Origin of the sequence: Streptomyces anulatus (assembly GCF_000721175.1) — a bacterium.
GTDB classification, from domain to species: domain Bacteria; phylum Actinomycetota; class Actinomycetes; order Streptomycetales; family Streptomycetaceae; genus Streptomyces; species Streptomyces anulatus_C.
On sequence record NZ_JOEZ01000020.1, the window covers coordinates 56216 to 105667 of the forward strand.

A 49452-nucleotide genomic window follows, 5' to 3' on the forward strand; every position below is an offset into this window, starting at 1 on the left:
CTGAAAGTGGAGCCGGCCACCGACGGAAAGATGGTCACTGCCATCCTCGACCGTCCGGCAGGTGCGCGGTGACGGGCGAACACACCCTCACACCTCGGCACCTCGGCCGAGGCCTGAGGGCTCATCCGCTGGGCGTCAACACCGGATCCATAGGCATGACGGATGAGCGAGAACTGGGAAACCCCTCCAACGACGGCCGACTGCTCGACGGCCTACGCCGTGCGGTGGAGCTCGGCGCCAACCTCCTGGACACGGCCGACTCCTACGGAGCAGGCCGAGCGGAACGGATACTCGAACGGATCCTGCGCGAGTACCGCAATGAACGTCTGATCGTGAGCAGCAAGGTCGGACGCATCCGCGGATCCGCACCGCACGCCTACGCCGACCGCAACATCCACCGACAGTTCCAGCAGACCCGCGACAACCTGTACGTCGACCAGGTCGACATCTACACCCTCGACTCCTGGGACTTCGGCCCCCAGGACCGTTACCTGGGCGGCGCCATCGACCAGGTGCGCACATTGCAGGAACTGGGAGACATCAAGGCCATCGGCATGCGCGGCCCGTACATCCACTACGGAGCGACACTCGCCGAGCGCAGCGCGTGCGCGGAGCGCTTTCTCTACCTCTTCCGTCTCATCAAGCCGGATGTCATCTGGACCCGGTTCAACGCCCTCACGCCGGTGATCTCCCTGGAAGGCGAAGACCTGTTCGGCTTCACCGCCCGCCACAGAGTCGGCGTCATCCTCGCCGCGCCACTGGCCCATGGACTGCTCACTGGCAAGACACTGCCCAGCGCCATGCCCCGTCTCGGTCCCTCTGGCTCAGCGCCGAGCGGCCGCGCCTTGTCCCCGCGGGCGCTAGAGGCCATCTCTGCCGGCCTCCGCACACTCCGCGACCACTTCGGCGACGCGCCCGGCGTCTTGACCCGGCTCGCTCTGCGGTCATGTCTGCAGAAGGCCGACCACGGCGCAGCAGTCGTCGGCTTCACACACGAGGACCAGATCACCGAGAACTTCCGCTGCCTCGGCCCACCCCTCACGTCCACCGAGCTCGCCCTGGTCGACGAGGTCTACGCCCAGATCCGCACAGGGATAGAGGGATCGACCGAGGGACAAGGCGCGCGCAGGGCCAGGGTCTGACCCCGCCGCGCGCACCAGCCCGCCAGCGCCCACCCCGCATGGAGACACGGAGGACGACGACCATGAAACAGGCCCCGGACGGGACCTTCACCATCAGCAAGCGATTCGCTTTCGACGCTGCGCACCAGCTCACCAGCCTCGGGCCGGACCACGTGTGCGCCCGCCTGCACGGGCACGGCTACCGCGTCGAAGCGGTCCTGTCCTGCACCGAGGACGAACTCGTACCACCGGGATTCGTCGTCGACTTCAAGGACCTCGAGCCGCTCGCGCGGTACATCAAGGACACGCTCGACCACCGAAACCTGAACGAGGTGCTCGACTTCGAGCCGACCTCGGAACTGCTCGCCCGCCATCTCGCCCACTGGTTCCTCACCCACTTCACCCCCGCCGTCGCGGAGCGGTTGATCCAGATGCGCGTCAGCGAGACCGAGAAGACCTGGGCCACCTACACCCCGAACCGGAGGACGGCGTGACTGCCAACCTGCTGCTGGACACGGACCACGAGTTCGAGCTGATCATCGCCTACACCTTCGGCGACACCCAGCCCACCTTCCAGGGCGAGGGCCCGAGCGCCGGCACGCCCGCCGTCTTCATCCGCCTGTCGCGCTGCAACCTCACCTGTGGCTACTGCGACACCAAGGAGACCTGGGACTGGGCCAACTACGACATCAAGAAGGAGTCCCACAAGCGCACCGTCGACGACCTCGCTGCCTGGGCCCTCGCTCAGGATGTCGAGCTGGTCGTGATCACCGGCGGCGAACCGCTGCTGCAGCAGAAGAAGCTCGTCCCCCTCGTCCAGCGCCTCCTCGCCGGCGGCAAGCGCATCGAGTTCGAGACGAACGGGACCATCGCCCCCCTCCCGGAACTCCTTATCGACGGCGTGCAGTTCAACGTCTCGCCCAAGCTCGCCAACTCCGACGTCGCCGAGCACAAGCGCATCGTCCCGGTGGCACTGCGCGCCTTCGCCGCGAGCGGTCAGGCGATCTTCAAGTTCGTCACCCGCACCGTCGACGAGCTCGACGAGATCGCCTCCTACGCCGAGCAGTTCGGGCTCGCCCCGATCTATGTCATGCCGGAGGGCACCACCGCGGAGGGGCTCGTGGCCACGACCCGTCTGCTGGCCGACCACGTCCCCGCCCGCGGCTGGCACTTCACCCAGCGGATGCACATCTTCGCCTTCGGCGACAAGCGCGCCCGCTGACCCGACTGCCTTCCCCCTTCGGAGGACTCACGTGACCCAGCCCCTCACCCGTACCGAGAGTGCGCCCGTGCAGCGCGTCTTCGAGCACAAACGCATCTGGAACCTGGACCAGGAGGCCTTCCAGACGGCCGCCGCTCTGATCGCCGCCCACGAGCCCCGCCCCGACGCCGTGATTGGCATCGCCCGCGGCGGCGTCCCGCTCGCCCGGGAACTGGCGACGCACTTCGGCGTCGAGGCCATCGAGATCACCGCCCGGCACAACACCACCGACGACCTCTACCTGGAGGCCACCGGCCGCGTGCAGCTGTCCACCACGACCGCCGATGCCCTCGGCCGACTGGCGTCCGGGCAGCGGCTCCTGGTCGCCGACGACATTTGCGGCACCGGCGCCACCTTCAAGGCCGTCCTGCCCTTCCTCACCGAGCGCCTCGCCCCCGGCCAGCTGCGCAGCGCTGTGCTGTGCCGCAGCCGGGCGGCCGACTTCACTCCCGACACCTGGGTGTGGGACACCCTCGACTGGGTCCTCTTCCCCTGGAACGAGCCGACCGACCAGCACACCGAAGACCTTGCGGCGCCCGCCGCCGTGCGGACGAAGGAGTCGCTGTGAGCACGATCGCGTTCTGCCTGCTCACCTACCGGCCCGACCACCCCTCGGGCATCGAGCGAAGCATCGCCGCCCTCGTCGAGGGCGTACGCCGGCTCGGCCACACCCCCCTCATCCTGGCGGCCGGCCCCGCCTCGCCCAGCGACGTCGCCGAGCCGGGCATGGTCCGGTTGGACTCGGTCCGCCTCCCCCGTCCCGCCCTCAACGACGACGTCCTGCGGGCCCTCGCCGACCCGCAGCCGGTCATCGAGGAAGTGCGCGGCATCCTCGCCCGCCACCAGGTGGACGCGGTGTGCTGGGCGGACACCTTGTGGGGCCTGGGCTACCTGAACCCGGTGCCGGACGGCGTCCGCTCTGCCCTCATGGTTCACAAGATCCGCCGCAGCAGCGAGGACCGCTGGCAGCAAGCCCTGGCCGCCGTCGACGTGGTGTGCCCGGCCAGCGACTACCTCGCCGCGGAAGGCGCGCAGGCCGGCCTGGACACCAGCCGTTGGGTGACCGTCCCCAACGCGCTGCTCACCGACCCCGCACCCGTGCCCGCGGACCAGCGCGAAGCGTTGCGAGCCGCCGGACCCATTCGCATCGCCTCCCGCGTGGAGCCTGCCAAGGGCCTGGCCGAGCTCCTCAAGGCCATGCCCGCCGACTGGGGGCGGCCGATTGAACTCGTACTGGCTGAAGCCGACTTCGAGTTCTTCCCCGGCATGCAGCGCGACGTCATCGCCGCCTGCAAGGAACAGCAGGCCGCCCGGCCCGAGCTGATCCGCATCCTGCCCGCGCTCGGCTGGCGCGAGGTCCCGCAGTTCCTCGCCGGAGCCGCCGCAACCGTCATTTCCTCCACCGAACCCGAAACCTTCTGCCACACCGCCGCCGAAGCCCTCTCCGTCGGCACACCCGTGATCACCTTCGACTTCGGCAACGTGCCGGGCATGGCGGGTCCCGCCGGCCGCGCCGTCCCCCTCGAGCACGGCGCGGACGCCCTGTGGAAGGCCCTGCGCGCCCTGCTGACCAGCCACGACGACTACCGGGCCGCCAGCCAGTCCGCCCCCGACCGTGTCGCCGCCTTCAACCCGGCCGCAGCCGCCCGGACGCTGCTGGCCGCACTGCAGATCTGACGCGATCAGTCTCCGCCTTGCCGCACGGGCGCGCCGTGCGGTCCCGTCGCTCCCTTCCCACGGACAAGAGGAGGGCCTTCATGTTCGGCCTGAAACCCGGTGACCGCGCCCTCGTGGTCAGCACCCATCTCGACGACGAGACCCTCGGCCTCGGCGGCACCATCGCCAAGCTGACCGAGCACGGCGTCGACGTCGATGTCCTCGCCGTCGCCTGCACCACCGCGCCCATGTACGGCGGCAGCTCCGACGCCGGCACCCGCCGCGCCGAGTTCGACGCCGCCTGCTCCGTCCTCGGCGTCCACCAGCACCACGTGGCCTGGGTCGACACCGACCGCGCCGCCCATCCCGGAACGTACCTGCCCGAGTTGGTCGCCCTTATCGAATCCGGGCCCGGCCCGTGCCTGCACACCAGTCGGCCGCACGTCCTGTTCATCCCCACCGTCGACGCCCACCACCAGGACCACCAGGCCGTCCACACCGCCGCGCTCGCCGCGGCCCGGCCCGGCGCCGCGGACATACGGTGGATTCCGCCTCTCGTCCTCGGCTACGACGGACCCGAGGACCGGTCCTGGCGCGCCGCCGACGAACCGCGGACCGTCGTGGTGGACACCAGCACCGCCTGGCCGACCAAGGAGAAGGCGCTGCTCTGCTACACCAGCCAGCTCCGCGAGGCCCCGCACCCGCGCAGTACCGCCAAGATCCGCGCGCTCGACGAAGCGGCTGGCGCCACGATCGGCACGGAGACCGCCGAGCGGTTCCTTCCCTACCGGATGGCCTTCTGATGACCGCCCGCACCGACGTACTGGTCGCCCACCAGCCCGCGTACCTTCCGTGGCCCGGTTACTTCTCCCGCCTGCTCGACGTCGACCGGCTCATCCTGCTCGACCACGTGCAGTACACCGAGCGCGGCTGGCAGAACCGCAACTTCGTCCGCAATGCCCGCGGTGAGCGGGTGCGCCTCACGGTGCCGGTCACGGGCCGGTTCGGGCAGCCGATCCGTGCGGCCCGCATCGCCGACGACCGCTGGCGCGCCCGCCACTGGCGCACCCTCACCGAGTGCTACCAGCACGCCCGTTACTGGCCGCAGTGGGAAGGGCCGCTGCGCGCGGTCTACGGCCGCTCGTGGACGCACCTGGCCGACCTGAACCAGGAGCTGATCCGGCTCCTTCTCGACGCGTTCGGGCTGCAGATCGAACTGGTTCGCTCCTCCGCCATCACCCCTGCTGGGGCGAAGACGGACATGCTCATCGACCTGTGCAAGACCTCCGGCACCCGCGTGCTGCGGGTGGGCACCGGCGCTGCCGAATACCTCGACGCCGGCCTCCTCGCGCAGGCCGGGATCGAGGTCGAGGTCGCCACCTACAGCAGCCCTCCGTACGACCAGGGACGCGGGCCCTTCACTCCCGGCCTCTCCGCCCTGGACCTGCTGCTGCACCAAGGGCCCCAGGCGCGCGCAGTCCTCACCGACAGCGCCCACCTGCGGCCGTGGGCCCCGGAGATGGCGGTGCTCGGATGACCGCCACTGACACCCGCCCCCCCACCACCGACGGCATCGACCTCGGCGAGGTCGAGGCGCTCTACCGCAAGCTCCTGGTCGCGCTCGGCCAGGACGTCGACAGCGAAGGCCTGCGCGACACCCCCGCTCGAGTCGCCCGCTTCTGGAAGGACTTCCTCCAGCACGACCCCGGCACCACCGACACCGCCTTCACGCACCAGGAATCCGGCGGCCAGTACGTCGTCGTCAGCGGCATCCGGGCCTGGAGCCTGTGCCAGCATCATCTCCTTCCGTTCCGGCTGGACGTCCACATCGGCTACGTGCCGGCCGGGCGGGTCCTGGGCCTGTCGAAACTGCCGCGGATCGTCCAGACCTACGCCCACCGGCTGCAACTCCAAGAGGCACTGACCGCGCAGGTCGCTCACGAAGTCGCCGCGCTTTCGGGCAGCGGCGACGTCGGAGTGTGGTCGGTCGGTGAGCACCTCTGCATGGCCATGCGCGGCGTCCGCGACCAGGCCGCCCGCACGACGACAGCCTGTCTGCTCGGTCGGCTCGAGAGCGACGACCGACTCGCCGACCGGCTGCGCACCGCCGCCTTCCTCCCTCTGGGGGCGCGATGAGCAGGCAAATCGCGCTGGTGAACGTCGAGGGCACCAACGGGGTCGGCAAGACCCGACTCAGCCGCCAGGCCGCAGAGCGCCTCGGTCCCCGTTGCGTCCCGCTGGTCGAACTGCCCGACGCCCCGCCTGCCGGATTGCCCGGCCAGGTGATCGCCGCACTGCACCAGGACGGCGACCTCTTCCTGCGCACCGGCCACCCGCGCACCGAGACCCTGCTCCTCATGGGACTGCAGGTCCACCGTTTTGAGAGCCTGGGCCCGGTGACACCGGGACAGGTCGTCCTGGAAGACCGCGGCCCGCACTCCGTGGCCATCTACCAGGCCGCCGTGCTCGCCGAGACGGAACAGCACTCCGACGAACAGGCCCTGACCACCGCCTGGCACATCCTGTCGACGATCGAATCCTGGCGCCCGCAACCCACCGCCACGATCTTGCTGTTCGACGACCCTCGCCGCTGCCTCCAGCGATTCGAGCAACGCATCGGCCGCACCGCCACCGCCAGCGAGCGCTCCCTGATGGCCCGGGCCGACCGGCTCTACCGTCTGCTCGCCCACACTCAGCAGGGCCAGTACTACGTCCTCGACCGCCAACAGGTCGACGAGCCGCACGCCGTCGCCTTCATCACCGATGTGTGCCAGCGCGCCGCGGCCGCCGCCACGCCGAAAGGAGCCGTCCCGTGCCCGACCGGAACGTGACCGTACTGTGGGCGCTGCGCTCATGGTGCGCCTCCCACAAGTGCCTGCCGTGCTACTTCAACTGGCCCGAGAACGCCACGCTCCAGGCCCTGCCGCGGTCCGGCGTGCTGGACCATCAGTCGCCGGACGACGTCCCCACCCAGCAACTGTTCGCCTTCGCCCGCACCCTGGGCGACTCGCCTGTCCGCCGCGTCTTCCTCGCCGGCGGCGAGCCGCTGCTGTGGGCCCCGGCCCTGAAGCTGATCGAGATCCTCAAGACCCAGAGAATCGAGGTCGTGGTGTGCACCAGCGGCCCGGCCCTGAACAAGCCGGGCATGGCCGAGCGGCTGGTCGACCTCGGCGTGGACGCGTTCTCGGTCTCGCTGGACTCCACCGACGCCGAGTACAACGACCGCTGGCGCCCGCCGCGCAAGCCCGGCTTCGGCTGGGAGGGCGTCGTCAACGGCATCCGTACCGTCCTGACGGCACGCGGTGACCGGCCGCAACCCCGAGTCGGCATCTACAGCATGATCACCAAGCTCAACCTGGACGCCATCACCACGGTGCCCCGTCTGGCCGCCGAGCTGGGCTGCGACTACTTCGTCGCCCAGCCCGTCTCGCTGCCCGCCGACCACAATCTCCACGACGAGCTCGTGCTCACCGAGACGGACATTCCGCGCCTGCGCCGGGAGTTCGGGCAGCTCTACGCCTCCGGCCTGCCGCTGACCCTGCCTTCCGTCGACTACCCCGGCCAGTTCGTCTCGGCCGTCCAAGAGTCGACCGGCCTGGTCCGCGACTGCTTCGGCGGCAACGACCTGTTCTTCGTCGAACCCGACGGCTCGGTATGGGACTGCCCCTCCGCGCTGCGCATCGCCCAGACCCCGCCCCAGCGGCGCCGCAACATCCGGGAGACCACCGCGGCGGACGCGTTCCGCCCGGCGGGCTGCGCGGACTGCGCGCTGTTCAGCGTGGACTGCGTCAACATGTGGCCCCTCATGGGATTCGACCGTGTCGTGGACCCCGCACCCGCCGGGAGCACATCGTGAACGCCGGAGTCGATCCCGCGCTGATGCAGGCCCTGGAACAGGTTCTGGCCCGCATGCCCGACCCGGCCGGGCGCCGCGAGGCCGAAGCGCTGGAGAGCGAACTGGCGTCCGTCTTCGGCGCGCGGCACGCCGTTGTCGTGGCCTCGGGCACTTCGGCGCTGCACACCGCGGTCGTGGCCTGCGGCATTGGCCCCGGCGACGAGGTCCTCATGCCTGCCACCACCGTGATCATGACCGTCGAGGCCGTCGCCGCGACGGGCGCCACGCCCGTCTTCGTCGACTCCGCCCCAGGCGGAGGCGGCATCGACCTCAAGGACCTGTCCGCCAAGAGGACCCGCGCCACACGGGCGATCCTCCCTGTCCACCTCGCCGGCCGCACCGACGGCATCCACGAACTGGCCGCGTACGCCCAGGCGACCGGACTACGCCTGATCGAGGACGCGTGCCAGGCGCAAGGCAGCCGCACCCGCGGCCGCCAGGCCGGCACGATCGGCCACATCGGCTGCTTCTCCCTCAAAGACGGAAAGATCATCTCCAGCGGAGAGGGCGGATACCTCCTCACCGACGATCCGGAACTCGCCGCGCGCGCCGCCGCCTTCCGCACCCACTGGCACACCCCGGCCCCCGAGGCTCCGGCCGGCAGCCGACTGGGGCTCGGCCTCCGGCTCGCCGAGCCGCTGGCCGCCATCGCCCGCCACCAGCTCGCCGCGTTCGATGACGCGCTCGCCCGCCGCCGACACCAATGCAGGATGCTGCACGAACTCGTCGACGACACGCCCGGCCTCGTCCCGAACCATCCCCCGGACGAGCAGGAACCCAACGGCTACAGCGCCCTGTGGCACCTCACCCTCGACCGCCCGCGGGCGTTCAGCGCGCGCCTTGCCGAACAGGGGGTGACCAACAGCGTCGGCACCTTCGGTCTGCGCACCGCCCCCGAGCATCCGGCATGCCGCGAGCTTGGCCAGAATCCGTGTCCGAACGCGGCCCGTGCGGTAGACCGGCTCCTGGCCGTGCCCTTCACCGCCCGCATGGACGAGGAAGACCTCCACCAGATCGCGGCCACGATCCGTCGGGAGGCCGCACAGTGGACATCCTGACCCGCCTGCACTGCACCTTCATCGTGATCGACTTCGAGGCCCTGACCCCCGCGGGTCGGCCCGCCGAGCCCACCGAGGTCGCTGCGATGGCGCTCGTCGTGCGGGACGGCAAGCTGGTGGAGGACGGCCGCTTCGAGTCGCTGATTCAGCCGCCGGCCGACGTGCCGGTGACCTCCCGCGACATGAGCCACGGGATTACCGAGGCGGCGCTGCGGTCCGCCCCGACCGCTGCCGCAGTGCTCGGCGAGCTGGACGGGTTGCTGTCGACACCCCCCTACCGGCTGGTGGCGCAGCACGCTTCGACTGAGGCCGGGCTCATCGCCCGACAGGGGGAGCACTGCCCCACCCTGGCCACGACGCCGCTCGTGGACACGGTGAGGATGGCCCGGAAGACCGTCCGCGGCATGTCCTCGTACGGGCTGGACGAGCTGCTGCGCTACTACGGCATCCCCAAGCCCGTGCAGCGGCACCGGGCCATGCCGGACGTGGAGGTGACCGCCGAGGTCTTCCGGTTGCTGCTGGAGGAGGGAGCGGCCGCGGGCCACTGGTCGACGCTTCTGGAACTCGACGCGGCCGCCGGTCTTCAACCGCGTCCCAAACCGGCTGCGGAAGCCACCGTTCAGGACACGCTGTTCGGGCCCGACGGCGGGTAGCTCAGATGCAGTTAGCCCCGACGACGTCATCGATCCGTCCGAAGAGCTCCTTGGCCTGCAGCCGGGAGTCCTCGGCGATGCTCGGCGCCTCGGCCAGTTCCTGCTCGGTGAACCAGCGGACCTCATGGACCGGCTGCCGCGACGGCGTGGTGTCGTCCACTACGGCCACGAAGACGTGGTCGACGTGCCGGTGCGGCGCGCGCGTGTGGTTGTCGGCGCCGGCCCGCATCTCGCACACGTACCACGGCGCGATGACCTGCGTGTGCGGGAAACCGGCGGGCAGTGGCAGCGCCGGCCCTGGCAGCAGCCGGGCGGTCAGGCCGGTCTCCTCGTCCACCTCACGCACCGCCGCCTCGGCGGCGCTCTCGTCACTCTCCACGTGTCCGCCGGCGGGAAGCCACTCCTCCAGACGCGGATGCCACACCAGCGCGCAGCGCCACACCCCCTCCTGGCCATGGTTGAAGACGAACACGCTCGCGGTGGATTCCTTGACGACCATCAGCGCACATCCCTCGGCTCGACAGGCACTTCCCGGCCCAAAGGGGCACGGCCGCCCCAGGCCCGCATCGAGCCTCCCACAGCACCCAGGGCCACCACCGCAGATTCGCGCCACATCACCCGCGCCTTCGCCGATCCGACCCCCAGACCCCGGGAGGACACCCATGGAACCCGTCTGGAACGGGATGCTGACCTGCGACTACGAGCGCAGCCGCCCAGCGAGCACACTGCTGGAGTGGGATCTTTACACCACGTCGCTCATAGCCTGGCCGAGGGTGCTCCTGGAGGATCCGACCCCGTACGGGCGGCTGCGGCGGCCGGGCATCGTCGACATCGACGAACCCGTACACCTTCGGCTCGTCGCCGCCTTGGAGAAGTTCCTGTCCGACCCCGATCGCGTCCGGGACCTGGCCGATCGCACGGCCCTCCACCGGGAGCAGACCGCCAGCGCACTGGACCAGGCCGAACAAGCCCTGAGCGACCGGGACGTGAAGGCAGCGGACGAAGCCATCGGGCGGGGGACGGCGGCGTTCTTGAAGGTCATGTCCGCCCACATCGTCAACTGGCTGCTGCCCGAGCAGCAGTGGGAGGACCTCCTGAGCCAGGTGCTGTCCAGCCGGGCCCGCGCCCGAGACTGCACGCTCGCCCTGGCCACCCCGAACCGCACCGGCCACCTGCTGCAGGCGCACCGTCTCCTCCTGGAAGCCGCCGCCAGCATCCGTGACGGACGTCCCCTTGCCCTGGCCGCAGCCGACGTCAGCGCCCGGGCCGGAACTCTGTACGGGGCGGGCTCACCGGCAGCTGCCGCCATGCCCCTTGAGGACCCCGACCGCGCCGCCGACCTGCTGCGAACCCTGTCATCCAGCGCAGACCCCGAATCCGAGCTGGCATCCCTCACCGGCTCCCTGGACCGTTCTGCCGCCGTACGCGAGGCATGGGAGACCGCGGCGCTGCTGGCTGCCGGCGGCCGGCCCGGCCAGCTCGCCGCGGTGCGCGCCCTGAGCACCGCCCTCGCCTGGGCCGCCGACAGCGAGGAACGGCGCAAGGAGTTGCGCCACCGCTACCTGTCGCTGGTGCGCCGCTGGTGCACGGCCAGAGAGCACGATGCCACCCGCGTCACCACACCCGACTTGCTCGCCCTGGGAGACGGCCGATGACCCCCACCCCCCTGCTCCCCCTCGACCAGGCCCACAATGCGGCGCGCGTCGGCGGGAAGGCCGCCGCCCTGGCCCGGCTGCTCCGCCAAGGTCTGCCGGTTCCCGAGGGCCTGGTGGTCCCGGTCGGTACACCGGAGAGCGCGGTGCCGATCCTTGTGGACCGCATCCTGGCCTGGGCGGAGGGGCGTGCCCCGTACGGCCTGATCGCCCGGTCCTCCGCCGTCGCCGAGGACGGCGCCGCCGTCTCGTTCGCCGGGATGTACGCCTCACGCTTCACCCCCGCCCACTCCGGCCCGCTGCACGCTGCGATTACCGAGGTCCGCTCCTCCGCACTGCAGCCGACGGCGCAGGCCTACGCGCGGGCCCACGGCATCACCGCGGCTCTTGGGATGGCCGTGGTCATCCAGCCCGCGCTGCGCCCCACTGCCTCCGGCGTACTGGCAGCCGAGGTGCTCGCCGGCCGGTGCGTCCGCTGGCGGATCGAGGCCGTCCGCGGCCTGGCCGAACCACTCGTCAGCGGCACCCAGACCGGCGAGGTCCACTCCGGCCTGCGTCACACCGCCCACCCTGTCCAGCCCGCCGAGCAGCGGATCATCCTCATGCCGGGTGCCCCCGACGAGCTGCGGCTGCCACCGGGGGAGTGGACGACGATCACCGGCGTCAACCAGGACGAGACACTCGCGAAGATCAAGACGTCACAGGAAGGCGTCCTGCACCTCCACACGCCGACGCCGTGGGCGGCTGATCCCGTGCTGAGCGAGGAACACCGCCTGGCCCTCCTGGACAGCGCCGTTGTCGCGGCAGCCGCGCTGAGCCTCGAACGTATCGACCTGGAGTGGGCCTTCACCGCCGACGGCACCCTGCACCTGGTGCAAGCACGCCCGCTCACCCGCCCCCTCCACGAAGCCCGCGCAACCGGTCGGCACTGTGAGGACGGCTGGACCGGCATCCCTGCTGTCGCGGGCACCGCAGCGGGGCCGGCTGTTCGCATCGGCGAGGGCACAGCCCTGACCGGTGCCGTGCTGATCTGCGGCGCGCTCGGTCCCGAGGCGGCCGGCGCCCTGCTGGAGCAGCCCGCCGCAGTCGTCTCCACCACGGGGGGACCGCTCTCCCATACCGCGATCATCGCCCGCGAGCTCGGCATTCCCTGCGTCACCAACGTCAAGGCCGCGACCGCGATCCCCTCGGCGCGCCTGATCGAGGTCAACGGAACTGAAGGCACCGTGCGGCCCGTCGCGGGCATTCCGGAGCAACGGACCGAGCGCGCCCGCCTGGACGGAGCGGCCGTCGTGCTCCAGCGCCTGCCGGCCACCGCCGCGCACGACGGGCGTGCCGCTACCCTCCTGCTGCACTCACCGGCAGAGCATCACCCTGTGCTCCCCACCCTCACGGCGTCGGCCGAGCACGGGACGGTGGGGGTGCTGATCGTGGACGAGGACGTCGCCACTCCGGAGCTGCCGGGGTTCCAGGTGATTCGTTTGAAGTCCCTCGGACGCCTGCTGTGGCCGGTGGACGGCGGAGACGTGCCGGAGACTCTTGTGACCGTCGACCCGAACGGCCGGGTCCTCCACAGCCGAGGCCTCCATGACTGATCTCCTGGGCGACACCGCCGGTCTCATCGTGGACTGGGACGGCACGGTCGTCGACAACGGCCGGCGGCGTCTCGACGCGCTGCGCCAAGCGCTCGTGCCGTACGGACTCACGGTCGAGGAGGACTGGTACACGGTGCATGCCGGGTTGCCGGTACGCGACCTCCTGCGGGTCCTGGCCGGCGAGCGCGAGCTCCCGGTCGAAGAGGTGGTCCACGCCAGCCGCCAACGCCTGCTGAACGGGCCCCCGCCTGCAGTGATCACGGCGACCCTGGAACTGCTCGAGCAGGCCCGTGCACGCAGGATCCCCCGGGCCGTCGCGTCCAGCGCGGCCGCAGTCCTGGTGCACACCGGGATCGAGCGCCTGGGACTGAACGGGCTCCTTCCGATCGTGGTCACTGCCGAGTCCGTGGCGCGCGGCAAACCCGCTCCCGACGTCTACCTGGAAGCGGCGCGACAGCTGGGCGTGGCGCCCTCGCACTGCCTGGCGGTGGACGACGCATCCGACGGCATCGCCGCGGCCCGATCAGCGGGCATGCGGCTGCTCACCGTGAGCGGCACCACTCTGGTTCCGGTCACATGAGCCACGTGAAGGATCACTGCGCACCTGGTGCGGCTCCCTCGGCAGCCGAGGCCAATCCCGTTGGGCGCAGCGGAAGCGTGCGGATGGTCTCCCACCGGTAGGTCCTTCCCTGGCGGCGGAGCTTCACCAGGTCCACTGACGAGACATCGAGAGCTACTGGGGGAAGCGAGCGCAGTTGCGACACCACGTCGACGACCGGCGCTGCCGGGCGCTCGGCGTTGTTGTAGGCCACTCCCAGATGCGGCCGGAAGGTGCTGGTCGGCTTGCCGCCGGGCACGCCGGCTTGAGCGCCGAGCGCGCTGAGCGCAGCGTGGAGGCCGACGAGCGGTCTCCACGGGGTGAGGCTGAAGCGGACGGCACCGCGGCTGCCGGCAAGGGGATGAGCCAGAATGCGGAACTCACCTACGGACAAGTGCTCCGCCATGGAGATCAGGTGCTCGAGCTGGGGATGTGACACTCCTTCCGTGGCACCGATCCGGAGCAGGGTGACGTGCAGGCCGTCGGCGGGCACCAGGTCCATGCTGAGATGCTCGAGCGCGCCCTGGCAGTGCTCCGTGCGTCGCACCAGGGCGGTGGCGTCGGCGAAGGTGAGCATCCAGTAGTAGGCCTGCTGCCGTTCCGACCATCCCGGGCGATCCCAGTGGTTCTTCATGCGGTCGACAGCTTGGAAGGCCCGCCAGTCGTGCTCGACAATCACGCGGGAGTCGTCGAGGTCGGCGGGGGGTGCGCAGGGGAAGGCCCTGGTGTCGACGGCCAGCTCGGGCGCCACGGATCTCCTAGATATGTCAGGGCGCGATCTGAGCGCGCGAGCCGACCACGATCATTCCGGCCTGCGGCTGTGACCGCCACGTCCGCAGCTCCTCGGCATAGTCCCCCACATCGGGTTCGTCATGCCACCGCTCGGCGCATTGGTAGAGCTCGTTCGCGCGTTCCCACACAGACCTGATGGGCGCGGTGGTTCCGGACCTGAGGGCTCGCCGGCCCAACGCCATGGCCTGCTCGACCTCGGGAGATGGCTGCTGCAGTAGGGCCGTTGCCGTATCGAGCCCTACCAGGGCGCGGCTCCAGTCGGAGTCGGAGTGTGCGATCAGCTCGTCGATCTGCTCCGCGTGCGTCAGGACCTCGGCTGTGTCGCCGAGCGAGAGGCGTGTGGTGATGGCGTTGGCCAAGGTGCGAGCCATGGAGTACGGCTCGAAGCTGATGCACGAAGTGAGGCCGCCGGGCAGGGCGGCTTGCCGGTCGGAGAGCTCCAGGGCCTGGCCGATCGCCTGCTCGGCGCCACGCCGATCGTCGAGTCGGGCGAGCGCGCGGGAGCGCCCGTTGACGAGCAGCCGGATCGCCTGCGGGTTGTCCGGGGCGAGAGCGATTCCGGCCAGGGCTGCGTCGTCGGCTTCCGCGTACCGCTTCTGGTAGTACAGCCCCAGAGAGCGGGTCCCGCTCGCCCACATCTCCATGGGGACGTCGCCGACCTCGCGTGCCAGGGACTCCGCCTCCGAGCAGTACGCGTTCACCAGGTCATAGGTCGCACCAGCATTGACGGCCATGTACCCCAGAAGCCCGGCGGCTTGGGAGGCGAGGCGGAAGAGTTCCGTACGGACCCGCGGGGGCTGCTGGCCGGCCAGGACGCCGTGCAGCATTTCGCGCACGACTCGGGCTTCGCCCGCCAGCTGCTGTGGCCCCTGCGCCTCGTAGCGGTCGATGATGCCCGAGATGGACCGTCTCACCATGACCAGGACCGGGTCGTCCGCGTTGGAGCTGGTCAGCTTGTGCGTCTGGGCGACGACGGCCAGCGGGTCGTCGAAGCCGAGGCTGGCCGCCGATGCACTGGCGAGGTCAGCGCTGGCCCGCAGCGAGACCAGCGCCCCAGGTTCCACGGGCTCGAAGAGCCGCTCGGGGGCCATGTTGAACATGTGGCGGAGTACGAGATAGGCGTCCCGCCGGGGTGTGCTCTTGATCGAGCCGCGGCGGCCCATATACCGGTCGAAACTGCTGCGGGACACTTCGACGCGGGCGAGCCGGGGATCGTTCTCCTTCTCGGCGGCGCGCGCAGCGGCTTTGGCGAAGTGGATACAGAACTTCTCGTACGAATCCCACTGGTTCTCCTGGACCAGGAGCGCGAACCGCGTGGTGGTCGTGCTGGTCACCGGGCTCCCCCCTCGGGTTCGGTTCGGACGGTCGGCTGCTGCTCTTGTGCCGGAGTACGGCCTGGGTTCCAGAGCGGCTGCCCGTTCTGGAGGTATCGGGGGATGCTCTCCCCCAAGGCAGCCAGGGCCTGCTCCGCTCGGCGCCGCTGACGGTCCCGGAGCAGGGAAAGCGCCTGGTCTTCGGGGAAGAAGGCGCACTCCGCAAGCTCCTCGTCGTGCGGTCGCAGCGTGGCGCACGTGGCCCAGGACAGTTGCCCGGCGTCGAAGACGAACGCCATGAGGTCGTCCCACGGCCCGTGGGGAGGCACCCAGTCGATGCACAGGAGTGCGTACAGCGTGACGTCGAGCCCGAGCTCCTCGCGGAGTTCCCGCCGCACGGCATCGGTGGGAGCCTCGTTGGACTCCGCCATCCCGCCAGGAAGATCCCACCCCGGCTTGTAAGTGGGTTTGACCAGGAGAAGCCGACCGTCGGGGTCGCGAAGCAGCGCGTCGGCAGTCACCCGCTTGCGAGCCTGCTTGGCGTTGCCCTCGGCCAGGTAGGCATCCCACGCCGGCGTTCCGGGAGGAGGGGGTTTCGTCATGGATACCTGCCCATTCCCGGACGGGCGTCGAAGCTGGCCAGCAGGGCCGAACGGCGACGGTTGACCTGTACCAACTGCTCCAGCACGTCCCGCACCTGCGGGACGTCTCGGAAGGGAGTGAGAGTTCGACTAAGGGCGTGCAGATGTTCGGTGACCCGTGACGAGCCGAGCGGCTCACAAGCGGCCACAAGCTGCACCCCGGTGGCACAGGCCGCTTCGAGGTCCCCACTTTGGACGAGAAGCTCGGCGAGCGCGGACTGGCTGAATGCCCGACTGCGGGCACGGTTCTCTCCACGCAACGCCACGGCGCGCTCGGCTTCGATGGTCGCCACACTGAGCATGCCCAGGTCGCGGAGGGCGAGCGCTGACTCGCTGGCGAGTGCAGCCTGATCGAAGGGGGCAATCCAATGCGGGGGCGGCACAGCGGAGGCGTCTTCCAGAATTGCGCGCGCTGTTTCCAGAGCGCGTTGGGCGGCCACATCGTCTCCGATCCTGGCGTGAGCGCGACCCTCCATGGCGTGAAGGCGGGCGGTGAGCACCGGGATAGGCTCGGTGGTCGCCATGCGTTCATGTCCGCGGCGGGCTAGGGCCAGTGCCTGCCCGGCGTCGCCGAGTTGCAGGGCCAAGTGGCTCGTGCTCGCCAGGACGTTCGCTCCCACAGATGTTTCAGGAGTCGCGTGCGCGAGACCGAAGGCGACCCTGAAGTGTTCGGAGGCCTCCGTGTCGCGTCCCAGGTCATGGGCCATCCAGCCCGCCATTTCCGTGAGGACTGCTGCGGCCAGAAACACGTCAGCTTCGGGGGACCGCCCCTTGGGCCCGAACAGATCAACCGCGATGGAGGTCTGAAGATACTGCTGGAGCGACGAATAGACATGTCCAGCGCCGAGTTGACGATCAGCGTGCCTGAACGACTCCAGCGCCCCCAGGTAGGGCAACGGGCCGGCGCTCTCGGGCGGTGCAGCTCCGGGCAGAGTGAGCAGGGGCGCGAAGTCAGGGGTGGGTGTTCCTGGCCCGGCCTCGGCTGTCGCGGCATCGGTGGTGCTGGGAGGCTCACCGGTTGGTGGTCCGAACAGCGCCACTGCCGGCTCCCCGAGCAGATGCTCCAGCACACGGCAGGTGGGAGGCCAGGGCATCCTCTTGAGGTCCCCGGCCAACCACCGGTCGAAACTACGAGACGAGACCGTGACCGCCGCCAGCCGCGGGTCGCCGTCGATACGGGCGACGTCGCGGGCGGCACGCTGGAAGTGGATGCTGAACGTGGCGAACACCGTCCAGTGGTTCTCCTCCACCAACTGCCGGAACCGGGTCGCGCGCCGCATCGCCTTCTCCCTGGCTCAGTTCGAGTCGCCGAAGGTGAGAAGGGGAACGTCATACAGATCGGGGCTCTGCGGCCGGGTCACCGTAGGGGCGGTCCACTCCTCGATGACGAGCTCGCTGATGAACTGCACGGTGCCGCCCAGGAGGTGACTCGTTCGTCCATCGGCAGAGGCCCCTTTCAGGCCGGCGGTCACGTGGATGTGAGGTGCGACCTTGCTGTTCACGGTGTCCCACGCGAGCGTGCCGGCTCCGAGCACTTCGAGGGTCTCGACCTTGATCTCGTCCCACAGAGGGCGCTCCGGGTGCTCGAGTGGGCCGCACGAGCCCACCAGCCGGACACTGCTGAAGCCGCCGATGAACGTCGGGATGTGGCCAGCCCGGATCCCGGTGTCGCGGCAGAAGGCGTCCAGCGCAGGGAAGAAGTCTTCGCCATCATCGAGAGCGACGACGAACCGCCGCCCGGTGGTGACTTCAGTGGCACGCATGTGGCTCCTCGATCTCAGAATTCGATCTTGTGGGGGAAATCAGCGTCGGCGGAGTTCGAAGGCGTCCCTGATCTCCGGCAGCTCTGCTCCGGAGCGCAGAAGGGCCAGCAGGAGGAGCCGGGCTTTGCGCGGCTCCAGGCCGCCGCCGCTGATGAGGCCTCGCTTGAGCAGGTCTGTCTCGGAGCCGGGGCCGAAATCGTAGGTGTTGCTCAGGACGCTGCCCGCGCCGGTGCGGGAAGCAAGGATGACCGGCATACGGGTTGCCAGCTCACCCAGCGGTTCAGCCCATGTCTTGGGGGCGTGCCCCGCTCCGAAGGCTGCGATGACCAGGCCGTCCGCGAGGCCAGCAGAGGCCTCCAGAAGGGCCACGGAGGCGCCCAGGGTCGCCTGGATTACCTCCACGGACGCCGGACGGACCTGCGGCAGTGCCACCGGCGCCTGCCGCGGCACGGCGAAGTGAAAGCGGGGCTGGCCTTCCACCACGTACCCGACGGGACCGGCGCCGGGCGAAGCGAAGGCCGACGTGCTGGTGCTGTGGACCTTCTGCACATGGCGGGCGGCGTGCAGTTCGTCGGCGAAGGCGACGAGTACGCCGAGGCCGCGCGCGGAAGAGCTGGCCGCGGTGTGCACAGCGGCCACAAGATTGCCCGGGCCGTCAGCGCCGGCCATCTCCGCGGTGCGCATGGCGCCTGTGATCACGACCGGGGCTTCCCCGGTGTACAGGAGGTCGAGGAGGAAGGCGGTCTCCTCCAGGGTGTCGGTGCCCTGGGTGATGACGAAGCCGGCCGTGCCGGATTGCGCCCGCTGATTCAGCAGTTCGGCTATGGCGAAGATGTCGTCGATCTCCAGCCAGGCGCCGGGGATCTGCCGGAAGTCCTGCAGCTCCAGCGTCGCAGCATCTGCCAGCTCCGGCACGGAGGCAACGAGATCAGCAGAGGCCAGACGGGGGGTCGCCCCGCTTCCGCCGCTCGGTGCCGACATGGCGATCGTGCCGCCGAGTGAAAGCACCAGGACAGTGGGGCGCTGGGACCGCGGGGTGGAGATCACGACGGCTGCCTTTCGGAGAAGTGGATCACGCAGTACGGGTCAGCGTCGGGCTCTCACCGGTCCGGGGCAAGGGCGCCGAGGAACTGGAAGACGTCGTCGAGCGCGCTCACGCTGAGGTGCCGACTGCGTGGACGCACGATGCTCGCTGTGCCGCACTCGCTCAACTCGCGGCACCGGCGAATCAGCCATGGCCACGGGATATCCAAAAAGCCGGCCAGTGTCCGCAACCGGGCTTCCGGGTCAGGGCCCGTCGCCACGCTGTGCGCGCGCGCCTCCCTGAAGGCCTCGTGATACGCCCGCAGAGCGGGGCGATGGGTGACGGTATCGGCAGCCCAGATCGCCTCGGTCCGGACCCAGTTGGCGACGGCCGCGCGCTGGCTGGGGACCAATGCGAAGCCGTCGACCTCGGAGTACTCCGGGTCAGCGAGAACGTCGACCTTGATTCCGTGCAGTTCCATCAGCGCGATGGCCAGAAGCAGCAGGATGCGTTCGTACCGGCTGCTGCGGGTTACCTCGCCCTCCGGAACGCAGAAGACCCGGACCATGGGCGTCGCAGCGTCGGTGTACTGGGCCGCCAGAGTCTTGAGGTAGTCGGCTTTGTGACGGAACCACAGCCACGGGGCGGCCTGCTCACCGGTCTGTTCCCGAGTCCAGAAGACAGGGGATGTAGTCACCCCATCGAGTCGCCGCACGATGTGCCGGGCACAGAACGCAGATCCGAGCCACTGTGCTCCGGCCGTCGTGAGATCGGGCAGCGCCACCCGGCTCGGCGCGGAACGCGGCAGCGAGAGGTAGGTGTCCAGCGCCTCCTGTTCCTCGGCGAGGGCGAGGTCGTCCGCCAGGAGCCCGTCATCGAGCTGAACCAGGGACCACAGCAGTCCGTACGTCAGATCGTCCAGCAGGTGCGCGGCCGGCAGGGCAAGCACCTCGGCGTCGGAAGACACCGTCAGCGCGCGGCGGGCGTTCGCCGCGTCGATCACGTAGAGCTGGGTGTCGTCGCCCTGCTCGGCGACGCCTACGAGCATCCCGCGGCGGGCCGGTCGTAAGAACTGATGCAGCGCTGGGTCGGAGGCTTCGATATAGGCGGAGCTGTCCCGGACTGTGGCAGCCCGGATGCCGATCGCAGCGGTTGTGCCGTCGAGCACCTGCCGACCAGCGAGTTCCCACGAGTCGGCGACTTCATCGGAACTGGACAGGAACACCCTGCTGGTGGGCCAGCGCTCGGTGATCGTGGCGGCGGCGCGTATGTCTCCCCGGCTGTGCGGCAACGAACGCACCTGCATGACGGATGGCGCGGGCCTGAACAAGTCGGAGCAGGGGACTCCGAACAGGCGCTCCAGAATCAAAGCCGCATCTGGCCAGGGCTGTCCGAACCAGTAGCCCTTCGCCCACCGGTCAAAGGTGGAACGTGAGACCGAGACGGTCGCCAGGCGCGGCGAGTCGGTCTCGTTGGCCAGCTCCCGTGCGGTCCGCTCGAAGTGGGTGCAGAAGACCACCCATCGGTCCCATCGGCGTTCTTCGAGGAGAACGCGGAACAACGTGGGGCGGGCGGACATCTCGGACCTTCCTGGGGCGAAGGCGGGGGAGCGTGCATCCGGGCTACGTGAGCTGGGTCACCACGCAACTATGCTCGCTACTCTGTGGCGTTGGCAAGCCTCACTCTGCAACCTGCATAGTTCGGGCTGCAGTCTGTTCGCCTCGTGGGTGCCGTGGCACACTTCAGCGAACGACAGCTGCCGGCCGAAGGGGAAAGGAACCGGCGTGAGTGAACCGAAGTCCGCCCCGACCGTGCTGGCCATCGTCTTGGGCCGGCGCCTGGCCGCCCTGCGCGAGGCGGCCGGCTTCACCGCTGCACAGGCCGCCAAGCCCCTGCGGATCGCGCCGACGACGGTCACCAGGATGGAGAAGGCCGAGACTTCTCTGAAGTACGCCACCGTCAAGACGCTTCTCGAGATCTACGGTGTCCCCCAGGCCGAGATCCAGGAATTTCTCGTCCTCCTTGACCAGGCGAGTACGCCCGGCTGGTGGCAGAGTTTCCGCGACGTACTCCCGGGCTGGTTCGGGGTGCACGTATCGCTGGAGGGGGCTGCGACCAGCCTCCGCGGCTACGAGCCTGGCGTCCTCCCTGGTCTGCTGCAGACACCCGGATACGCCCGCGCCGTCATGGAGCGAGGACTCCCTCGCATGGCGCCTGATGTTCTTGAACGAAGCGTCGACCTGCGCATCAAGCGCCAGGAGATCCTCACGCGCGAGAAGCCGGCCCCACCCCAGCTGTGGGTTGTAACGGACGAGACGAGCCTACGGCGCCCCGTCGGCGATGCGGCCGTCATGCGCGAGCAGATCGAGCACCTCTTGGATGTGACCGACCTCCCGAACGTCACACTGCAGGTGTGCCCCTTCGCAGCAGGGCTCCACCCAGGCGCCTTCGGGCCATTCACCATCTTCCGATTCGAAATCCCCGAACTTCCCGACATCGTCTGCACCGACAGCCTGAGCCGCGCCGGATATAGCGAGGAAAAGGAAGAAGTCGCCCTGTTCCGTGAAGCGCTGGGCGAGATGAGTGTGTACGCATTCTCAAAGCAAGAAACCAAGAAATTCCTTGGTGATATTCGCAAGGAGCTGTACCTATGAGTCACGTCCTGCGCGCCGCCACAGAGCTTGGAGCGGCAGAGTGGGTGAAGCCTTGGAGTGGTAGCAACGCCGGAAACTGCGTGGAGGCCAAGCCTCTCGACGATGGCCGCGTGGCGCTGCGCCAGTCGACCGACCCTGACGGCCCCGCGCTGATCTACACGCGGGGAGAAATCGCGGCCTTCATTATCGGGGCAAAGTCCGGGGATGCGGATTTCCTCCTCTCCTAAGCCCCGCGTAGCTCGCAATACCGCGCCAAAAATCCGACACGAAGGGCAAACAGAATAGCGATGACGTTAAAGCCCATCGATACCAGCCGCCCCCACCCGGCCCGCATGTACGACTACTACCTCGGCGGCAAGGACAGTTACCCGGTCGACGAGGAGGCTGCCGAGAGAGTCATATCGTTCCTGCCGGCCATCAGGGTCGCTGCCCGCACCAACAGGGGCTTCATGAATCGGGCTGCCCGGCTCCTGGCTGACCGCGGCGTGCATCAGTTCCTCGACATCGGAACCGGCATACCGACCGAACCCAACCTTCACCAGGTCGTCCAAGCGGTCAACCCGCAATCACGTGTGGTCTACGTCGACAACGACCCCGTCGTTCTGCGCCATGCGGAGGCGCTCCTGCGGAGTACGCCCGAGGGGGCGACGAAGTACATCGAGGCGGACGTCCGCGAGCCCGGGAAGATCATCGAAGGCGCCCAGGAGATCCTCGACTTCGAGGAGCCTGTCGCCCTCTCGCTCGTAGCCCTCCTGCACTTCGTCTCCGACGAGTACGGGCCCTACGATCTTGTCAACGAGCTCTTGGCCCCGCTCCCCTCAGGTAGCTTCCTCATGCTCTCGCACGTGACGGGAGACTTCGACCCTGCCGGGTGGGACAAGGCCGTCGAGATCTACCGGAAGAGCGGCATACCCGCGCAGGTGCGGTCGCGAGACGAATTCGCCCGTTTCTTCACGGGACTTGACCTGATTGATCCGGGCGTTCAGGTCGTCACCAACTGGCATCCGGAGCCTGATCAGGAGTTCGCCGACGAACAGGTGCCTCTCTACGTCGGCGTCGCGCAGAAGCCGTAGACGCCTGGCGGCATGGCTGGGTCGAGAGCCTGTCCAGCATCAGTCCGGACAGAGCACGGTGATGATGTGCGGAGAGGCCCTATGGAAGACAGCAGGGGGTATGTCTGATGGGCGACCGAGGTCTGGAGGACTCGCGTGCCAGCATGCTGGTCGCCGTCGACGAGCGAGACCTTCGCTTCGTTCCCCGCGCCCGGGGTTCGTTTTCCGTGTACTGGCGGGACGTTCACGCACGTGCGGTCCAAGCCCTGTCGGCGGGGGAGCCGGTCTTGCTGGCCCCGCTTGTCGACTTCGCCTACGTCAAGGGGTGCGAGGAAGCCGGACTGGATCCCCGTTCGGAGAAGGGTTTCCGCGCCTACGCGAGCCGATGGGTCCCGAGGAACGAGCTGTGGTCCTTCGCGGGAGAGACGGCTGACGAGATGCTCCTGCAGATGAAGCGGGAACAGCAGGCATGGGCCACGGCTGTTCGCTGCAGGAGCGTGTTCGACGCGGTGAACGCGCAGCACCCTGGTGCGGAGGCCTGGGCGAGAAGCTACTCGGCGGGCGTTCTGACGGCGCTGACCGAGGAGGCGGTGCGGCGTGCCGAGTCGCGCGGCGGTGCCGGCGGCCGGATCGCCTTGGTCGCCAAGGCCGGAGACCTGGAGCTCGGTAGTTACGCGGTGCCGGTCGGCGTCATCGGCGGGGAGATCCGTGTACCGGATCGGGACCGGGAGCGATTCGTCGCGCTGCTGGGTGCCTCGCTCGTCGCCGCGTCGAGCGGCGTTCTGACGCTGGTGACCGGTGACGACGGCCCGGTGCACGTATGGACCGTAGGGAGGCAGGGGTTGGTGCCGAGCGAGCACGGCGAACTCATCCTCGAGCCGAATGACGCGCGCGGCCGGTCGGCGACGTACGTGCCTGGGTTTCCGCTGCCGTCGCCCGCGTAGCTGAGCGTCCCGGTCGCGAGCGCCGCAGTCAGAGGGCGTTGTAGGGGATCGAGGCCGCCACGAATCGGTCTCGTTCGGCCGCAGCCATCAGCTGACGCTGAAGTTCCTGTTCGCCGCCGCGGAGCGGCAGCCCGAGGTCATCGGACACGTACAAGACGACGTATCCCACCTTGTTCGCGAGGTAGTTCCAGCGCGGTGGCACGTCGCCCGCCAGTGTGAGCAGGGGTTCGTCTTCGTTCGGCATGTGGACTTCGATGGTTCGGGCGTCCTGGTGCAGGGTCATCCGCCAGCCGTGCGCTTCGCGGATGCGCATGGGGTGTCCGGCCTTGACCAGGGGGAGGCCGGCGGCGAGGAGTACGGCCAGCAGCTTGGGCATTAGCGGGCCGTTCGGGCCGAGGCGTACTTCCTCATGCGAATCCTGAAGGGCGTACCAGGCCAGCTTGTCCTGCGACATACCGGCAGACCATGCCCTGGTCTTCGCTTCGGTGGTGCTCATGCAGCTGCCTCATCTCGTGCGTGGTCAGGTGGCCCCGGCGGGTTAACGATCGGCTGTCCCCCTGGCTACGGGAGCGGCGACCCGGCGGGCCGGGTCACGAATGATGTTCCGGCCGTCGGAGGACTACGACACGCAGACCGACACACCGAGCGCACCAATGATCATGTACGGGCCGAAGGCGATGCGACCGCGGGTGCGTCCCTGGAGCAGGTTCACTGTGGCGCCGAGGGCGAACATCGCGAAGGTGCCGACGAGCACGGTGGCCCAGTTGTGCCAGCCGAGCAAGGCCCCGAGGGTGGGGGCGAGCTTCACATCGCCGAGTCCGATGCCGCCGAAGGTCATAAGGGCGAACGCGGAGCCGAGCGCGGCGGCGGCTGCAAGACAACGGGCGAAGCTGCCGGGTTCTCCGGCCGCTGCTGCGGCTGCCAGCAGGGTGATCGTCCCGGCGAAGGCGGGAGCGGTGAGGATGTTGGGGAGCCGGTGCACTTTTGCGTCGATCAGGATGAGCGCGGTGCCACAGGCGGCGACCCAGTAATGCGCGGCGGCCAGCCAGCCCGTCAGGCCGGTGGCGGCGACGAGGGCGAAGGCGAGCGCGGTCATGGCCTCGGGGAGGCCGCGGGACGGGTACCAAGGCGTGCGGCATGACGCACAGCGGCCTCGGGGCGGTGCGAGGAGCCGGATGGCCGTTGGCGCTGGTGCGTCACACGAGGGGCAGGCGTGCCGGAGCGGTGCGCCGGCGGGCACGGTCCTGGTGAACAGCAGCGGGCGGGTGGCGGTGCCGGCCAGGGCGCCGGCGAGAAGGGCGACGGTCGTGGTCAGCACGGTCATCACGGCGGCTCCCGGTGTCGTTCTGCCCCGGCATATGTCGGGATCTTGGAGCCTATGCGAGTCGCCCCATCGGTTCGATGGGGTATCGGGGAGCAGATCGAAAGCAACGACCAGGTCACGGCGCAAGCAAGGGCCCTGATCACGGTGGATGCGCCGGGCCGGCGCTCCTACCGTTCAGATTCAGAAGCGCGATCACCGAACCGCGGAGGGGCGGAATGTCACACGGCGGCGGCTGATCGCACCTCTATAGGCGACAGCGCCGAGCGCACGGGCACGACGAAGGGGGCATGGGTCCATGACGATCACCGCCGATCTCGGGAAGGCGGGGGCGGTCGGGGGCGGCCGCCGCCGGGTCGTGTGGACACGTGGCCGCCGCATCACCTTCGGGATCATCGGGTTCGGGTCCCTGCTGATCGCCCTGACCGGCTTCGTCGGCTCTTACACGGCCGTACGCGACCTCGCCGAGGAGAAGGGCTTTGGCTGGTTTGCCACTATCTTTCCCCTTGGGATCGATATTGGCATCATCACGATGCTCGCCCTCGATCTTGCCCTGACCTGGGTCGACTTGCGGTATCCGCTCCTGCGGCACATCGCCTGGCTGCTGACCGTAGCAACGGTGGCATTCAACGCGTTCTCTTCTTACCCGGACATACTTGCATCTTTTATGCATGCGGCGATTCCCTTGCTGTTCATCGCGATCACCGAGGCGGTCCGGCATGCGATCGCCGTCGCGACGGCGCGCGAGGAAGGGCGGGAGGATTATGCGCTCTCGCTGGGCCGGTGGCTTCTCGCCCCCTGGTCGACCTGGTTGATCTGGCGCAGCAGGAAGCTGTGGCCGAGCACGATCTCCTCGTACGAGGTGGCGCTGGCGCTGTACCAGGAGAAGCTGGACTACCGCCGGGAGTTGCGGGACGCCTACGGCTGGCGCTGGCGAAGGAAGGCCACGCGCGAGGAACTGCGGCCGCTGCGCCGCAGCCGTCTGGGATACGCCGTCCGCCCGGCAGCAGAGCTGCGCCATCCGGAGCGGGAGGACCTGGCCGAGCAGTCCGCGCCTACCGCGCTCACCACGCCGGGGGTCGTGCTGGAGAAAGTGCCGGCCAGCTATCCGCCTGCCCGGTCACCGGCCTCCGCCTCGGCGTCGCCCGAGCCGGAGGATGCCGCCGAGCACGAGCGCGCGCAGTGCCCGCCGGCGGACCGCGCACGAGCCGGCACCGAGCCTGCGGAGGAGCCGCTGCTCGAGCACCCGCGCGAGGACCTCTTTGCCGGCGACACCCCTGTGAACCAGGAAGCCGAAGCAGCCGAAGACGAAGACCCCCTCGAGCAGCGAGAGCCCGACATGGGGCAGGCCGGCCACCCGGCCGGGGGCCAGGCCAACGTGGACGTGGACGAGGCCGAAGACGAGGAAGGACCCGTAGAAGACGAGGAAGGCCCCGACGAGGGCGATGATCCCGCCGCTGCCCCGCCGCCGACGATTGAACTGGGACCTGCTCCGGCGAACGAGAGCAAGAGGCAGCGGGCCGAGCGGATATACCTGGCGCACCAGAAGGCGGGCGTCGAGCTCACCCGCAAGGACCTGACCCGGTGGGCCGGATACCAGAACGAGGGGTCGGGACGGAGCGCCTACAACGACCTGGAGCGCAAGCACGGGCCGATCGTGGCCGGCGAGGCGGCGTGGGAGACCGATGGCGCCGAACTGGCCACGGTGCCGTCGTAGAGAGCGGCCGCGCGCAGCAGGCCGGCACCTACTGGCGATCATTCCTGCCGCAGCAAGCCATCCCCACCGGGACGGGCGCCGGGAACCGACCCGAGGTGCTGACCGCCCCGCCCGTGGTGGGACACGGTCTTCGCCGGCGCAGGGAGCCTTGGTCCGTCGGCCGGTTCACGTCTCGCGAGCGCGCCGCCGTCGAGTGCCGGACTCCTGTGCTGGAGCGGGTGATTCTTGGCCGGTCTCGGGTACCGCGATCATGGGACCGTGCGTCGGCTGCGCCTCAACCCATCCGTCGGCCGTGTGCTCGACCAGGTACCGGCGGGAGAACGGCGCCTCGCGCAGCGCGTTGAGCACCTCCTCGTGGTCGTAGGAAGAGGCGATGACGCGCTCGTCGGCGAGCTCGTCCTCCTGTACAGCGACGCCGTACAGCACTGGGTCCGTCATCCTGTCCCTCCTGGGCAGATCCCACCACGGTATTCCGGCACGTTTGTGCGCGGTCCGGCCCGCTGCTGCGCCGGGCAGCACCAACTACCTGCGGGTCGTCCTTGGTTCAGCCATCGACGCGCATCGGCGCGATGAACCGGCGCATCGCGACCATGAGCAGGCCGGCAGATGCGAGGCCGACCAGCAGCCCGGCCGCACGCACCGCCAGGTCCGCCCCACCGGCAAGGTCCAGGGTGTTCGCGACCGAGACGGCGCCGGTCCATCCGGCACCCCACAGCACCATGCAGCCCAGGAACAGCAGGGTGACCCGCATGCCGAGCGATACCCGGGACGCGGGCTGCGACGCGGGCCCGAGGCAGCGCCGGGCGTGGGCGGCGTACGCCGCCCACGCCTGCTGTGGTGTACCTGGCCGGTGGGGAGGCAGACGGCCGCACGAGCACAGTGCCCGGTGCTGGGCCTCGCCGGCAGCCGCGGAGGCGTCCTCGTCGATGACGAACTGCGGCTGATGCCGCCCGTCGTCGACGACGAACCGGTCATAACTCACCACAACGTGAAGTCCCTTCGGTAAAGAAGTCCCGCGGGCCCCGTCCGCCTGCCTTCAGCGGGGCCCGTGGCCGGGCAGGCTCGGCGGAGTCAGGGCAGTTGGCAGCCGTACCGTTCCAGGACCTCGCGGGTGCCGCGGTCCTGCGGCCGCAGCGGGTGTGTCCCGCCGTCCTCGGCCGGACCGAGCCGCAGCGTCGTATCCCCGCTGATCGGGCGGATCACCAGGGTCCCGCCCGCGACCTCGGACTGGATCGCGTCGTCGCGGTAGGGACTGGCGGCCAGGCAGCCGTCGCTGAACTCACGCTCGTAGCGCTCGAACGGGCCCGCGAAGAAGTAGCCCGCGACCGGCCCCTGCACCTGCATCACCAGGTAGGCCGCCACCCCCGCGGCAGCACCCGTCAACGCGATCGTCCGGCCGGACTGCCGCATCAGACGCGGCCCAGCCCGGTGAATGCCATAGGCGCCGAGCCCCGCCAGGGCAACAGCGCCGAGCAGTATCGGCTTGGGGTGGTCGGTGAGCACCCGGGCTTTCATGCCGACCGTCCACGGGATCGCGGCGATCACGAGTACCAGCCACCCGAGTACAGCGAGGGTGAACCCCTGGACGGCGGTCAGCTTCTGCGGCCACGGCGTCAGCCGGGGCACCGCCTGCTGCTCCCGACCGATCCAGCGGGCCGCCCCCCGGAGACGGGCAGCCCGTCCCGGGGCCGCGGGACCGTGATGGTGCTCCAGCAGCCGCAGCACCGCGGAGCCGAACGCCTCCACCCGCGCGTGCACGGCACGCTCGTTGTCCTCCAGGGTGCGCAGGGTGCCCTCGCGGCCCGGCTGGATGCGCCAGCCGTCACCGCGGGCGAAGTTCTGGTTGACCCAGTGGCCCGGATTGGGAAACCCCGGCAGCGTTCGTGCCGTTCGGCCGTCGGAGAACCCGAGGGACGAGCGGGACGAGCGGTCGGGGATGTAACGCTCGTACAACCGGGGGCTGGTGCGGTGACCGTGGTGACTTGCCTGCAGATCCCTGATCGCTTCAATGACGTCCACGAGGACCTCGTCGTGGCCGGCGGCCTCGGCCTGGGCGAGCAGCGATGCTCGGGGGATTGCCCGCCACACACCGCCGCTGCGATCGTGCGCGTGTTGCCTCCACATGTGTCGCCACGGACGCGGCCACACCACCGCAACCGGTCTGCGCAGCGGCGGCCGGTCCCGGGACAGATGGGCGCGCAGCAGGGCGGTGGCACAGCGGAGGTAATCCGCCTCACACACCTGCCACACGGCCTTCGCCGTGGTCAGCCGATCCCGGTGCTCGTCGAGGTCCGTGGCGTCGTCCGCGAGGGCGTCCATCACCTCCTCGACGCGGCGGCGTGCCTCGCGTACGGCTTCATCCTGGGCGCGCAGTGATGCGATCGCCGTCCCCCACCGGGCGTGTGTCATCTCCGCCTGCCCTCCCTGGCTGCCTGGGCCGACAGTACCCAACGGCATCCGCCCGGGTCAGGTCTGTTCGTGCTGGTCGCACTGCGGACCGGACCCGAACGGCCGGGCGGCCCCGGGTGGTTGTCAGCCCGCCAGAACGGGCCGCCGTCCCAGTGCTCACCGGCGCCGGGCGAGCCGGACCAGCCGTTGCCACAGTCGGGGCGCGGGCACGGGTGCCGACGGAGCCGGCACGGGCGGCGGCGGACCGGCTGGCCGCGGAGGCGGCACGATGCCCGCTGACGTCCCGGTCCCCGCGGGCGGCGTCGCGCCGGCCGGGTGCTCCGCCGCCCCCGTCGCCGGCAGGGACTCGGGCTCCGGCTCGGGCTCTGGGGGCGTGCGCAGTTCGGCGGCCTCCCCGTCCGCGGCCGCGACGGGCGAGGGCGGGGGTGACTGCTGTGGCTCGACTTCTGCTTCCGGTTCTGCGGGCGGCGTGGCGCGCGCGGCGTAGACCTCACGCGCGTGCTCGTTGCGCCAGGTGATCCGGCGCTCCTGGGCGGCGTAGAGGTCGTCCATCACCTGGTAGGCGTCGGCGGGCCGGAACGCGCCCCGGGTGCGGGTGAGCGAGACGAACGCGACCGGCACCAGGCCCCAGGTGTCGGCGTCGGGGGCCGGGCGCGGCTTGCTGATCCGCCAGTCGTCGCGCGGGTCCGACCGCCACTTCCAGTTCGTCCAGTCCTGGCCTGGCTGTACCGGGTGCTGGAATCGGCGGATGCCGTAGGGGACGAGGACCGCCTTCCCGTCGAGCCAGTACACGTGGCCGCCGGCCTCGTTGATGGCCTTCTGCCGCTCGTTGGGCGCCACCTGCTCGTGCAGTGCCTTCTGCCCCCGCAGCCACACGGGGTGCGGGGCAAGCTGCTGGAACTGGGCGAGGTCGCGTTTGAGGAACCACACATGCGCGGCCCCCGCGTGCTCATCCCGCACCGCGCGGATCCTGCGCCGGATCGCCTCCGGGCCCGGCAGTGCCGACGGCGCCTCGATCACCACCGTCGTGGTCCCGCACTGGGCCAGGACGGCCGGCGGCAGGCCGGTTGGGTGCTCAGGGTCCTCTCCTGGGGAGGCAGTGACGCAGTGCGTGACACCGGGAAGCGCGCGGATCTGCTCCCGCAGCTGGATGACGACTTCGTCGGCGGCATCCAGGAGCGCCTCCTGCTCCGGTCTGCTGCAGCCGTCGTTGCTGCGGTGTGCGAAGTGCGGCTGGACCTTCGCGCTCGGGCGCGCCCCCTTGAGGATCAGCCGCTCGCCGCAGGCGCGGCACCGATAGCGTCCGCCGGCCATGCCGGGCGCCAGGCCCTCGACGCCGTCGTCGACCCATACGGTGGTTCTTCTCTCGGTGTCCCAGGCGCTCCTACCCATGCGGCTGATCATGTACGGCGTGGGCCGGCGCGCGCCAGAGTGCTGTCCGCCCGGCGGGCGCCACCACATCCCCGGCGCCGCAGGGCGGGAGATGAACTGCCGTGGCGTCCCGCCCGGCGGGCTCGTGCCAGTCGCAGCGCCGCCGATGGCCTCCAGGCTCGGCGCCGCCCGCGCCGTCCGTAGCAGGGCGGTCGGACCGGCCGGACTAGGCCTGGTCGCTGGCGCGTTGCGCTGAAAAGGGGATGTGGATCGGGCGAGTGCCGAGGACGCGGCGAGGGCGGAAGAGTGTGTCCAGCAGGTCCGCTGTCTTCGGCCCGTGGCAGGCCGGCTCGGAGACTGCAGCGGCGTGCTCGAGGTTCTTGACCAGCTCCCACATCTCGTCTTGCACGACGAGCGTGTTGGCAACGGCAGGCGACTGTTCCACGTCGATTCCTTCGGAGGGACGGCAAGGGCCCGGGCACGGCGGCCTGCAAAGGCTGGCGACGCGAAAGCCGGGCCCTGGGAGATCGTCCTGTCAGGGTAGTTCGTCAGTGTCACCAGGTCCGGCGCTGCCGGGACCGTCCTCGACCAGCGACTTCGGCCCCTGCACGGGAGCGCGGGTCTGCTGCTCACCGTTCCGTCGGCCCGCCTGCGAGAGGGCGGTGGTAAGGCCGACACGAAACGGCCCCGGCCGTCATGCACGGGGGGACGCGACGGCCGGGGCTCGTTCATTCCAGCTTAATGATCACAAGACGCGTAGGAGGGTATTTCAGTCGGATTGGCGCATTTTCTCTGAGGGTTGATCGGTTCGGCCGATTCAAGTCCGTGCTGCTCTCCTGCCGTCCGGAGCCTGCCCGCTCCGCGCTGCTCAGCAGCGTCGCGGGCGGGATCCCAGGACATCCAGGATGAATGCCGGCCGTGCGCGTGCGTCACGGGTCCCGAACGCCTCGGGCTCGGCGGTCGGCATCCTGCTCTCGATGGCCGGAACGCGCCGGGGCTGACCGCACGGCTACGCCCCTTGGGTGCCGGTGGCTGCGGGGTGGTGGAGGTAGACGGACAGCGACCGCTCCAGGTCCAAGACCACATCCGTTGCGTCTCCGGTCACCGGCGGGTCCTGCACATAGCCGTGGGGCGGGCGCCAGTTCCGGCCGGGCTCTTCCAGACCCGGCAGCGGCTCACCCACGGGTGCTCCTCCCCACAGGTGCGCGACCTCGGCGGCGACGTCCTCCGGCAGTGCCATGACCGGGCAGGCCAGATCACTCAGGCAGCTGCCGAGAGATTCGTCCGGTGCTGCTTCGAGAAAGGTGAACCAGCCGCTCGTGTCCATCCACCCCACCACCCAGCGCAGCGGCCGGTCCTCGCCCGGTTCGCGGTCCTCGTCGCCCTCGCCGAGGGTGATGTAGATGCGGCGGTCCTCATCGACGTGCACGTCCCAGTCGGCGATCCGGCCGCCGCGACCCCGGATGGCGGCGACGACGGCCAGGGCGTAGGCATCGGCGGTCTGGTGGAAGGGAACCGTGCCCCACAGCTCTGTGGCCTGGTCCTCGAGCATGCCCCGCTCGCTGCGGGTGAGCTGCAGCTGACCGCCGTCGGGAAAGAGGTCCTGCAAGTCCTGGCCGGCCGCGACGTCCCAGCCCGTCCAGGACAGGCTGTTGCGCAGGCTGTCCGTGTTGTACGCGGTGCGGACGTGGCCGTCGAGCGACATCTCCAGGGCGCCCCGCTCGCCCGGGGTCAGCCGGGCGGTCGCGGTGCGCGGGGTGTGGTGCTGGCGCAGAGCCGATGTGTACTTCGCGCCCTGGCGGGTCGTACGGCGGGCCTTCTTGGCGGCGGTGGACTGCTTCTTCGGCATGACGTACTCCTCGGCGCGACGGCCCCACGCTGCCGTCGGCGCTCGGTACTCACACCAGGCAGAGATCAGCGCGGGCCCCGGGAGACCTTGACCGGCAAAGTCACCGTGCGGCGTGGGGCGCCGGTGACGACGGCGGACGGCAGTACGCGGCTAGCCGTTGGATCATCAACGGTAGCGGGCACCACTGACACCGACCCCGAGCCGGCGATCCGCCGGTATGTGCGGTGGGCGGTGTGTGGAGAGGCCCGCAGTGGCTTCGCGCGTCTATCCGTCGCCTTCTTCAACCACCGGGCCGGGCAGCGGATCGGCCCGCCCATACCCGGGTGCCGGCTGTCCGGCCAGGTACGCGCACGAGGCGTCAAGCCACCCCACCATGCTCCCGCAGATCCACGCGCCGCCGAGCGGCCCGCGTGCAGCCGGGGCCGCCCGGGCGGCCCGGGTCAGAGGCTGCGCAGCACGGCGACGACTTTGCCGAGGATGGCGGCATCGTCTGCCGGCAACGGTGCGTAGGCCGGGTTGTGCGGCACCAGCCAGGCGTGGCCGCCCTCGCGGCGTAGGCGTTTGACCGTGGCCTCACCGTCCAGGAGCGCGGCGACGATGTCGCCGTGGTCGGCGGAGTCCTGGCGGCGGACTGTGACGATGTCGCCGTCGCAGATCGCGGCGTCGATCATGCTGTCGCCCCGCACTTTCAGTGCAAACAGCTGGCCCTCGCCGACGAGGCGGCGGGGCAGGGACAGTACGTCCTCGACAGACTCTTCCGCGAGGATCGGTGCGCCTGCGGCGATCTGGCCGACCAAGGGGACGTCGGCCGTCTCGGGGGTGGTGCCGGTGGGCGCCTGGTCGAAGCCGGTGTCACGGTGGGGCCGGACGCGGTAGGCGCGGGGGCGGTGGGGGTCGCGGTAGAGGATGCCCTTGCGCTCCAGAGCCATGAGCTGGTGCGCGACGGATGAGGTGCTCTTGAGGTGGACCGCCGCGCCGATCTCGCGCATCGACGGGGGATACCCCTGGCGGGCGACGGTGTGCTCGATGAAGGTGACGATGTCCGCCTGCCGGGTCGTGAGTCCGTCGGGGCCGGTGACGATTCCGGGCGGGCGTCCGGCCCGGCCTGCTGGTTCGGTGACGTGCATGGTGCTTCCCCCCTGGCGGGATCTTGCTTGATGTGGACCGTAACCCCGAAACCACAGCAAAGGGAACACCAATTCGATGAACGCTCTCCGGCGCTGGTCAGGAGGCGGCTCGGTAGGCGGTGGCGGGGCCGATGACGCCGGCGCCGAACTTGTCACGGACCCGGTCGACGGCGGCTTCGGCCACCAGACGCGCCTCGCGGGCGTGGTCCAGCGTGATCTGCCGGGGCACGGTGCCGGCGTCGCACAGCTCCTCTGCCCGAAGGGACAGTGCGGTCAGGCGTCCTCGCTGCAGACCTGCGGCGTCCATGAGCCGGTATGCGGCAGCGCGCAGATCGTCCTCGTGCGCGGAGGGCTCGGGCAGGCGGTGGGTCTTGCTCCAGCGGCCGGTCCCGGCGAAGGACAGTGTCAGCGTCAGCGCTTGGGGTGATTGCCCGCGGCGACGCAGCATCCGTCCGAGCTGCACGACCAGGCGGAGCAGGGCGGAGCGCACGTCGGGGCCGTCCAGCGCGTGCCGGGCAAAAGAGCAGCTGACGCTCGCGGAGGCGGGCAGGGAGCGCGGGACGACCGGACGGGGGTCGGCGCCGCGCGCCCGGTCGCGGGCCAGGCGGCCGGCGCGCCCGCCGAGCAGCCGCTGGACGGTCTGGGCGGGGACGGCAGCGAGCAGGCCTGCGGTGTGGATGCCGTAGTCGTGGAGCACGCCCGCCTGCCGGGGGCCGATGCCGTGCAGGGCTTCCACCGGCAGCCCGGCGAGCCACTCCGCGGCCCGGTCGGGGGCCACGACCAGCACCCCTCCAGGCTCGGGGACCTGAGCAGATGCGGTCGCGGCCACGCTGATCGTAGGACCGATGCCGATGCGAAGGTCGGCGCCACAGCGGGTCAGCGTTCGCACGCGCAGCATCTGGCCCAGTCGGTCCACGTCCGCGCCGACGCCGTGGTAGCGCAGGGCGCCCTTCAGCTCGGCGAGGGCCGCGGTGGGCGGCAGTGCCTGCACGACGGGGGACAGCTCGGCCAGCTGCTCGAGGACGAGGCGGTACAGCTCCTCCGGGAGACGGTCCGGACAGCGCACGTGCATCACGGTGGGGACCCGCCCCGCAGGTGCCTGGTCGATCGTCACGTCGTCGCCTCCTCCCTCCCCAAGGGTATCGAACACGTGACCGAATAGCTGTGTGGGGATCTCACCACCGGACAAATCGTCCCGTTGCGTTCTGCTCCGCTTCGCCCGTCGGGTCGTGGTGCAGCAGACGCCGCCTCGACCCACCCGCCCCGCCGGCCGGGGGCCCATGCCCCCTGCGGCGCGGCGGGCGGTTACGCGATCGCGGTCCCCACCACTGAGTTCGCTGCCAGCAGCGCATTGAGCAGGGCCACGGTCTCGGGCGAGCTGTCGAGCCCGGTTTCGGTCGAGATCCGGTTGAGCTGATGGGCGGTGCGCTCGAGGCCGGCCCGGTCACCGGTCTCGCTGTAGATCTGGAACAGGTCGCGGTAGAGAAGTTCGGCCTGGATGTCGCAGGTCAGTCCGATGGAGACTGCGCTGGCCGCGGCGCGGAAGTCACGGGCGGACATGCGGCGCATCGCCAGCTCGTGGGCGACGTCGACGCTGGCGGAGATCATTTCCTGGATGTTGTGCTCGGCCCAGGCGTAGCGGCTCTGGTCTATGCCGGAGAACGGCCGGCCCCGTACGAGGGCCAGGGCGTGGGCGAGTGCGGTGTCGGCGTCCTCGCCGTGGTGGTGCATGCCCTTGGCGTACAGATCCTGGAACTGGTGCCAGTCGGCGGTGACGTCGGCGTTGAAGCTGTAGACCCCGTCGGTCACCGGCAGCAGGTAGGTGCTGTCGGGGGCGTCGGCGGGCAGGCGCGGGTCACGCCCGAGCCAGGTCCGCAGCTTGCTGATGGAGGTGTTGCGGGTCTTGGCATTCACCCGCTGGCCGGGCCAGATGGCCTCGTCGAGTTCGTGGCGGTTGCGTCCGGGGTGCAGCACGAGCCACGCCGCGATCTCGGTGAGGCTGTTGCGGCGGTAGGACTCGACACGACCCAGCGCACCGACCACGTCGACCGTGCCCAGGACCCGGATCTGTGGTGCTGCCGGCGGGTCGGGCGGGGTGTTCAGCGCCGCGAGGATGTGGGAGGTGACGGCGGTGACCCGGGCCAGGGGCGGCCTGGGCGCCTGCACGGCTGCAGCTTCGGGGGACGGATGCTGCTGCGGTGCCTCGTCGGCCGGCGGGCCTTCGAGGTGGGCGGGGCTGGCCGCGCCGTCGCTGGTCTCGTCGAGCTCGTCCGGCATGTCGGTGTTGGAGGCGGTGGTCTGCTCGTCGAGGACTTCCGCGATCACCTCGTCGAAGTCGAGGGGGGCTTCGCTGTCCGGAGCAGCGGGTGTCACCTGCTCGTCCAGGTCCTCCGACGTAGGGGCGGCAGCGCTGCTGACGGCGGGGTTCAGGGCGCTGTCCTCGTCCGTCCGCCAGAGGTCCTCGGAGCCCTCGTCTTCCCCAAGGTCTTCGTTGGCGGGGGGTTCCCACTCGGGCTCGAAGTCGTCGTACGCCGATTCCTCTTCCGGGTACGTGGCCGCATCCGGTGCGAGGGCACTGTCGCCGGAGGCCTCGGGCGACAGGCCGCCATCGCCTGCCGTCTCCGCCTCGCCGGGTTCGGCCGCCGCTTCGGCGGCCGTGGCGAGGGCGCCGAAGTCGGGCAGTGCCGTGGCGAAGTCGCCTGCGGTGGTGGAGGAGACGTGGACCGGCACCTCGCGGGACGGCCGTCCGGCGGCCTGCATCTCGCCGGCCGCCTCGGTCGCGGCGGTGCTGTCCTCGGCGGCCTCGGTCCATGCCGGGGCGGGGACGTCGTCCGTGCGGTTGGCCATCCCCAGCAGATCCAGGAGGGGGCCGTAGGCGTGGGGCTCCAGGCGCTGCAGGGTGACGGTCAGGTCGAGGCCGGGCAGCTGGACTTCGGCGCCGGGGGCGGCGGGAACCAGCCAGGCGCCGGGCAGCTGGAGGGCTTCCTCGGCGGAGGTGATCACCGCCAGGGCGGTGCGGGGGCGTGAGGAGAGCAGGTCGGACAGGGTCTCGGCGTGTTGCCCGCTAGGGGCGCTCGGGCACATGAGGACCCGGGGGATCCAGGTGTCGCCGCCGTCGGCGGACAGGCGGGCGTCCAGCAGGCTGTCCGCGCCGGCCGCGTCCAGGGCACCTCGCTGGAGGGCGTCGTGGGCGCGCAGTTCGTCCAGCGCGGCGGCGAGCTGCGCGTGGTGCTGGATGCGGGCGGGGAAGACGGCCTCGAGTTCGGCCCCGAGCCCGGACAGCAGCAGGGCCGTGTCGTCGGTGAGTGCGGAGGAGGCGAGTTCGACCGCCATCCCGAGCATGACCGAGGTCACGTCGTCGGTGCTGCCGTGGAGTTGGAGCAGGCCGATGGTTTCGAGGTTGACCAGGACGGGGTCGCCGGCGGGGGTTTCACCGATGCTGACCAGGGCCGGGTAGGGGGCGGTGATGTCGCGGCCCTCGTCGGGGCCGAGCAGGGAGGTGCCGCGGGCAGGGCACCACCACACGGCGGGATCGGACTCGCTCTCGGTGAAGGGAGCGATCGCCGGGGCGGGCGCGGACAGGTGCAGTTCGAGGCCGCGCGTATCGAGGCGGGCGGCCTCGATCTCTGGCAGGGGCCGCCCGCTGCGGGCGCAGTTGGCGGCCAGGGTACGCAGGGCCTGGTGGAGGAGGTCGAGGCCGTCGGCAGAGGAATTGGCGCGCATCTCGTGCTCGAGTTCGGCGCTGGGGGTGTTCGCCTCGGGCATGGGGATACGCCGCTTGTGGCGCCGGCGGCGCTGCTGGTGGGCGCGGCGTGCGCCGAGCACGGCCAGGACGGTGGCGGCGAACAGGCTGGTGACGGCGGCTGCCGTGACTGCGACGCTCGGCCCGGCGTCCTCGCCTGCGGGCTCGGCGTCCGGGGTGTGGTCGTCGGCGGGAGCCGGCGAGGCCTGTTCGGGCGCGGTCTGCTCGGGGGCGGGGGTGGAGGGCATGGTGTCCCGGTTGGTGTCGGAGCCGGCCGCGTCGCGGTCGGGGGCGGCGGGCTGCTCGGGCGGGGCCGTGTCGGACGGGTCCTTCGTGCTGTCGTCCTGCTCGGCGGGGGAGTCGTGGTCGCCGTCTTCGTGTTCCTCGGCGGGCTTGTCCGGGGCGGGGGAGCCGGTGTGGGGCAGGGCCAGCTGCCATCCGGGGTGGATGTCGTCCGGGTCGGTGAAGGTGCGGCCGTCGGCCTGCTTCTTGCCCTGGTTGAGGCGGGCGATGTCCATGTAGTCCGCGGCGTCGCCGAGTTCGTCCTCGGCGATCTGGGAGAGGGTCTCGCCGGAACGTACGGTGTGCTCGCGGTGCCCGGCGTCCTCGGTGTGCTGCGCGTCCTGGGGCTGCGTGTGCTTCCAGTCCTTGGGCATGAGCAGCTTCCAGCCCGGCTGCAGGACACCGCGGGCGGAGAAGGTCGTGCCGTCAACCATGGTGCGCCCGTCGTTGGCCTGTGCGATCTCCGTCCAGCGGTTGGCGTCACCGAGTTCCTGCAGCGCGATCTTCGTGAGGCTGTCGCGGGGCTGGACGGTGTAGCTCGACGCGGACGCGGAGGCGGCGGACTGCGGGGCGCTGGCCGGCGCGCTCTGCGGCGCCGCGGCGGTCACCGAGGGAGCGTGTGCGGGGGCGTGGGACGGGGCGGCCATGGCGGCCTGGGCCGGCAGCAGGAGCAGGACGCCGCCGACCAGGGTGGCGGCCAGCCGCTGAACGCCCAGTGTCGGCATGGACAGGCTCGGCCGGCCGCGCAGCTGCGCGGGGATCTCCAGCAGGGTGCACACGGCGAAGGCGGCCCAGCCGGCCCACCCGCCGGCCATCACCACGGCGAAGAACGGCGCACCGAGGTTGCGGGACGTCATCAGGGCGGTGATCTCGTCCAGGGAGACCCCGTGCGGGAGCAGCACGCCGGTGAGGAACCACAGCAGGGCGGGCAGCCCGGCCAGCAGGGCGAGCAGGGCCAGGAGGCTGGCCAGGCCGCGCGCGAGGTCCGCGGCGAGGCTGCCGGAGCGGCGGGGAGTCATGGCAGGTCTCACTCCTCAGGAGCGCCGACGCCGTGGAGCAGCTCGGCCGAGGCGTGGCCTTCGACGTCCAGCGAGGGCTGGCCGAGGATCTGCAGGAAGACGGTGGGGCGTTGGGTGGTGACGTCGACGGTGATGGTGGTGCCGTTGCCCGCGACGGTGACGGTGCCGTCCACGCCGGCGGCGGACAGGTAGCGGCGGGCCTCGGCTGCGGCCTTGCCCGGGTCGAGGACGACGGCGTCGCCGGGAACGGCCTGGCTCTCGTCGATGGCCTGCGCGCCGGCCCGGGCGGCTTCGGCGGCGAGCGCGTCGGCGTGCTCGATGTCGCGGAGTTTGCCGCCCAGGTCGTAGGTGATCCCGAGCATGATCAGCAGAGGGATCACCATGAGGATCCACCACAGCGACAGGGAGCCGTCATCGGCGCGCAGCCGGGCGCGGAGCGGGTGAAGGCGCATCGGGAGTCTCATCGCTGGCGGTACCTGTCGATCACGGAGGTGAAGGACGACTCGACGGTCTTGGAGCCGAACCCGCTGCCGAGGTCGGCGAGTTGGACGGTGCACCGCACGCGTGCGGTGACCGCTCCGTACGCGCCGAGCGGGGCGGAGAAGCCGGAGGTGTCCACGGTCACGGACGTGCTCGAACAGTGGAGCTTGCGTTCGGCGAACGCCGCCTGGGCCGCTGCCACGGCGCGTGGGTGGGCCTGGCCGGCGGTGCGGGCGAGGGAGGCCTCGCGGGCGGCGTCGGCGGCCGCGGCGTCGACCGCGTTGTCCGCGGTGATGATGCGCCCGGCGGTCATGGCCAGGGCGAAGAACACAAGCACGGCCGGGACCCAGAGAACGAACTCGAGCGCGATACGGCCCGAGTCGTCGGCCAGGTCCCGGCGCCACGGCGCCATCACGGGTTGGACCACCTCTCCACCGGGCCCGCCGCGTGCTCGGTCACGGTGATGTTCAGACCGAGCACGGACTGGGCCTTGCCGGTCACGGTGAATTCGATGCGGTCGGCGCTGCTGCGCGCGCTCACGCTGGGGGCGAGGAGGGTGTCTCCGACGCGGTCGAAGACCGCGTCGGCCCGCCTGACGCCCTCGCCGGTGGTGCTGCCGTAGCCGCGGGCGCCAGACACCGCCTCGCGGGCGGCGGTGGTCGCTGCGGTCTTGGCGTAGTAGATGTTGCAGGCGTCCACCACCAGGAACAGCAGCATCAGGACCGCGGGAAAGCAGATGAGCATCTCCAGCGATGCGTCACCGTCGTCCTGACGCAGCCGTCTCGCCTGGCGGCGGAGCCAGCTGGGGCACCGGATCACAGGTCACAGACCCGTCATGCCGTCGAGCTTGCCCTGTCCGAGGATCTTGAACGCGGCGATGGCGGCGCCGGCGAAGACGACCACGGCGACGATCCACATGATCATCGAGACGTCGTTGTTGCCGCGGTCGTCTTCCTCGCGCAGCTCGTCCAGGTGCCGGCCGAGTCGCTCGGCGAGGTGGAGCACGGCGGCGTGGGCGTGGACTGCTATCCGCAGGTTCAGGTTTCCGGTCATGATGCTGCCTTCCTTGCGTGGATCAGATGGCGAAGATGCGGGCGAAGGCCGGGAATCCGAAGAACACCAGCAGCACCATGGACAGCAAGCTGACGGGCACTACGAGACTTTCGGATGCGGCGTTGGCGCGCGCCTGGTCGTCGGCGGCCTGCTCGGCAGCCAGGCTCTCGGCGCGGCTGCGCAGGGTGGCGTAGATGGCGGCGCCGTCGGTGCCGGCGCTGGAGACGATGTCGGCGATGTCGTCGGCAGCCGGCAGGTCGAGCTCGTCGGCGATCTGACGCATCGCCTCCCAGGCGGGCGCACGGTCGAGGCGCGCGCGCAGCAAGGCGGCCTGGATGCGCTGGAAGACCCAGCCGCTGCCGACCTCCGCGGGCCGCTCCAGGGTGTCCTGCGCGCCGGCGCTGGAGATCCGTTCCATCGCGGCGAGTTCGGCGTACGCCATGATCGCCTGGGTGGCCTCGGCGCGGGCGCGCGCGGCGCGCCGGGCGAGCTGCCGGTCGGGCAGGAACCACATCGCCGCGCCGGTCAGCAGCCCGACCAGGCCGGACAGGGCGATGGGGAACTGGATGCCGGCCATCGCGACGATCAGGGTGAACAGGGACGGCAGCAGCAGGCCCACGGTGAAGTGGAGCAGCTTCGCGCCGAACAGTTCACCGACTGATTCGCCCACCAGGTTCAGGTTCTTGACCGGGATGGTGATGCCGGGCCAGTGGCGTACGCGCTCGGCCACCGCCTCGCCCGTGCGGGTGAGGAAGGGCGCCTCGTCCTGGTCGCTCTTGCGGGAGCGGGGGGCCGGGGTGCCGTGCAGGCGTTCCAGGGCGGGGCCGAGAGCGGGCCCGGACGGGAAGAGCTCGCGCACGAGCAGGAACAGGCCGGCGCCCATACCGGCACCGATGAGCAATGACAGGGCGAGCGGGGTCACTTGGCTCCCTCCGGCTGCACGGCCGGCGCGGCCGCGGCCGTGGGTGTGGCGGGGACGGCGCTGCCCATGAAGCCCGGCAGGGTGACCGTGGCTCCGAGCCGGTTCATCCACCAGAACAGGGCGATGACGGCGGCGACCAGCAGCAGCATGACGATCATCCCCAGGGGGGTTCCGTAGGGGGCGACCTGCTCCTTGTTGAAGGAGGAGGCGATGACGACCACGACGGTGATGGCGCAGATCCAGCGGACCGTGGTGCGGTGCTTGGCCCGGTGGGCCTCGGTGTCACGGCGGCGGCGGACGATGTCCTTGGTCCGGGCCGCCATGTCGGACAGGACATCGGCCAGGCCCGGGCCGCGGTCGCGGATGCGCAGCAGCAGGGCCGCGGCGACCAGGTCGGCCCGCGGGTCGCCCAGGGCCCGGGCGAACGCGGTCAGGGCCTCGCGCGGCTCCATGCGCGAGTGCAGCCGCACGGCAAGGTCGGCGACCTCCCGCTCGATCGCCTTGGGCGCGGTGCGTACCGAGGTGGCGATCGCGTCCTCGATGCCGGTCCCGGTCATGACCAGGTCGGACAGGCGCTGGGTCCACTGGGCGAGCGCTTCGAGGCGCTCGATCTGCTCGGTCGCGGTCCGGTTGGGGTTCAGCAGCCACGGCAGGAAGAACACCGCCAGAGCCGTGAGCAGCGCCGAGGGCAGCCAGCCGGTGACCGTCCAGGTGAGCATGGCTCCACCGGCGGCGCCGGCGAGCTGCAGGCGCAGGACGCGGCGGGCACGGGGCGGACGGGCGGTGCGGACCTTCACCGGGCGGGCGGCAGCCGGGGCGCGGGTGCCGCGCACCCCGGCGACGATCAGCAGCAGGCCGGCCACCGCACCGGCGGCGGCGAATCCGGCAATCAGCATCCCCATCTCAGGCCACCTTGCCGTTCGGGCGGGCCGTCCAGGCCCCGATGTTCTGGTACGTGGACAGCCACTCCGGGTGGAATCCCGCCTGGAGCAGGTCGTCGAGGCAGGCGGGCTGGATGCCGGTGGGCACCGCGCGCCCGTCGGGGCCGGGGCTGTAGATCCGGTTGAAGGACGGCGCCCCGGTCAGTTCGCTGAACTCGCCGGTGACTTCCAGCACCTGGTGGACGAAACGTTCCTTCGTGCCGCCGTGCTCGGTGCGGTCGTCCATGTGGATGTGCACGACGAAGTCCAGTGCCATGGCGGCGGTGAGGTAGGCGAGTTCCTGCGTCATGCCGCCGCCGTGTTGGATGCACAGCTGGGCGATCCGGGCGAAGACCGCGTCGGCCCGCTTGACGTGGATGGTGCACATCGAGCCGCCCTCGCCGGCGCTCATGGCCTGCAGCATGGGCACGATCTCCCTCGAGCGGACCTCCCCGACGATCATGCGGCGCAGCATCATGCGCAGCGACGGCGCGATCAGGTCGGCCAGCTCGATCTCACCGGCGTCCCGCCCGTCGACCCGTTCCCCGTTGCCCTCGCGGGCCTCCATCGGCACGACCTGCTGAAGGTGGCCGATCTCGTGCAGGAACAGCTCGTACTCGGTCTCCAGGGTGCCGACCCGCTCCTGGGGGTCGATCTCGCGGGCGAGCGCGATGAGCATGGTCGTTTTGCCGACGCCCTGCGTCCCGCTGATCATGATGTTCTTGCGGGCGGCCATCGCGGCCTTGAGGAAGTGCATCAGGCTCGCGTCGATGGTGCCGAGTTCCACCAGCTTCTCCAGGCTGGCGTCGCGCACCCGCTGCTTGCGGATGACGACGTAGGGCCGCGGCGTGACCTCGGTCAGCGCCTGCAGACGCGAGGTGTCCGACAGGCGCAGGGCCAGCGTGGGTGAGGCCTTGGACAGGCTGCGCTCACCGGCTCCGTGGCGCCGGGCGAGCATCTGCAGCAGCTCGACGAGCTCCTCGTCGGACTCGGCGATCGGAGCGACCTTGCGGTTGGGCTGGTTCGCGTAGTCCACCCACACGTCGTCGCAGCCGTTGATCAGGATGTTCTCCACCGCGTCGTCGTCCAGGTAGGGCTGGAGCCGGCCGTGGGCGAACTGCAGGTCGAAAACGGCCTGGGCCAGGCTCGTCTCGTCCGCGGACGTCGGCGAGATCTGCCGGGCCGCGGAGAAGTCGGCGGCCCAGCGCGCCACGAGGTCCTGGATGATCTCCCAGCCGCGCTGCTCGGCCTCCTCGGCCGACATCTCCGTGCCGGCCGACTCCTTGTACGTCTGGTACTCCGGCGCGATTCGCGCGCTGAGCTCGTCCCGCAGGGACCGCACCGTGGCCCAGTCCCACAGCGCCGCGCGGCCGGCGGCCGTGGGCGCGCCGGGCAGCGCCGCCGGGGTGCGCTCGGCCGGCGCGGCCGTTCCGCCGTCCGCTGCGACGGGAACATCGGCCGGTGTGCCGGAAGGCGAGACGGACGCAAACTGGCCCGGCCCGGGGGAGGTGGCCCCCGGGAACAGCGGCCTACCGCGCTGTGTCATGAGCGGCTCCCTTCGTCAGGCGGCGCAGGACGGTGGACGGGCGCAGTTCGGCCGGGGCGTGCAGCCGCAGGTGTTCCTGCACGGCCAGAGCCTGGAGAGTGCGGGCCATCTCCGCGCCCTTGCGCATCAGCGGCGCGCCGGCGAAACCGCGGCCGCCGTCGCCGCCGTGGGTCAGGACACGGGCGGCCTTCTCGTCGAACGGCAGCTCCGCGAAGATCGGCAACTGGAGCTGCTCGGCGACATCGCGTGCCCGGTAGGGGCCTTCGCCGATCACGACGAGGCCGATGCGGCTGCTGTCGCGTCCGTGCAACTGCAGCGCCGCGCGCAGGGCCTCGACCCTGGGCTTGGCCGCGTGGACGGCGCGCAGCGTGGTGCGGACCACGATGGCGGTGAGGTCGGCGCTGCGGGCCAGGGCGCTGGCGGCGCCTGCGGCGCCGGAGCGGCCGAGGTCGACGAGGATGTCGTAGCCGCTCTCGCGCTGCTCCAGGTCGCGGAACAGCTGGGCAAGGCGGGGCCAGGTCTGGTGCAGGCCCGCGGCCTGGGCCGGGCTGGCCAGTCCGGGCAGCAGCAGCCGGTTGGCCTCCGCCTCCGGCTCAGACAGGTTCAGCAGCTGCTGCCAGAACACCTCCTCCAGGTGGCCGCGGCGGTCAGCGATCTGCAGGTGGTGCAGGCCGTGGTCGCCGAAGACGCGGGACTCGAGGTAGCCGGCCGCCACCGACCCGCCGTCCGGGTCGCATTCGGCCAGCACGACCCGCCGTCCGCCCGGCAGCGGCCAAGTCAGCAGAGCGGTGAGGGCGGTTGTGGTGGTGCCGGGACCGCCGCTGGCGCCGCAGAACGCGATGACGGCCATCTCAGCCCTCCGCCGGGACGATCGACAAGGTGACCTCTCCGGCCGCGGCCCAGATGGCCAGCCGGGTGCCGTCGAGCTGGGTGACGGCGAGGTCGACCACACGGGCGCCGGAGTTGTCCGGGCGGCCCACCTCGATCACCGTGGCCTGCATCGACTGCCCGGTCTCCTTGTCGTCATCGGCCGCTCCGGTCGCCGAGTCCTTCGGCGTATGGATCACTTTGACCTTCTGGCCCGGGCTCAGCCGGGTCGCCAGAAGCCGCGAGGGGGTGAGCGAGACACCGACCAGCTGCTCCCCGGCCTTGACGAGGGGTTCGTCCGTCACCGACGAGCGGGTCAGCAGGCTGCCGCGGGCCAGGCCCACCGTGGTGCGCTTGCCGATCAGCTTGTTCAGGTCGCGGGCCGGAACAGGGGTGAGCGCCGGATCGGTGGCGATCTGTGCTTCGACGAGGTCTTCGGCCTTCAGCTCGGCGCCCATGGGCACGTCCCGGGCGACGGCGACGACCGGCTCGCGGTGGCTGGTCTCCGTGTACAGCCAGCCGCCGGCGGCACCGGAAATGCAGATCACGGCCACGCCGAGCGCGATCCAGCTGGAACGGCGCCGGCGCACGACGGGCTGGCGCACCAGCGACTGCGGCGCCGGCGCTGGGGGCGCAGTGTCGGGTGCTGACGGCTTGGCGGTGGTGCTCATGAACGGCTTCCTTCGCGGTGCGGGAGCATCAGGGCTTGGCGACGGCCTGGGCCTCGCCGATGGTGATCTGGGCGGGCTCGGCCTCCCGCGTCGTGGTGATGTCGCCTTCCTGGCCACCGCCCACCCAGTGGACGACCCAGGTCGTGGTCGCCTTGACGGTGAAGGCGTTGTCCGGCTGAGAAGCGGATGTCTTGGTGTAGAGGTAGCCGCAGTCGGGGCTGGGCCGTCCGCCGAACCGCTTCTCGTACGGTGTGCCTGCGGTGGTGCATACCTCGGTGCCGCCGTCCCCCATCACGTATTCGATCTTCTTCACGGTCGCGGTCGCGGTGACGGTGATGCCGGGCGCGGAGGCGCTGTCGGTGATGGGCCCCCAGGTGCGCAGGGTCTTGTTGTTCCAGATCTCTCGACTCGGAGGCCGGCAGTCCAGCATCACCGGCCCCCGAGTCTCGCTATTAGTTGCGCGTCACCTTTGTCCAGTCGATCAGCTTCTGCATGAACTCAAGTAGCGAATCGTGCCGCTGCTGAGGGAGGAACGGCCACGTCAGGAAGGCTGGCGCCATAAGGACAACGATGATCAAGACGGGCAGGAACCTAAGGACGGTAAGTAGATACCGAGGGTTGAAGACCTCAAGAATGGTAGAGAAAAAGCCCAGCACAGTGGATTCCTTCTGGAACGAGCTGTGGTAGGCCCGGAATGGCTTGCTCCCCTGAGACCACCACAGCGTTGCCTGGGGTTTGGATGCGCGTTGACGCGACCGAACCCTTGCACCTGTGCGCCGAAGCAAGTCTTGAGGTCGTAGCGTTATGGCCCTTACGTGCTTCACGAAAACGTGGCACTGCCAGCCTCAGGTCCAGGCCACCAACCGGTTCCTAAGGCGCTCGCTCAAGAGTGCTTTCGGCGAGTCTCGTTTCGCCGGGGAGCCACTCCTCTTCTGCTGGTTGTCCTATGGCGAAGTGTAGCGAGGCGAACAAGGGTCTTCAAGGAGAGCGCGACCAGCCGTCCGGCGCCGCTGGTGGTGCGCGCACCCTGCCAGTCGTGACGCTGTGTCACACCCGCTCGGGTGTGACTGTGCGCGGCTCTTCCAGGCCAACACCCTCGTGTCAAGTCCAAGGGCTCGCTTCGACGGACGGGGTTTGACCGTGGTCGATGATCGGAGTCAGGTAGGCAGCGTACTCTTCGAGCGCTGTGATCAACTGGTCGTCGGTGGGTCTTGTAGTGCGGTGCAGGATGCGTGACCAGACCGCGTCGACGCTCATCCGCCATTTCCTCTGCGTTTCTGGGTCTTGCTGGTTGCAGATGGGTGTCGGGGCGAGCACGTGCTCGCCTTGGGTCACGAGCGACCAGAGGATGACGGATGCGATGTTCCTCTTTCGGTCGCTGAGGTCAATGGCGAATCCGCCTCCGGGGGCGTAACCGCCGGCCGGGAGGGCGATGTGGCTAGCGATGACTTTCCATGGCTCAGGGCCGATGCACCATGCCTGCAGCTTCTTTCTGCGCTGTTCGTAATCGATCAGGTCGTCTCGTGAGTCGAGTTCCGCTGCGAGGTCGCGGATCGCGGTCTCAAATTCGAGGGGATCGGGTCGTTGTCGGGCCCATCGGTGCACTCGTTTTGGGCTTTCGGCGAGGCGGGCTGTGACGGCCGGGTTGCTCAGGAACAAGCTGAGCCGGTCGGCGGCCTTCTGGATCGATCCGCCGGATGCTGTCTGGCAGAGCCGAAGTGCGACGGTGCGACGGAGGTGGACGGTTGAAATGCCGTCCATGTGCGCGAAGTACTTCTGATACCAGTCCTCTTGGAGGAACTGCGGGATGTGCTCGGGACGGAAACGGCTGGTCCGGATCGGCTGCTTCAAATTTCTTGCCAAAGTCGGCCCGGCATAGGTCTGCACTACTGATGAGACTGCCTGAAGGAAGCCCTCGGAGCACTGAGGACGAGTCTCGAGGAACGCTCGGGCCCAGCCGACTTTGGAGGGCCTGAGTTCATGACCGTTGAGCAGAGTCCGCAGATGCCCGGCGAACGAGTCCGCGTCGTTCAGCCGTAGTAGTCGGTCCGCCGCCAGGAGGAGGGCCGCGTTCGGTTGCGGTGCCAGATGGGGCATGTCGCTGGCGGTGCGGGCGAACTTCGAGCGAGAGAGGGTTTGCTCCTCGGTCGAGGGGCCTGCGGCCAGGAGAGTTTCGAGCTCTTGGTTGTCGAGGAGATGACGGGAGCTGGGCCAGGACGTCCGCAGGATGAGGCAGGCCGTTCTCAGGTCGGTGAAGTAGTGAGCCGGTGTGGTCGAGTGCCCGAGGACCTGAACGGATGCAGTTCCGTGCGGGTTCAGCAGGTCGAGGAGGAACGTCTGGAATTTTCGATATTCGGCTGGCAGTTTCCGGGCGGGGGGTGCGTCTCGGTCGAGTCGGTGACCGCATAGTCCGCCGATGAATTCCCTGCATTGTGCGGGATGAAGCCCGTCTTCGCGCCATCGGGGCATGTGACGGACGCCGCTGCGGGTGGCCGTGTGGAGGACAGGAGATTCGCAGGCAGGGCAAGCATGTTCCAGAAAACTGCGGTGTTCAAGGCAGGAAAAGACGGGCGGGAGTCGCCATGACTTCTTCCAGGGACCGCCGAATTCTCTTTCGAGAGGGTTCTTCTCGCCTGCTAAACACTGGGGGCAGTATCGGGTCGCGTGCATGAACAGCCAGCGGTGCTGGTGGTTCGCCAGGCCGTTGCGGCCGCTCGGAGAAGGCCGCGCGTGCGGGTAGCGACTGCTGTAGGTGTCCAGCAGCATGGCGTCCACTTCGGTGTCCGCGGCTTTGACCATTCTGGCGAAGGTGTGCCGCCGTTCCTGGGCGAGGCCGATGAGAAGCGGTGTCGGCAGGACCGCCAGGCTCGGTCGGTCGGTCAGGCCGGTGCGGATGGACAGCTCTGAGGGAGAGGTGTCCAGCCGGAAGGCCAGGCGGAGAAGGAACCCGGGCAGAGATTCGTCCGGCAGTGGGGCCAGGCTTCGGGCCAGCGGACGCAACAGGGGCATGGTGCCGGCTCACTTCCGCGAGACGGTGATCTGGGGGACGCCCTTATCGTCGAAGACGGTGTTGCGGGGCCTGCGGCCCTGGACGGCCTTCTTCGCCGGCAGGGCCGGCGGGACATCGCCCTCTTCGCCGGCTGCTCGGACACGTTTGGGGTGCTGGGTGCGGATGATCACGCTGTCCAGCAGTTCCTCGGTGATCTCTTCAACGCCGGTGTCCATGGCCAGCGAGGCGCCGTCCTCGATCAGTCGCTCGATCAGTCCGACGACTCCGCCGGTGCGGCGGTAGATGTACTCGGGCATGTTGCCGCCTGTGAGCATGCCTTCGTGTGCGTTGAACAGCCGCAGCTCGTCCTCCAGGCCGGTGAGGTGGTCGACGAAGTGGGCGATGTCGTCGGGTGTGTCGTAGCTGAATGGCTGCAGGTCCACGAGGTCGAAGCGTCGTGCAGTCTGGGTGGAGGCAGCGTCTTTCCAGTCAGTGTGGCCGGGTTCGGGAAACTCCCACTGGCCGGTCCTCGGGTCCTGCCAACCTCCGCTGAGGAGTCCGGAATCAGGAATGCCGACGCCGATCAGGATCAGGGTGACGCGCATGCTCATCAGTGCCCTGATCAGGTCGAGGGTGTCCTGGTCGTCCTTGCGGTGCATGCGGAGCCGGGTGATGTCGTCCAGGATCAGGACGCGGGTGCGGTGATCGCGAAGGGACGCTCGGACCTGCCGGACGAGCTGGGTCAAGGTCATGTTGCGGCCGCTGGTGCCGAAGAAGTCGAGGATGGCCTGGCAGGTGGATTTCGGTGTCGCGGTGACCGGTGTCTGGACGTAGGCGACGGTGGCCCGCAGGTCGCGGGCGCCGGGCAGTTCGGGGACGTCCACGAACTCCTCGAGTCCCAGCCACAGGTCCTCGAAGGTGGCTGCCGCCTCGACGGCGGTCTCCGTCTTTCCCTGATTGCCACCGCCGTTGATCATGATTCCGGGCCGGGTCGTCGGTTTCTGCTTCATCGCGTTGTTCAACAGCCGGGTCTGCATCAGTTCGGAGACGACCAGACTCATCGGGGTGTCCAGCAGCGGCAGGTTGGCGTGGGTGGCCCGGCGGTGCAGGTCGTGCAGAGCCCGGTCCCGCTTGCTCTTCTTGTCGTATTGGGCCTGGGACAGGCGAGGAGCGGGGACGAAGGAATGCCGTGTTTTCCTCCACCTCGTCCAGCCCTCGGCGCTCTCCCGGTCCGGGACCTCGCCCGGCAGGATGAACCCCCTGTCCGAGAGGCTGGCCTCGACGCTCACTGAGCTCCCCATTGATCCGTTGTGTCGTCGTGTGCCGCTTCCGACTCCGAGTCGGCGGCTTCGTCGGCAGGCATTAGGGCATGTGCTCGACGGCGGGAGGTGTCACCTGTCCGCGTACTCATCTGAGTGCACCACCGAGTACGAAGTTGTGTGCACCACTGCTCAGGCTACGTCGGTGTCCCGTTCGATGGCCTGGAGGCGGTTCT

At 70.0% G+C, this 49452-nt stretch carries 52 protein-coding genes (1 of these 52 running past the window's edge); 21 read left to right on the top strand and 31 right to left on the bottom strand.

The annotated features are described in order from the left end of the window. The 13 genes from IG90_RS0123515 to IG90_RS0123575 form a co-directional block, all read left to right on the top strand. Positions 1-72, top strand: partial view of an ATP-binding protein gene (locus tag IG90_RS0123515; RefSeq protein ID WP_030587915.1) — the final stretch only. 387 nt of this gene lie to the left of the window's left edge; only the last 72 of its 459 coding nucleotides appear in the window; its start codon lies beyond the left edge, outside the window; it ends in the stop codon at positions 70-72. Positions 73-155: 83 nt separating this feature from the next. Further along, on the top strand, positions 156-1142 hold the full coding sequence (locus IG90_RS0123520) for an aldo/keto reductase (protein WP_078508332.1): 987 nt from the start codon (positions 156-158) through the stop codon (positions 1140-1142). 62 nt (positions 1143-1204) lie between these two features. Further along, positions 1205-1615 (top strand): 6-pyruvoyl trahydropterin synthase family protein, encoded by a 411-nt coding sequence (locus tag IG90_RS0123525; protein WP_007490666.1) that lies wholly within the window; start codon positions 1205-1207, stop codon positions 1613-1615. After that, positions 1612-2343 (top strand): 7-carboxy-7-deazaguanine synthase QueE, encoded by a 732-nt coding sequence (locus IG90_RS0123530; protein ID WP_051860234.1) that lies wholly within the window; start codon positions 1612-1614, stop codon positions 2341-2343. The genes IG90_RS0123525 and IG90_RS0123530 overlap by 4 nt, the downstream gene beginning before the upstream one ends. A 31-nt stretch (positions 2344-2374) precedes the next feature. Next, positions 2375-2950 (top strand): phosphoribosyltransferase, encoded by a 576-nt coding sequence (locus tag IG90_RS40790; protein WP_051860235.1) that lies wholly within the window; start codon positions 2375-2377, stop codon positions 2948-2950. Further along, the gene (locus IG90_RS0123540) at positions 2947-4059 is read left to right on the top strand and encodes a glycosyltransferase family 4 protein (protein ID WP_030587929.1); all 1113 of its coding nucleotides are present in this window, start codon (positions 2947-2949) and stop codon (positions 4057-4059) included. The genes IG90_RS40790 and IG90_RS0123540 overlap by 4 nt, the downstream gene beginning before the upstream one ends. 80 nt (positions 4060-4139) lie before the next feature. Next, entirely contained in the window at positions 4140-4841 is a 702-nt protein-coding gene (locus IG90_RS0123545) for a PIG-L deacetylase family protein (protein ID WP_007490674.1), read from the top strand. Then, the gene (locus IG90_RS0123550; protein ID WP_033894586.1) at positions 4841-5575 is read left to right on the top strand and encodes a WbqC family protein; all 735 of its coding nucleotides are present in this window, start codon (positions 4841-4843) and stop codon (positions 5573-5575) included. The genes IG90_RS0123545 and IG90_RS0123550 overlap by 1 nt, the downstream gene beginning before the upstream one ends. After that, positions 5572-6174 (top strand): GTP cyclohydrolase I, encoded by a 603-nt coding sequence (gene folE / locus IG90_RS0123555; RefSeq protein ID WP_033894587.1) that lies wholly within the window; start codon positions 5572-5574, stop codon positions 6172-6174. The genes IG90_RS0123550 and folE overlap by 4 nt, the downstream gene beginning before the upstream one ends. Next, complete coding sequence (locus IG90_RS0123560; RefSeq protein WP_157846345.1) at positions 6171-6869, top strand: nucleoside/nucleotide kinase family protein; 699 nt, start codon at positions 6171-6173, stop codon at positions 6867-6869. The genes folE and IG90_RS0123560 overlap by 4 nt, the downstream gene beginning before the upstream one ends. After that, positions 6851-7894 (top strand): radical SAM protein, encoded by a 1044-nt coding sequence (locus IG90_RS0123565; RefSeq protein WP_007490682.1) that lies wholly within the window; start codon positions 6851-6853, stop codon positions 7892-7894. The genes IG90_RS0123560 and IG90_RS0123565 overlap by 19 nt, the downstream gene beginning before the upstream one ends. After that, positions 7891-8991, top strand: a complete 1101-nt coding sequence (locus IG90_RS0123570) for a DegT/DnrJ/EryC1/StrS family aminotransferase (protein ID WP_007490684.1) — start codon at positions 7891-7893, stop codon at positions 8989-8991. The genes IG90_RS0123565 and IG90_RS0123570 overlap by 4 nt, the downstream gene beginning before the upstream one ends. Continuing rightward, the gene (locus tag IG90_RS0123575; protein WP_030587942.1) at positions 8979-9644 is read left to right on the top strand and encodes a 3'-5' exonuclease; all 666 of its coding nucleotides are present in this window, start codon (positions 8979-8981) and stop codon (positions 9642-9644) included. The genes IG90_RS0123570 and IG90_RS0123575 overlap by 13 nt, the downstream gene beginning before the upstream one ends. Before the next feature lies 1 nt (position 9645). Here the strand turns inward: IG90_RS0123575 and IG90_RS0123580 are convergent, their stop codons facing one another. Then, a complete protein-coding gene (locus tag IG90_RS0123580) occupies positions 9646-10143 on the bottom strand; it encodes an NUDIX hydrolase (protein WP_030587946.1) in 498 nt (165 codons plus the stop codon). Between the two features lie 163 nt (positions 10144-10306). Between IG90_RS0123580 and IG90_RS44910 the strand changes: the two genes are divergently transcribed. The 3 genes from IG90_RS44910 to IG90_RS0123595 are packed head-to-tail and all read left to right on the top strand — an operon-like array spanning position 10307 to position 13471. Continuing rightward, entirely contained in the window at positions 10307-11299 is a 993-nt protein-coding gene (locus IG90_RS44910; protein ID WP_030587949.1) for a hypothetical protein, read from the top strand. Further along, positions 11296-12891 carry a PEP/pyruvate-binding domain-containing protein gene (locus IG90_RS46085; RefSeq protein ID WP_030587951.1) on the top strand — a complete coding sequence of 532 codons (1596 nt, stop codon included), beginning with the start codon at positions 11296-11298 and terminating at the stop codon, positions 12889-12891. The genes IG90_RS44910 and IG90_RS46085 overlap by 4 nt, the downstream gene beginning before the upstream one ends. Then, positions 12884-13471, top strand: a complete 588-nt coding sequence (locus tag IG90_RS0123595) for an HAD family hydrolase (protein ID WP_007490692.1) — start codon at positions 12884-12886, stop codon at positions 13469-13471. The genes IG90_RS46085 and IG90_RS0123595 overlap by 8 nt, the downstream gene beginning before the upstream one ends. A gap of 13 nt (positions 13472-13484) precedes the next feature. Here the strand turns inward: IG90_RS0123595 and IG90_RS0123600 are convergent, their stop codons facing one another. Genes IG90_RS0123600 through IG90_RS0123630 form a run of 7 tightly spaced genes read right to left on the bottom strand, consistent with a single transcriptional unit; the run spans position 13485 to position 20601 of the window. After that, positions 13485-14240: a 2'-5' RNA ligase family protein gene (locus IG90_RS0123600; protein ID WP_030587957.1), complete on the bottom strand. Its 756-nt coding sequence runs from the start codon at positions 14238-14240 to the stop codon at positions 13485-13487. A gap of 16 nt (positions 14241-14256) precedes the next feature. Then, positions 14257-15615, bottom strand: coding sequence for an NsdA family TPR-like regulatory protein (locus IG90_RS0123605; RefSeq protein ID WP_030587960.1), 1359 nt, complete (start codon positions 15613-15615; stop codon positions 14257-14259). Beyond that, positions 15612-16196 (bottom strand): NUDIX domain-containing protein, encoded by a 585-nt coding sequence (locus IG90_RS0123610; protein WP_233436073.1) that lies wholly within the window; start codon positions 16194-16196, stop codon positions 15612-15614. Before IG90_RS0123610 ends, IG90_RS0123605 begins: the two co-directional genes overlap by 4 nt. After that, entirely contained in the window at positions 16193-17515 is a 1323-nt protein-coding gene (locus tag IG90_RS0123615; protein ID WP_051860237.1) for an NsdA family TPR-like regulatory protein, read from the bottom strand. The genes IG90_RS0123610 and IG90_RS0123615 overlap by 4 nt, the downstream gene beginning before the upstream one ends. Before the next feature lie 15 nt (positions 17516-17530). Next, positions 17531-17998, bottom strand: coding sequence for a PPC domain-containing DNA-binding protein (locus tag IG90_RS0123620; protein ID WP_030587970.1), 468 nt, complete (start codon positions 17996-17998; stop codon positions 17531-17533). 39 nt (positions 17999-18037) lie between these two features. Further along, the gene (locus tag IG90_RS0123625; protein ID WP_030587973.1) at positions 18038-19045 is read right to left on the bottom strand and encodes an asparaginase; all 1008 of its coding nucleotides are present in this window, start codon (positions 19043-19045) and stop codon (positions 18038-18040) included. 53 nt (positions 19046-19098) lie between these two features. Beyond that, on the bottom strand, positions 19099-20601 hold the full coding sequence (locus IG90_RS0123630; RefSeq protein WP_030587975.1) for a hypothetical protein: 1503 nt from the start codon (positions 20599-20601) through the stop codon (positions 19099-19101). Positions 20602-20806: 205 nt separating this feature from the next. Here IG90_RS0123630 and IG90_RS0123635 point away from each other — a divergent pair, with 205 nt between their 5' ends. From IG90_RS0123635 to IG90_RS0123650, 4 genes are all read left to right on the top strand, one after another. Further along, positions 20807-21676 (top strand): helix-turn-helix domain-containing protein, encoded by an 870-nt coding sequence (locus IG90_RS0123635; RefSeq protein ID WP_030587978.1) that lies wholly within the window; start codon positions 20807-20809, stop codon positions 21674-21676. Then, positions 21673-21903, top strand: a complete 231-nt coding sequence (locus IG90_RS0123640; protein ID WP_030587981.1) for a DUF397 domain-containing protein — start codon at positions 21673-21675, stop codon at positions 21901-21903. The genes IG90_RS0123635 and IG90_RS0123640 overlap by 4 nt, the downstream gene beginning before the upstream one ends. Positions 21904-21963: 60 nt before the next feature. Further along, on the top strand, positions 21964-22749 hold the full coding sequence (locus tag IG90_RS0123645; protein ID WP_007490709.1) for an SAM-dependent methyltransferase: 786 nt from the start codon (positions 21964-21966) through the stop codon (positions 22747-22749). A 266-nt stretch (positions 22750-23015) separates the two neighbouring features. After that, on the top strand, positions 23016-23672 hold the full coding sequence (locus IG90_RS0123650; RefSeq protein ID WP_157846346.1) for a hypothetical protein: 657 nt from the start codon (positions 23016-23018) through the stop codon (positions 23670-23672). A gap of 28 nt (positions 23673-23700) precedes the next feature. On the opposite strand, the gene IG90_RS0123655 is transcribed toward IG90_RS0123650, so the two are convergent. Together IG90_RS0123655 and IG90_RS39695 are read right to left on the bottom strand one after the other, a co-directional pair. Next, positions 23701-24168: a hypothetical protein gene (locus tag IG90_RS0123655; RefSeq protein ID WP_157846347.1), complete on the bottom strand. Its 468-nt coding sequence runs from the start codon at positions 24166-24168 to the stop codon at positions 23701-23703. Positions 24169-24291: 123 nt separating this feature from the next. After that, entirely contained in the window at positions 24292-24996 is a 705-nt protein-coding gene (locus tag IG90_RS39695; protein ID WP_233436074.1) for a prepilin peptidase, read from the bottom strand. 295 nt (positions 24997-25291) lie between these two features. On the opposite strand from IG90_RS39695, the gene IG90_RS40800 reads away from it, so the two are divergent. Continuing rightward, positions 25292-26710 (top strand): DUF2637 domain-containing protein, encoded by a 1419-nt coding sequence (locus IG90_RS40800; protein WP_051860238.1) that lies wholly within the window; start codon positions 25292-25294, stop codon positions 26708-26710. Between the two features lie 165 nt (positions 26711-26875). Here the strand turns inward: IG90_RS40800 and IG90_RS0123670 are convergent, their stop codons facing one another. From IG90_RS0123670 to IG90_RS0123775, 21 genes are all read right to left on the bottom strand, one after another. Further along, the gene (locus tag IG90_RS0123670) at positions 26876-27148 is read right to left on the bottom strand and encodes a hypothetical protein (RefSeq protein ID WP_030587994.1); all 273 of its coding nucleotides are present in this window, start codon (positions 27146-27148) and stop codon (positions 26876-26878) included. Between the two features lie 106 nt (positions 27149-27254). Continuing rightward, a complete protein-coding gene (locus IG90_RS0123675; RefSeq protein WP_030587999.1) occupies positions 27255-27695 on the bottom strand; it encodes a hypothetical protein in 441 nt (146 codons plus the stop codon). An 86-nt stretch (positions 27696-27781) separates the two neighbouring features. Continuing rightward, the gene (locus IG90_RS0123680; protein WP_030588002.1) at positions 27782-29119 is read right to left on the bottom strand and encodes a hypothetical protein; all 1338 of its coding nucleotides are present in this window, start codon (positions 29117-29119) and stop codon (positions 27782-27784) included. Positions 29120-29275: 156 nt separating this feature from the next. Beyond that, complete coding sequence (locus IG90_RS0123685; protein ID WP_030588004.1) at positions 29276-30511, bottom strand: competence protein CoiA family protein; 1236 nt, start codon at positions 30509-30511, stop codon at positions 29276-29278. Between the two features lie 205 nt (positions 30512-30716). Continuing rightward, entirely contained in the window at positions 30717-30935 is a 219-nt protein-coding gene (locus IG90_RS0123690; RefSeq protein WP_030588007.1) for a hypothetical protein, read from the bottom strand. A 564-nt stretch (positions 30936-31499) separates the two neighbouring features. Continuing rightward, positions 31500-32339, bottom strand: coding sequence for a DUF6292 family protein (locus IG90_RS0123695; protein WP_007490727.1), 840 nt, complete (start codon positions 32337-32339; stop codon positions 31500-31502). 440 nt (positions 32340-32779) lie between these two features. Next, complete coding sequence (lexA, locus tag IG90_RS0123700; protein WP_030588009.1) at positions 32780-33466, bottom strand: transcriptional repressor LexA; 687 nt, start codon at positions 33464-33466, stop codon at positions 32780-32782. A 97-nt stretch (positions 33467-33563) separates the two neighbouring features. Then, entirely contained in the window at positions 33564-34538 is a 975-nt protein-coding gene (locus tag IG90_RS0123705; RefSeq protein ID WP_051860244.1) for a DNA polymerase Y family protein, read from the bottom strand. Between the two features lie 233 nt (positions 34539-34771). Beyond that, positions 34772-38509 (bottom strand): LysM peptidoglycan-binding domain-containing protein, encoded by a 3738-nt coding sequence (locus IG90_RS0123710; protein ID WP_051860239.1) that lies wholly within the window; start codon positions 38507-38509, stop codon positions 34772-34774. 8 nt (positions 38510-38517) lie between these two features. Then, positions 38518-38961 carry a pilus assembly protein TadG-related protein gene (locus IG90_RS0123715; protein ID WP_007490731.1) on the bottom strand — a complete coding sequence of 148 codons (444 nt, stop codon included), beginning with the start codon at positions 38959-38961 and terminating at the stop codon, positions 38518-38520. Positions 38962-38969: 8 nt separating this feature from the next. After that, positions 38970-39401, bottom strand: a complete 432-nt coding sequence (locus tag IG90_RS0123720) for a TadE/TadG family type IV pilus assembly protein (protein WP_007490732.1) — start codon at positions 39399-39401, stop codon at positions 38970-38972. Further along, positions 39401-39808: a TadE family protein gene (locus IG90_RS0123725; protein ID WP_233436075.1), complete on the bottom strand. Its 408-nt coding sequence runs from the start codon at positions 39806-39808 to the stop codon at positions 39401-39403. Before IG90_RS0123725 ends, IG90_RS0123720 begins: the two co-directional genes overlap by 1 nt. A gap of 3 nt (positions 39809-39811) precedes the next feature. Then, positions 39812-40042, bottom strand: a complete 231-nt coding sequence (locus IG90_RS0123730) for a hypothetical protein (RefSeq protein WP_007490734.1) — start codon at positions 40040-40042, stop codon at positions 39812-39814. Positions 40043-40064: 22 nt separating this feature from the next. Continuing rightward, on the bottom strand, positions 40065-40964 hold the full coding sequence (locus IG90_RS0123735) for a type II secretion system F family protein (RefSeq protein WP_007490736.1): 900 nt from the start codon (positions 40962-40964) through the stop codon (positions 40065-40067). Beyond that, positions 40961-41866, bottom strand: coding sequence for a type II secretion system F family protein (locus IG90_RS0123740; RefSeq protein ID WP_050814974.1), 906 nt, complete (start codon positions 41864-41866; stop codon positions 40961-40963). Before IG90_RS0123740 ends, IG90_RS0123735 begins: the two co-directional genes overlap by 4 nt. Position 41867: 1 nt before the next feature. Beyond that, positions 41868-43430 carry a TadA family conjugal transfer-associated ATPase gene (locus tag IG90_RS0123745; RefSeq protein ID WP_030588022.1) on the bottom strand — a complete coding sequence of 521 codons (1563 nt, stop codon included), beginning with the start codon at positions 43428-43430 and terminating at the stop codon, positions 41868-41870. Next, entirely contained in the window at positions 43414-44280 is an 867-nt protein-coding gene (locus IG90_RS0123750) for a hypothetical protein (RefSeq protein WP_007490743.1), read from the bottom strand. The genes IG90_RS0123745 and IG90_RS0123750 overlap by 17 nt, the downstream gene beginning before the upstream one ends. A 1-nt stretch (position 44281) precedes the next feature. Then, positions 44282-44968, bottom strand: a complete 687-nt coding sequence (locus IG90_RS0123755) for an SAF domain-containing protein (RefSeq protein WP_063739495.1) — start codon at positions 44966-44968, stop codon at positions 44282-44284. 28 nt (positions 44969-44996) lie between these two features. Continuing rightward, positions 44997-45398 (bottom strand): hypothetical protein, encoded by a 402-nt coding sequence (locus IG90_RS0123760; protein ID WP_051860240.1) that lies wholly within the window; start codon positions 45396-45398, stop codon positions 44997-44999. Positions 45399-46069: 671 nt separating this feature from the next. Continuing rightward, a complete protein-coding gene (locus IG90_RS42330; protein WP_078585394.1) occupies positions 46070-47977 on the bottom strand; it encodes a TniQ family protein in 1908 nt (635 codons plus the stop codon). A 9-nt stretch (positions 47978-47986) separates the two neighbouring features. Further along, the gene (locus tag IG90_RS0123775; RefSeq protein ID WP_033894588.1) at positions 47987-49258 is read right to left on the bottom strand and encodes an ATP-binding protein; all 1272 of its coding nucleotides are present in this window, start codon (positions 49256-49258) and stop codon (positions 47987-47989) included. Between the last annotated feature and the right edge of the window lie 194 nt (positions 49259-49452).

Bases quoted from the DNA above. Each gene is read 5' to 3' on its own strand.
- IG90_RS0123520 (WP_078508332.1), top strand. From the start codon at position 156: ATGACGGATGAGCGAGAACTGGGAAACCCCTCCAACGACGGCCGACTG.
- IG90_RS0123620 (WP_030587970.1), bottom strand. From the start codon at position 17,998: ATGCGTGCCACTGAAGTCACCACCGGGCGGCGGTTCGTCGTCGCTCTC.
- IG90_RS0123710 (WP_051860239.1), bottom strand. From the start codon at position 38,509: ATGACTCCCCGCCGCTCCGGCAGCCTCGCCGCGGACCTCGCGCGCGGC.
- IG90_RS0123680 (WP_030588002.1), bottom strand. From the start codon at position 29,119: ATGACACACGCCCGGTGGGGGACGGCGATCGCATCACTGCGCGCCCAG.
- IG90_RS0123525 (WP_007490666.1), top strand. From the start codon at position 1,205: ATGAAACAGGCCCCGGACGGGACCTTCACCATCAGCAAGCGATTCGCT.
- IG90_RS0123545 (WP_007490674.1), top strand. From the start codon at position 4,140: ATGTTCGGCCTGAAACCCGGTGACCGCGCCCTCGTGGTCAGCACCCAT.
- IG90_RS39695 (WP_233436074.1), bottom strand. From the start codon at position 24,996: ATGACCGTGCTGACCACGACCGTCGCCCTTCTCGCCGGCGCCCTGGCC.
- lexA (WP_030588009.1), bottom strand. From the start codon at position 33,466: ATGCACGTCACCGAACCAGCAGGCCGGGCCGGACGCCCGCCCGGAATC.
- IG90_RS0123775 (WP_033894588.1), bottom strand. From the start codon at position 49,258: ATGGGGAGCTCAGTGAGCGTCGAGGCCAGCCTCTCGGACAGGGGGTTC.
- IG90_RS0123755 (WP_063739495.1), bottom strand. From the start codon at position 44,968: ATGAGCACCACCGCCAAGCCGTCAGCACCCGACACTGCGCCCCCAGCG.
- IG90_RS0123715 (WP_007490731.1), bottom strand. From the start codon at position 38,961: ATGCGCCTTCACCCGCTCCGCGCCCGGCTGCGCGCCGATGACGGCTCC.
- IG90_RS0123695 (WP_007490727.1), bottom strand. From the start codon at position 32,339: ATGCCGAAGAAGCAGTCCACCGCCGCCAAGAAGGCCCGCCGTACGACC.
- IG90_RS0123580 (WP_030587946.1), bottom strand. From the start codon at position 10,143: ATGGTCGTCAAGGAATCCACCGCGAGCGTGTTCGTCTTCAACCATGGC.
- IG90_RS0123760 (WP_051860240.1), bottom strand. From the start codon at position 45,398: ATGCTGGACTGCCGGCCTCCGAGTCGAGAGATCTGGAACAACAAGACC.
- IG90_RS0123745 (WP_030588022.1), bottom strand. From the start codon at position 43,430: ATGACACAGCGCGGTAGGCCGCTGTTCCCGGGGGCCACCTCCCCCGGG.
- IG90_RS0123550 (WP_033894586.1), top strand. From the start codon at position 4,841: ATGACCGCCCGCACCGACGTACTGGTCGCCCACCAGCCCGCGTACCTT.
- folE (WP_033894587.1), top strand. From the start codon at position 5,572: ATGACCGCCACTGACACCCGCCCCCCCACCACCGACGGCATCGACCTC.
- IG90_RS44910 (WP_030587949.1), top strand. From the start codon at position 10,307: ATGGAACCCGTCTGGAACGGGATGCTGACCTGCGACTACGAGCGCAGC.
- IG90_RS0123750 (WP_007490743.1), bottom strand. From the start codon at position 44,280: ATGGCCGTCATCGCGTTCTGCGGCGCCAGCGGCGGTCCCGGCACCACC.
- IG90_RS46085 (WP_030587951.1), top strand. From the start codon at position 11,296: ATGACCCCCACCCCCCTGCTCCCCCTCGACCAGGCCCACAATGCGGCG.
- IG90_RS42330 (WP_078585394.1), bottom strand. From the start codon at position 47,977: ATGCCCCTGTTGCGTCCGCTGGCCCGAAGCCTGGCCCCACTGCCGGAC.
- IG90_RS0123740 (WP_050814974.1), bottom strand. From the start codon at position 41,866: ATGGGGATGCTGATTGCCGGATTCGCCGCCGCCGGTGCGGTGGCCGGC.
- IG90_RS0123670 (WP_030587994.1), bottom strand. From the start codon at position 27,148: ATGACGGACCCAGTGCTGTACGGCGTCGCTGTACAGGAGGACGAGCTC.
- IG90_RS40800 (WP_051860238.1), top strand. From the start codon at position 25,292: ATGACGATCACCGCCGATCTCGGGAAGGCGGGGGCGGTCGGGGGCGGC.
- IG90_RS0123615 (WP_051860237.1), bottom strand. From the start codon at position 17,515: ATGCGGCGCGCGACCCGGTTCCGGCAGTTGGTGGAGGAGAACCACTGG.
- IG90_RS0123720 (WP_007490732.1), bottom strand. From the start codon at position 39,401: ATGGCGCCGTGGCGCCGGGACCTGGCCGACGACTCGGGCCGTATCGCG.
- IG90_RS0123705 (WP_051860244.1), bottom strand. From the start codon at position 34,538: ATGCACGTGCGCTGTCCGGACCGTCTCCCGGAGGAGCTGTACCGCCTC.
- IG90_RS0123595 (WP_007490692.1), top strand. From the start codon at position 12,884: ATGACTGATCTCCTGGGCGACACCGCCGGTCTCATCGTGGACTGGGAC.
- IG90_RS0123730 (WP_007490734.1), bottom strand. From the start codon at position 40,042: ATGACCGGAAACCTGAACCTGCGGATAGCAGTCCACGCCCACGCCGCC.
- IG90_RS0123685 (WP_030588004.1), bottom strand. From the start codon at position 30,511: ATGGGTAGGAGCGCCTGGGACACCGAGAGAAGAACCACCGTATGGGTC.
- IG90_RS0123630 (WP_030587975.1), bottom strand. From the start codon at position 20,601: ATGTCCGCCCGCCCCACGTTGTTCCGCGTTCTCCTCGAAGAACGCCGA.
- IG90_RS0123655 (WP_157846347.1), bottom strand. From the start codon at position 24,168: ATGAGCACCACCGAAGCGAAGACCAGGGCATGGTCTGCCGGTATGTCG.
- IG90_RS0123645 (WP_007490709.1), top strand. From the start codon at position 21,964: ATGACGTTAAAGCCCATCGATACCAGCCGCCCCCACCCGGCCCGCATG.
- IG90_RS0123560 (WP_157846345.1), top strand. From the start codon at position 6,171: ATGAGCAGGCAAATCGCGCTGGTGAACGTCGAGGGCACCAACGGGGTC.
- IG90_RS0123640 (WP_030587981.1), top strand. From the start codon at position 21,673: ATGAGTCACGTCCTGCGCGCCGCCACAGAGCTTGGAGCGGCAGAGTGG.
- IG90_RS0123610 (WP_233436073.1), bottom strand. From the start codon at position 16,196: ATGACGAAACCCCCTCCTCCCGGAACGCCGGCGTGGGATGCCTACCTG.